Raw genomic sequence first — 54,429 nt, 5'->3', positions numbered from 1 at the left:
AGGCGGCCGTTGCGCTCCGCCTCCATCTTGCCGGTGGTTTCCATCACCGTGTCGATCATGCCGAGAACCCGGCCGTTCTCGTCGCGAATCGGGCTGTAGCAGAAGGTGAACCAGACCTCTTCCGGATGGCCGTAGCGGTCGATGGTGAGCGGAAAATCCTCGATGAAGGTCGCCTCGCCGGCCAGCGCCTTGTGCACGAGCGGCCCGATATCGTCCCAGACCTCGGCCCAGACGTCACGGAAGGAGCGGCCGAGCGCGCAGGGCTTGTCGCCGAGGATCGGGCGAAAGGCGTCGTTATGGATCGTGATCAGGTCCGCGCCCCAGACGATGCATTTGGGAAAGCGCGAATTGACCATCATGCCGACGGCGATCTTCAGCGCCGCGGGCCAGCCGGCGATCGGCCCCAGCGAGGTCGTGTTCCAGTCATAGTCGCGGATGGCAGCGGCCATATCGCCACCGCCATCCAGAAAGGCTGTCTCGCCGCTCACGTTGTTCCCCCAGCGCGAATCGGCGCAGCATGCACGGAACGCAGAACGGGCGCGACGTCAAAAGACAGGCGCCGCGTTCGCGCCCACAATCAGGAGCCGGAGGCAGCCTTCTTGGCGAAGCTGTCGATGAAGGTCTTCGACAGGTCGACATTCGAGTTGGTCAGCTCGGGGTCGAGCAGCTTGAGCGAGTCGTACATGCTCTTCATCGCATCGGCCGTCGAGATGCCTGTGCGCGAATAGGCCTCCTGCGAGTTCTTGACCGCGCGGATATAGAGGTCCTTGTCGCCGAGCAGGTACTCTTCCGGCACCAGCGCGGCGACATCCTCGGGCTTCGCCGTCTCAAGCCACTTCAGCGACTTCATCAGCGCATTGACGAGTTTCTGGGTCGTGACCGGGTTCTTCTCGGCGAAGTCGTTCTTGAGATAGAGCACCGCCGCCGGGTTCGAGCCGCCGAACAAGGCCTTAGTGCCGGCCTCGGTGCGGGTGTCGATCACCGAGACGATGTCACCATCGGCCTCGAGCTTCGAGGTGACGGGGTCGAGATGCGAGATCACGTCGACCTGCTTCTGCTTGATCGCCGCGACCGCGCTGGCACCGGCGCCGACGCCGATGATCGCCGCATCCGTCGCCTTGAGGCCCGCCTTGACCATGGCGTATTGCGCGGTCAGCGCCGTCGAGGAGCCCGGCGCCGTGACGCCGATCTTGAGGCCCTTGAAGTCGGCGGCGGACTTCACCTTGTCGGCGAGGTCCTTGCGCACGGCGATGGTGATCGCCGGGAAGCGCCCGAGCTCGATCACGGCGCGGATGTCCTGGCCCTTCGCCTGCATGCGGATGGTGTGCTCGTAGGCGCCGGTCACGACATCGACCGAACCACCCACAAGCGCCTGCAGCGACTTGGCGCCGCCACCGAAATCGTTGATCTCGACGTCCAGCCCCTGCTCCTTGAAGTAGCCCTTCTTCTCCGCGACCGTGAGCGGGAGATAATAGAGCAATTGCTTGCCGCCGACGCCGAGCGTGAGCTTCGGCTTCTCGGCATTCTGGGCGTAGGCCGGAGCGGTCAGGGCCGCCAGCGCGAGGCCGGCCGCCAGCATCAGATGTCTGCGGTTCATCGGGGTTCCTTCCCTGCGGATGCTTTGTTTTGAAAGCCTTCTTGCAGGCAGTTGTAGTGAGTAGCCAGCGAGCCGCCAACCCCGCCTTGCGTATGGTCCGGCAGCTTCAGTGCAGGATGCGGCTGGTGTAGAGCGCGACCGCGAAACAGGCTGCGGCGATCCCCAGCAGGGCCCAGCTCGCGCGCGTCGGGTTCTCCAGCGCCGCTTCCGAGGGGTTGGCGGGATCGTAATGCACCTCGACCTTCGCCCCGGCCGGATAGCGCCCGACCACTCTGTCCGCGATGGCCCGGGAGCCGGACACGACCAGCCCGATCGCGACCTGCCGGCTGGCATAGCTCTGGCCAGCCACCTCGTAGCGGTACTCGACGATCGGCACGTAGCTCCGGCGCGTCGGGCCGGAATCCAGCGAGCCGCGCTCCTCGACCCGGCTCTCGACGATTTCGCCCGGCACAACAGGCCAGGCATTGGCCCGCTTGAGGCGGCGCCGATAGGCCAGGAAGAAGACCAGCGCCGCGAGACCGATGCCCGCTGCGAACAGCGTCACCGTCACATCCGCATCCGGCGCCACCGAGCGCAGGACGGCAGGCCCGAACGCGAAAGCCCAGTAGATGCCGGCGCCGATCACCCCGAAGAATGCCAGCACGCCGCCGCAGCCCTTCACGATGCCCTTCGGCGCGTCACGCTCCAGCACATTGCTGTCGGGATCGGCGGGGTCGTAATAGACCGTCACCATCGCCCCGACCGGGTAACGCTTCAGTGCCTCGTCGGCGAAGGGGCCGCTGATATTGCCGAGGCTGACGCGCGTGCCCTGATAGTTCCGCCCGCGCACCGAGAAGCTGAAGGCGATATCCGGCACATTCTCGGTCGTTCCGATGCTGCTGCCGGCAGGCGGGCTGCGGCTCGCCATACGCGAGCGGGTGATCCGCCCCTGCGCCTGCGCCCAGCCCTTCGCTTGCCGCACCTTGAGGAAGCCGTTGACGATCAGCGCGATGAGCATCACCGCCATCGGCAGGAAGATCAGCCCGACGACGCCGAAGGTCGAGTTGGCGAAAGGCAGGCTCTCCTTCCAGCTGTCCGGCAATTCGGAGATGACGAAAATGAGCGCGATCGAGGCGATGACCGCGATGATCGCCCAGACCGGCGGCTCGCCCCGCGCCTCGGCCGCCTGCTTGCCGGACGCCTTGCGCTGCCAGGCACGCTCCTCGCGCCAGCCTGTCTCGCCGCGCAGATAGGCCAGGAGCACGGCCTTGAGCGCCGCCGCATCGACCGTATCGGCGGCCTCGAAACGGTTCTCGCCGTCGTGATAGGTCAGTCGAAACCGCCCCTTGCCCTTGGCGAAGGCTTCGACATCCCCGTCGTCATCCGCGAGATTGACGAACCAGCCGGCCTCGCCGCGACAGCCATCGACCGCCGCGGTGACATCCGCCGACGTGGGAGATTCGATGATGCGGTCATTGACGTCGAGTTCCATGACCCGCCCCCGCCACGCTTGATCGCGAGGCGGAGCATGAGCCTGCCCGGCTCCGCTAGCAAGCGGAGATGACGTTAGGTCGTCGTCGTCGAACTTTGCCCCGGGCGCCAGACCAGCAGGCGCTTCTCGATCAGCGTCACCAGCGAGTCGATCGCGATGACGAAGATCGCCAGGATCAGCATGCCGGAGAACACGCCGGTGACGTCGAACACGCTCTCGGCCTCGTGGATCTTGTAGCCGAGCCCGGCCGAGGAACCGAGATATTCGCCGACGACCGCGCCGACCAGCGCGAAACCGACGGAGGTGTGCAGCGAGGAGAACATCCAGGTCAGGGCCGACGGCCAGTAGACATGCTTGAAGAGCTGGCGCTCGTTCATGCCGAGCATGCGCGCATTGGCCAGGATCGTCGGCGAGACCTCGCGCACGCCCTGGTAGACGTTGAAGAACACGATGAAGAAGACGAGCGTGAAGCCGAGCGCCACCTTCGACCAGATGCCCAGTCCGAACCAGAGCGCGAAGATCGGCGCCAGTACGACGCGCGGCAGCGCGTTCGCCGCCTTGATATAGGGATCGAACACCGCCGAGAGCAGCTCGCGCCGGGCGAAGGCGAAGCCGAACAGGATGCCGGCGAGCGAGCCGATCACGAAGGCCAGCACCGTCTCGGTCAGCGTGATGCCGAGATGCCAGTAGATATCGGCGCTGGTCAGCTGCTTGAAAGTGCGCGTCAGCACCGCGACCGGCGTCGAGAAGAAGAACTGCATCGTCTTGACGTCGCCGAACAGACTCGTGGTCGTCACGACATGCCAGACCAGCAGGAAGGCCAGCATCACCAGGATCTGGAGCGAGAGCAGCTTCACCCGCTTCATGAGGCGTCTCCCCCGACGAGCTCGCGCCCCTCGCCCATCGCGTAGGCCTTCTGCACCTCGACGCGCAGCGAGGCCCAGATGTCGCGATGGATCTCGTGGAAGGCCTTCTCCAGCCGGATATCGGCGATGTCGCGCGGGCGCGGCAGATCGACCTTGTAATCGGCGACGATCCCTGCCGCCGGCCCGGCCGACATGACCACGACCCGATCGGAGAGCGCGATCGCCTCTTCCAGATCATGGGTCACGAACATCAGCGCCTTGCGATCGCGCGACCAGAGGTCGAGCAGGAGATTGCCCATGATCTGCCGGGTCTGCGCGTCGAGCGGCCCGAAGGGCTCGTCCATCAGCAGGATCTCGGGATTGCGGATCAGCATCTGCGCGAGGCTGACGCGCTTGCGCTGCCCGCCCGAGAGCATGTGCGGATAGCGGTCGACGAAGGTGCGCAAGCCGACGCGGCCGAGCCATTCGCGCGCCCGCTGGTCGGCCTCGCGCTCGGGAACGCCCATCGGCTCCAGCGCGACCTTGACGTTCTCCAGCGCCGTCTTCCACGGCATCAAGGCGTCCTGCTGGAAGAGATAGCCGGCGCGCCGGTTGAGCCCCGAGAGCGGCTTGCCGAAAATGCCGACCGTGCCGGCCGAAGGGGCAAGCAGGCCGGCCGCAGCGTTCAGCAGCGTGGACTTGCCGCAGCCGGTCGGCCCGACGATCGAGACGAACTCGCCGGGATGGACCTTAAGGTCGATGCCCTTCACCGCCTGATAGCGGCCGCCATCGGCGAGATGGAAGGTGATGTCGATGCCGCCGAGCGCCACCGCCGGATCGCCCGACGAAACCGCCCCCGTGCCCGCATGCGCATGCGGACTGTCCTGCAACTCCATGAAATCCGTTTCCCCGTCGGGCTCAGGGCTTCGCGCCCGGCCGTCAGCTTTTTTCGCGTTGCCGGAATTAATAGGCGATCGACCGGGGAAGGCAACGCCCCGCCCTGCGGCGGCCCGTCGCTTGCATCGTTTCGCCGACACGGCCATATGGCGAGACCGACCCGACCCCGCTGGAGCCGAGCCGAACGCCATGGCCGAACTGGAACAAGCCATGAAGGCGCTCGTCGACTTCATGCAGACCCATCAGCAATGGGCGGTCCCGATCGTCTTCGCGGTGGCCTTCGCCGAATGCGTCGCGATTCTCTCGTGGCTGGTGCCGGCGACCGTGTTCTTCACCACCTTCGGCGCCGTCGCCGGAGCTTCGGGCCTCAATCTCGTGCCGCTGGCGCTGGCGGCCTCGCTCGGCGCGGGCAGCGGCTTCTGGGTGTCCTATGTCGCCGGCGTCCATCTGGGGCCGCGCGTCCACGAATACTGGCCGTTCCGGAACAATCCGCAATTGCTCGACCGCGGCCATGCCTTCTTCGAGAAATGGGGCATCGCGAGCATCCTGATCGGTCATTTCTTCGGCCCGCTGCGGGCCGTCATCGCCATCGTCGCCGGCATCGTCGCGATGCCGTTCTGGGCCTTCCAGCTCGCCAACTGGCTGGCCTCCTTCGCCTGGGGGTTCGGCCTGCTCTACGCGGTCGGCCGCTTCAGCGAATTCCTGGCGCGCTGACCGACCACCGAGGATTGGGTCGCTTCAACAAACAAAAATGCCGGCCGCATGACACGGCCGGCATCGGCTGGATCGCTCAGCCTGCGCTGCCCTGGGCCGAGGCCGCCTCGGCCTCGCGCAGCGCCTGGGCGCAGTCGTCGCAGCAGACTTCGACGGTATTGCCGCCGATCGTCACCTGGACCGTGTTCTCATCGAGTTCGCAATCGCAGGCTGCACAAGTTCCGCTCATGGCTTGGTCTCCTTGATCCGGGCCGGTCAGTCGGCCGCCCCGAGACAGACCACGCCGCGAAAAGCGCCGCTGTCGGATTCTTTAGCGATCCGCTCGGGGCGGCTCGGGCTGCCCGCGCTGAGGCCGCGCAGGATGTCGTCGACACCTTCGCCGCCCGCCAATCCGCGCCGCTCCTCGGCCCGCAGCGAAATGATCGCGGTCGGGTCGCCGAAAAAGGGAGCGGCCGAAGCATCGCGCAGGTCGCTGCCGCGCAAGCCGAGATCGCGCAGGTCGCGCTCGCTCATTTCGCAAAGCCTGCTGTAGTCGCGGCGAGACCGCAGCCAGCTCTCGATGCCCCCGACAAACCGGCCGAGAGCCCGCATTGCGATGGAGGCAGGCTTGGCCGCCCCGATGATGAAGCTGATCATGTTATGTCTCCCTGGTCAGAGGTGATGACCTGAGGAGACACCAGGGGACTGACAGCCGCTGTCGGAATCTTTCGCGGCCTGTGACAGCTGATGTCAGCGGAGACGCAGCGATCGCTGGAACTCCGCCGGGCTGCGGCCGTAGGCCTGACGGAAGGCGGCGCTGAAATGGCTGTGGCTGGAAAAGCCCAGTTCCAGCCCGAGCTGGGTGAGGTCGTCGCACGCGCCCAGTAGATCGAGCGCGCGGCCGAGCCGCAGGCGCAACTGATAGCGATAGAGCGGCATCCCCTCGACCTGACTGAAGACCTGCGTCAGGTAGACCGGCGAAACGCCGACCTCGTCCGCGATCTCCGCAAGCGTCCAGCGCTGGGCGAGGTCGCTCGCGATCACCAGCTTCGCACGGTCGACGAGCTTGCGCCGCCCGGCGGAGCCGCGCACGCCATGGGAAGTCCTTTCGCCGAACGCTCGCCGCACCAGCGTGAGGACCAGCGTCTCGGCCTCGAGCGTTTCGGCCACGCCACGATGCAGGCTGTGCCGCAGCAGCGCGACGAGGGCCTGCGCCCGCGGATCGATGCGTCGCCGCTGCATCGCGAGCGCGTTCGTGCCTCGCTGGAGCAATTCGGCCGGCACCAATTCATGCAGGACAGCTTCGTCCAGCTGCAGATCGAGGCAGGCGTCGCCTCCGGCCACGGGATGGCTGACCTGATAGCCCTCATAAGGGTTGAAGCACAGCAGCTGATTGCTCTCCGCGACCACATCCTCGCGGCCGACATGGCGGACGAACAGGCCGCGATACGGAAAGACCAGATGGGTCCTGTGCGTGCATTCCTCGTCGCTGCGATGCCGGCATTCGCCGGAGCAGACCACATCCCGAACGACGGCGATCTTGGTGTCGAGCAAATTGCTGATCGAGAAATCCGCCATGGCCGCCTCTCCGGAGCTTCGCATCGCGACAGGCAAAGCCTTACGGCAGTCGAGGGGCGGTGATTGTCAGCAGCGCAAGCGGCCTGGCCTGAGGCTGCCGGAAAGCTGACTGCCCGGTGAACGCGGCATTCGGGGAGCGTTCAAATCGAAAGGCGCCTATTCGCGTCGTCGCATCGCGGCACACCCCAACGGTGAAGCCCGGCGCGACACGCTGATCGGCCTCAAGGCCGCCAGCGTCGTCCGGCGGAGGGACCCGGCCCCCGGCGGATGCGATGATCCGGGCCGACCCACGAGGTCCCAGTCATGACGATGTCTCGTTTCCTCATCCCCCTCGTCGCGCTTGCCGCCATGGGCGGCCAGGCCTTCGCCCAGACCGCGACGCCGGCTCCCGCTACCCCGGCCAAGCCCGCCGCGCCCGTGACCGCGCCGGCTGCTCCGGCAGCGCAGGCCGCCCCCGCCGCGAAGCCCGCGACCTCGGCCGTCGCTACGCCCGCAGCCGCCCAGGCCAAGAAGATCAACATCAACACCGCGACCGCCGCCGAGCTCGACACGCTCAAGGGCATTGGCGAGGCCCGCTCCAAGAAGATCATCGAGGAGCGCGGCAAGGCGAAGTTCAAGGATTTCGCCGACCTCGTGAAACGCGGCACCCTGCCGTCCAATGTCGAGGCCGACATCAAGGACAAGATCACCTTCTGATCGGCAGGCCCATGCAAAAAGCCTCCGGCGCCCGGCGCCGGAGGCTTCTTTCAGTTTCATGTTTCGGAGCGGTGTCTCAGGCTAGGCCGAGGATCACCGCCAGCATCATCGCCAGCGACAGCGCCATCACGACGCGGATACCGACCGGCGTCTCAAGAATGCGTAAGAGTTCCATCACGGCCTCCCCTATGGCGGGCAAACACGAACGGCTTCGCAAAACTCACGTTCAATAGATGGTGGCCTCGATCACGATCCAGGCGATCGTCACCATGACGAGCCCTCCGACCAGAACCATCAGCACCGGCCGGTCGAGAAAGCCCTGCCGCGCCTCCACCGGCGTTTCCACTGCCGGGTCGGCGTCGCTGTGATCATCGGCCCGCATCGGCGGAATCGGATCGCCGCCACGCAGAAGCTCGGGATCCTGAACCGGTACTCTGGGTCGCGTATCGACCGTCATGACCGTCTCCCTTGGTCTGTCGCTGGCCTTTCCGGCCATGCACCGCAAGGAAAACGCCCGGGGCGCCCGGAGGGTTCCAACCAGAGCCAAAACGAAAGCGGGCGGCAACCTCTCGGCCACCGCCCGCCAACAGAAAATCCAATCGGATCAGTCGATTGCAAGACGATCCGGAATCAAATCCGGAACCTCTTGAATCGATCTGGGAAGCCTACCCGACCATCGCCGGGCAAGCCTGTACCAGCTCAGTTCTTGGTCTTGTCGACCAGGGCCTTGGCCTTGATCCACGGCATCATGTCGCGGAGCTTGGCGCCGACTTCCTCAATCGGGTGAGCGGCGTAGCGGGCGCGGGTCGCCTTGAACGAGGTCTGGTTGACCTTGTTCTCGAGCATCCAGTCGCGGGTGAACTTGCCCGACTGGATGTCGGTGAGGACGCGCTTCATCTCAGCCTTGGTCTCGGCCGTGATGATCCGCGGGCCGGTGACGTACTCACCGTACTCGGCGGTGTTCGAGATCGAGTAGTTCATGTTGGCGATGCCGCCTTCGTAGATCAGGTCCACGATCAGCTTCACCTCGTGGAGGCACTCGAAATAGGCCATTTCGGGAGCGTAGCCGGCCTCGGTCAGCGTCTCGTAACCGGCCTTGATCAGCTCGACCAGACCGCCGCAGAGCACGACCTGCTCGCCGAAGAGATCGGTCTCGCACTCTTCCTTGAAGGTGGTCTCGATGATGCCGGCGCGGCCGCCGCCATTGGCCGAGGCGTAGGACAGGCCGAGGTCATGGGCGTTGCCGGTCGCGTCCTGGTGGATCGCGATCAGGGTCGGCACGCCGCCGCCGCGCTGATACTCGGAGCGGACGGTGTGGCCGGGGCCCTTCGGGGCGACCATCAGCACGTCGAGGTCCTTGCGCGGCTCGATCAGGTTGAAATGAACGTTGAGGCCGTGCGCGAAGAGCAGCGCGGCGCCTTCCTTCATGTTGGCATGCAGCTCGTCGCGATAGATGTCGCCCTGCAGCTCGTCCGGGGTCAGCATCATCATGATGTCCGAGACCTTGGCGGCCTCCGACGGGGTCATGACCTTGAAGCCGGCCTCTTCGGCCTTCTTGCGCGTGGCCGAGCCGGCCTTCAGCGCGATGATGATCTCCTTGACGCCGGAATCGCGCAGGTTGAGCGCGTGGGCATGGCCCTGCGAGCCGTAGCCGACGATGCAGACCTTCTTGCCCTTGATCAGGTTGATGTCGGCATCACGATCGTAATAAACGCGCATGGGTGTCTCCTTTGTCACGCGTTGGTCTTGTCCCGGTTCGAGGCGTGTCGCCCCGCACCGTAGAGGGTGAGAAACTGCTCGGTCGCCCGCTCGGCATCAGCGGCGATCTCGGCCCGGCTCAGCGTCAGCGTATCGCCGAGCAGGAGCCGAATCTGGACATCGCGGCCGGCGAGGCCGAAGAAGGTGCGGAAGGCCGTCTCGGTATCGTCAAAGGCGAGCAGGCCAGCTTCCCGCCCGGCATCGAGCACGGGCTTGAGGCGCTCGCCGATGGCGAAGCGGCCATTGGCCAGCACGATCGAGCCGAGATTGCCGTCGCGCGAGGCCGCCTGGCTGATGCCGATGCGGTTCAGCGCGATCGAGGTCGGCGAGGAAATCACCTCGAGCCAGTTCGCGGCGAAGCCCTTCAGGCTCTCGCGCAGCGCACCGGCATCGAGATTCTGCCGGTCGAAATTGCCCGCCCTCACCTTCGAGGCCTGCCACTGCACGGTCGCGGTCAGGAGCCCGTCGCGATCCCCGAACCACTTGTAGAGCGTTTCCTTGGAGCAGCTCGCGCGCCGCGCCACCGCGGTCATCGTCAGCCCGCTGCCCTTTTCGACCATCAGGCTCAACACGGCATCGAGCACGGCCTGCTGGCGCGCTGTCAGCGCCTCGCCTTGCGTCTCTGCGGAGCCTTGCGTCATGGGTGGACGAAATCCAGTACCGTACGTTACGGTTCAGGCATCTATCGCAGCGACGGGCGGCCCGCAAGCGTTATTCGCGACTGGCGGATCACCGAAGAAGAATTATCTCTGGGTCATCGGATTTCGAGGAACGGAGCCATTCATGACCCTGCCCAGCGCCAATGCCGTCGTCAGCTTCTGGCGCGAGGCCGGCCCCGCAAAATGGTTCGCCAAGGACGAGGCCTTCGATGCCGAGATCACCGGGCGCTTCCTGCCCGTCCATGAGGCCGCTGCAGCGGGGCAACTCGCCGCCTGGGATGACACGCCGGAAGGCGTCTACGCGCTGCTGATCCTGCTCGACCAGTTCCCGCGCAACATGTTCCGCGGCAGCCCGCGCGCCTTCGCGACCGACGCGCAAGCGGTGGAGATCGCCGAACGCGCGATCGCCAAGGGGTTCGACGAGACCTACCAGCCGCCGGAGAAGCGCTTCTTCTACATGCCGTTCATGCACTCGGAAGGGCTCGCCGATCAGGAGCGCTGCATCGAACTCTGCGCCGCCGCGGACGATGCCGACGGCGTGAAATATGCCGAGATCCACCGCGACATCATTCGCGATTTCGGCCGCTTCCCGCACCGCAATCCCGTGCTCGGCCGCGAGACCACGGCGCAGGAACAGGCCTTCCTCGACGAAGGCGGGTTCAGCGGCTGAAAGATCGCGACGGCCGTCAGGCCGTCGCCTCCCGATGCGCCTGCGCCATGTCGGCGAGGCTCTTGAAGTGGAAATCTACGCTCGGCCGCTTCTCCGGCACCTGCGTCGCGCCGCTGCCCGCCTTGTCGAAGCGGCGATCGATCCAGGCCCGCGCCAGCCCGGCCTTCTGCGCCGGCACATGGTCGTGGAACAGGCTCTGCGCGGTATGCAGCACCTCAGGCGCGGCGAGCCCCAAATCGGCCGCGAGATGCTCCAGCAGGAAGGCGAAGTTGCGCGGGTCGGGCTTATAGGAGCCGATATCCTCGGCCGTGTAGATGCCGTCGAAGGTCACGCCGAGCTTGCGGTTGCTGGCGGCGAAGCTCTGGCGGTCGACATTGGAGAGGATCACGAGCTTGTAGTGCCGCTTGAGATAGGCGAGCGCCTCGGCTGAATCGGGAAAGGCCGGCCAGTCCGCCACCGATGCGCCGAAGCGCTCGTTGAGATCGGCGTGGATGCGCACGCCGAGATCCCGGGCGAAGCGGGCATGCACCGCGGCGAGCAGCGTCGGATAGCGCAGGGAGGGCGTCGCCTCCTCCTGCTCGGTCTCGTAGCGGGCGAAACGGGCGAGCGCATCCTCGCGCTCCAGCGCGATCCCGCCGGCGCTGAGCAACGGCTGCAAGGCGTTCCAGATGCCGGTCTCCCAGTCGATCAGGGTGCCGTAGCAATCGAATGTCAGGACTTTGAAATCGGTCAGCTTCATGGCCGGGGCGCTCCTCAGACGGTCATCGCGAGCGCTCAAGCTAGCCAACGCCGGCACGGCCGTGATGAGGCGAAGCTCCGAACGGCTTGACCGAAACTGCGATGCCGGGATCAGGCCCCTGCCGGCCCGCGGTTCGCGGCGCGGAACTCGCTCGGCGTCAGTCCGAAGCGGCGCTTGAACTGCCGGTTGAAGGAAGCTGCGTTCTGGTAGCCGAGATCATAGGCGATTTCCGAGACAGGCGCGGCCGTCGTCGCCAGCCGCTCGGCGGCGCGTTCGAACAGGCGCTGGAGCTGCAATTGCTTGGGCGAGCGGCCCATGGTCGCCCTGAACAGGGCGTGGAACTGGCTCTGCCCGAGCCCGGCCATGCGGGCCATCTGGGCGACGCCTGTGCCCTGCCCCGTCTCGGCAACGTCCAGCACGCGCCGTTCCGCGCGCGACCAGGGCTGCGGCCGCTCAATCGGTTCGACCAGATGCAGCGCCGTCATCGCCATGCGCGCGGCGGCCCCGCTCGGGCAGGCCCCGGTTTCGACCTCGGCGCCGAGCTGGCGGAACATGCGCCACAGCCAGGGCGCGATCGGCACGAGCGAAGGCTCCGCACTGCCGAGCAATGCCGGCTGCGCCTCGCTGCCCAGGCCCGCCATGTCGACATCGAGGATGAACATGCTGCAATCGCTGCTCGGCTCGAAGCCGTGCTCGCAATGCCGGGGGATCAGGGCGACGCAGTTATGGGAGACGACACCCCGGCGCCCCTCGACATCCAGCCGCATGGCGCCCTGCATCGGCAGCAGGATCTGGCTGAAATCGTGATGATGCCGATCGCCACCGCGATAGCTGCGGACTTCGAGCTGGATCGACATCGGCCGCCCTCCTCACCCAGTCATGCGCGTCGATGCCCCGCGAGGCAAGATGGCATGGTTCAGGCGGCCGCTCAGCCGCCCCCGTCCTGCTGGCTGGCGATGCGCTGCAGGAAGATCGCCGCGATCGTCAAAAGGAAGCCCGCCCACCACAAGGGCGAGCGCAGGCTCTTGCCGCTGCCGAGCGGCTCGACCTGCCCCTTGCCGGAAAGCCGCATCATGATCGGCCAGGCGAAACAGGCCAAACCGGCAATGCCGAGGAACAGCGCGATATGTTCGAGGCTCTGTGTCGTCATGCCCTTACGCTCGCAAGATCTGGGTTCGCCGGGAAGGTCGGCCCCAGCTTCAGGGCCCGCAAGGGATCGCCATACAGCCCCGCGACGAGCAGGGCCAGCTGCCGGTCGATGCCCGGCAGGCGCGCCAGCGGCGGCACGAGCCGATCACGCAGGAAAGGCAGCAGGCGGCTGTCGGACTGGTAGAACGGCGTAAACAGGCGGCTCGCCGCCTGATAGAGCTGGACATGGAAGCGCCGCCGCGCCGCATAGCGCTCCAATGCCCCGGCGATATCCGCAGCCTCGTTCACCGCCATGGCCAGCGCATAGGCATCGAGCAAGCCCATATTGGCGCCCTGCCCGAGCTGCGGGCTGGTGGAGTGCGCGGCATCGCCGATGAAGGCGAGCCCGCGCCCGGCCGGCACTGGCAAGGTGTGATGCCGGTAAGAAGCCAGCAGCAATTGCTCGGGCGACGTGATGCTCTCCAGCATCGGCGCCGTCTGCGGCCAGTGACGGAGCACATCGGCCTTCCAGGCTTCGAGGCCGCGCGCCTGCCATTGCGCATGCTCGGCCGGTTTCAGGCTCCAGAAGAAGGAGGCGAGCAGCCTCTCGTCATCCGTCCGTCGCCCGATCGGCAGCACACCGACCATCACGCTCGCCCAGTGATAGCGCTGCTCCAGCGCATGCGGATCGAAACCCTCCGCCAGTGGCGCATTGGCCCAGACCGCGCCATAGGCCAGCGGGCGCTGCCGCACCGGCCTAAAGGCCCGGCCGATCAAGGGCGAGCGCGCGCCCGTGGCATCGATGACGAGATCGAAGGGCCCGAGCTTCCGGCCATTCTCAAGGAGGAGCGAGACGTTGCCTGCGCCGGTCTCCACATCAGTGACCTCGCAGCCGGTCTCGACAGCGATGCCGCGTGCCACCACCCCCGCCGCGAACAGCGCCTCGAACAGGCTGCCGCGATGAATGCCGAGACCGAAGGCGTCGAGCCCGAGCGCCGCATAACGCACGTCGAGCACGACGGAGCCCGTGGCCGCGCCGAGCCCATAGAGCCGGTCGAGCCTGCTGCCACGCGCGATCAGCGCCTCGGCAAGGCCGAGCTCGCGCAATACGGCAAGCCCGGTCGGCTGAAGGATCAGGCCGGAACCGAGCGGCTGCGGCGTCGCGAAGCGCTCGACCAGCGTGACGCGGTGCCCGGCGCGCTCCAGCAGCAAGGCAGCCGCGAGGCCCGCCGGCCCGCAGCCGGTGATAGCGATCTCGTAGCGGCGCGTCACCGGCAGGTGCCGGTGGTCACATCGAGTCCGGGCCGCGGCTCATCGCGGCGATGCCGGTGCGCGAAACCTCGGTCAGGCCGACCGCCGTCATCGTCTTGATGAAACGCTCGATCTCCTCGGTCGCACCGGTCAGTTCGAAGACGAAGGAAGTCAGCGAGGCATCGAGCACGCGCGCGCCGAAGGCCGAGGCGAGGCGCATCGCCTCGACGCGATGATCGCCCTTGCCGACGACCTTGACCAGCGCGAGCTCACGCTCGACGGCTTCGCCCTGCTCGGTCAGGTCGACGACCCGATGCACGGGAACGAGGCGGTCTAGATGCGCCTTGATCTGGTCGATGACGCTGGCCGTGCCGGAGGTCACCACCGTAATGCGCGAGAGATGCTTCTCATGCTCGGTCTCGGAGACGGTGAGGCTCTCGATATTGTAACCGCGGCCCGAGAACAGCCCGGCGATGCGGGCAAGAACGCCCGGTTCGTTGTCGACGATCACCGCCAGGGTGTGGCGCGCGACCGGCTGGGACTTCGGGGCGTTCGGGTAGTGAGTGGCGGGCTTCGACATGACGACCTGTGAGGCGGGTTGGAGCGAAAGAGGATGGAATGATCAGCTGTGGCGGAGATCGACGAGGGCGGGTTCGTCGACCTCGTCCTGCGTTACGATCCAGGGCTCGACCAGCGCGGCGGCAAGCCACTCGCGATAGGCTGGCAGCGCCAGGATCGCACGCATATAGTCCTGCGAGACCGGGTCGACCGCGATGCCATAGGTATCGAAGCGGGTGACGACCGGCGCGAACATCGCATCCGCCGCCGAGAAGGCGCCATAGAGGAAGGGCCCGCCGGCGCCGAAACGCTCGCGCGCCTGCCGCCACAGTCCCGTCAGCCGCTCGACGTCGCGGGCGACGCCGGGACCGCGATCACGCGCGGCGAAGCGCTTGCCGAGATTCATCGGGCAGCTGCTGCGCAGGGCCATGAAGCCGGCATGCATCTCGCTGGAGACGGCCCGCGCATGCGCGCGCGCCGCAACATCGCGCGGCCAGATCCCGGCCTGCGGATGCGTGTCATGGAGATATTCGCAGATCGCCAGCGTCTCCCAGACGGCGACATCGCCATCGACCACCATCGGCAGCGTGCCGCCGCTGCCGGGCGCCGCGGCGAAGACGGTTTCCTTGAAGCCGGGCTCGTCGAGCGGCACGAGCTGCTCGGTGAAGGCGATGCCGGCCACGCGCATCAGGAGCCAGGCCCGAAGCGACCAGGACGAGTAGCATTTGTTGCCGATCAGAAGCTTCATGCCGCAGCGGCCTCCCATTCCTCGACGAAATCGAGCGCCGCCGCGACGTGCAGCGCCGTGGTATCGAACACCGGCACGGAGACATCGCCCTGCGACAGCAGCAGGCCGATCTCGGTGCAGCCGAGGATGACGCCGTCGGCGCCCTCCTCCCTGGCCGCGCGTGCGACGATGGCGCGGTAGCGCTCACGCGAGGCCGGCTCGATCCGCCCGCGGCACAATTCCTCGTAGATGATGCGATGAACGTCGTCGCGCTCCTCGGGCGCCGGCACCAGCGCCTCGACGCCGAAGGCCCTGAGGCGGTCGCGGTAGAAGCCCTGTTCCATCGTGAAGCGCGTCGCCAGCAGGAGCGGCCGGCGCGACGGAGACGCCAGCACCGCCCGCGCCGTCACATCAGCGAGATGCAGGAAGGGCAGCTTGGTCGCGGCGATGATCTGGTCCGCGACCTTGTGCATGGTGTTGGTGCAGAGCACGAGGCAGGAGGCCCCGCCCTGTTCGAGGCGGCGCGCGCTCGCAGCCAGCGCAGCGCCGGCCGCGGCCCAGTCGCCCTTCGCCTGCATTTCGGCGATCGGTGCGAAATCGACCGAATGCAGCAGCACGTCGGCCGAATGCAGACCGCCCGAGCGCGCACGCACGCCCTCGTTGAGGAGCCGGTAATAGACCGCGGTCGACTCCCAGCTCATCCCGCCGATCAGACCGATGGTGGCCATGGTGTCCTAGCCCATTTCTCAGGGTCATCCCGGGCGCAGCGAAGCGGAGACCCGGGATCCATTCCGGAACGGTTCAGGAATGGATCCCGGATCGGCGCCGCTCGCGCGGCTTGTCCGGGATGACGGCTACAGGATTCGACCTCAGACGAGCTGCTTGCCCTTGGCGTCGATGATCTCGCCGGTATCGCCCTCGAAATCGGGCAGGATCATCTCGTTATGGGCCTTGCCCGACGGGATCATCGGGAAGCAGTTCTCTTCCTTGGCGACGAGGCAGTCGAAGATCACCGGACCGGGCGTCTCGATCATCTCCATGATCGCGGCGTCGAGCTTGGCCGGGTCGGAGCAGCGGATGCCGTGGCCGCCATAAGCTTCGGCCAGCTTCACGAAGTCCGGCAGGGACTGCGAATAACTCTCCGAATAGCGCCCGCCATGCAGCAGCTCCTGCCACTGGCGCACCATGCCCATGTACTCGTTGTTGAGGATGAAGATCTTCACCGGCAATCGGTACTGCACCGCCGTCGACATCTCCTGCATGTTCATCAGGATCGAGGCCTCGCCGGCAACGTCGATGACGAGTGCCTTGGGGTGCTTCATCTGCACGCCGATAGCCGCCGGCAGGCCGTAGCCCATGGTGCCGAGGCCGCCCGAAGTCATCCAGCGGTTCGGCTCCTGGAACTGCAGGTACTGCGCCGCCCACATCTGGTGCTGGCCGACCTCGGTCGTGATGTAGGTGTCGCGATCCTTGGTCAGAGCATGGAGGCGCTCCAGCGCATATTGCGGTTTGATGATCGTGTCCGAGTTCTTGTAGCCGAGGCTCTTGCGGCCGCGCCAGCCGTCGATCTGGGTCCACCACGCCGCCAGCGCGGTCTTGTCGACCTGCGGGCTGGTCTCGCGCCAGATCCGGACCATGTCCTCGAGCACATGGGCACAGTCGCCGACGATGCCGATATCGACCTTGACCGTCTTGTTGATCGAGGACGGATCGATGTCGATATGGATCTTCTTCGAGCGCGGCGAGAAACCGTCGATGCGCCCGGTGATGCGGTCGTCGAAGCGCGCGCCGATATTGATCATGACGTCGCAGTCATGCATCGCGAGGTTCGCCTCGTAGGTGCCGTGCATCCCGAGCATGCCGAGCCACTGCTTGTCGGCAGCCGGGAAGGCGCCGAGCCCCATCAGCGTCGAGGTGACCGGGAAGCCGGTCAGACGCGCGAGTTCGCGCAGCAGCACCGAGGCATGCGGGCCGGAATTGATCACGCCGCCACCGGTGTAGAAGACCGGGCGCTTGGCGCCGGCGATCAGCTCGACCGCTGCCTTGATCTTGTTCAGGTCGCCCTTGACCACCGGGCGGTAGGTCTTGTGCTGGTTGTCGCGCGGGCGGCTATAGGCGCCGGTCGCGAACTGGATGTCCTTGGGGATGTCGATCACGACCGGGCCCGGGCGGCCGTTGGCGGCGACGTAGAACGCCTCGTGCAGGATGCGCGGCAGGTCGTGGATGCTCTTCACCAGATAGTTGTGCTTGGTGCAGGAGCGGGTGATGCCGACCGTATCGCATTCCTGGAAGGCGTCCGAGCCGATCAGATGCGTCGGGACCTGGCCGGTGATGACGACGAGCGGGATCGAGTCGAGCAGCGCGTCGGTCAGGCCAGTGACGGCATTGGTCGCGCCGGGACCGGAGGTGACGAGCACGCAGCCGACCTTGCCGGCGCCGGAGCGGGCATAGCCCTCGGCGGCGTGGACCGCGCCCTGCTCGTGGCGGACGAGGACATGCTTGACCTTGTCCTGCTGGAAAATGGCGTCGTAGATCGGGAGTACGGCGCCGCCCGGATAACCGAACAGGTGCTCGACACCCTGATCCTGAAGCGCGCGGACGACCATCTCGGCGCCGGTCATCATCTCGCTCATTACGCTCTCCTGCGGCTGGTCTTTTTGTCTGTCTGGAATGCGGGCAATAAAAAAGGCCCTCGGAGGGGCCTGGGCGTGCGCTGGCGTCGGGGACGCCCGGTTCGAAAACCGGCCCCTACCAGCGCACCTCTACGAGAATAAGCTTGCGCATTGCGCACATGTTCCTTGACGAAAGTTGCCGAACGCTAACGGAGGCCGCGCAGCCGGTCAAGCGTTAACATGTGCGGGGGATCGGCACTTCCGACGAGTCCGGAAAATGCCATGCCGCAAGGGAACACTTTCTCAATCCGTCGGCGCTAGGTTCTCCCCGCTCGAACCGGGACGGATATGTACTACGAGGTCCACACCGAGAATATCGCGGCCCGTGGCCATGCCCCGGAGATCGCGCGGATTCTGAACCGCTTCGCGCTTCATCGTCAGGATGGCGGGCCCGTTGGCTACGAGAAGCTCGCCGCCGCGCTGCTGCCGGAATTCGGCGAGGACCTGATGATCCTGGAGCCCACCGGCGACGGCGACTATCGCTGGCTGCATTTCGGGCGCGAGATCATCCGCTATTCCGGTGCCAGCCGCCTCGGCAAGCGCCTCTCGGGCATGCGCGAACACGTCGCCCGCTTCTCGGTCGACAGCTTCGACCAGGCCATCGCCGAGGATCGCCCGCTCTACACCGTGCATCGCTCGACCCAGACGGTGCGCGTCGCCCTCTGGGAGCGCCTGGTCCTGCCGACCACGACGCGCGACGGCCGCCGCTTCATCATCGCCTTCAGCCGCCCGCTACAATTCCGCGAGGACCTGCTCAATGCCGTGCTGGACTCCTCGCCCAGCGGCATCGTCGCCCTGCGCGCCATTCGCGACGCGGCGGGCCAAATCGAGCAGGCCGTCGTCGTCACCGCGAACAGACGCGCCGCCGAATTGAGCGGACGCGCGGAAAACGACCTGCTCGACACCGATGGCCGCGAAAGCCTGACCTTCCTGTCCGATCCTTCGGTCTGGCGCCGCTGCCTCTATGCTATCGACCTGCAGCGCGCCGACACGCTCGAGGTCTCCTTCACCCGCGACGACGCCACGACCTGGCTCAGGGTCGCGATCGCTCCGCTCGGCGACGGCCTCCTGCTGACGCTGACGGACATCACCGACCTCACGGTCGCCAACCAGACGCTGCAGATGCGGGCCGCCACGCTGGCGCTGGAGATCGGCCGCGAGCGGGCGACCCGCCGCGCGCTGTCCGAGGAGATCGGCCTGCGCGAGGAGCGCGAGACCGAATTGCGCCGCCTCGCCGAGACCGATCCGCTGACCGCGCTGCTCAACCGCCGCTCCTTCACCGACAAGGCCAATGCCGCCATCACCGCAAGCGAGGCGGATGGCACCGACATCGCCCTCATCATCGTCGATCTCGACCATTTCAAGCAGGTCAACGACACCTATGGCCACCCGGCCGGCGATGCGGTGATCCGCGCCTTCGCCGACCTCCTGCTCGGCCAGTTCCGCAACGAGCGCAATCTCGTCGGCCGCTTCGGCGGCGAGGAATTCGGCATCCTGCTGCAAGGCTGCGACCTGGCCTCCGCGGCGGCGAGCGCCCGCCAGATTCAGGATGCGCTGCTTACCCGTTCGATGCCGGTCTCCGAGACCCTGGCGCTCAAGGTCACCGCAAGCCTCGGCATCGCCGCGCTTCACGCTGGCGAAACGCTGGCATCCCTGACGGCCCGCGCCGACCAGGCGCTCTATCGCGCCAAGAACGAGGGCCGCAACCGCCTCGGCCTCGCCGATCCCGCTCCGGTCGCCGAAGCGGCCTGACACTCAGAGCCCGAGACGCCGGACAGCCAACTCCAGCGCAGCCTCCGGCGCGATCGCCTCCCAGCCTTCCATCTGGTGGCGGAACCATGTCACCTGCCGCTTGGCATAGGCGCGCGTATCGGCCTGGCCACGTCGGATCGTCTCCTCCAGCGTGATCTCGCCATCGAGATGGGCGATCAGGCCGGGAACGCCATGGGCGCGCATGATCGGCAGGAGCGGATCGAGCCCGCGCCGCTTCAGCCGCACGACTTCGTCCAGCGCACCTTGCCCCATCATGAATTCGAAGCGCCGGTCGATCCGCTCTCGAACCGCCTCGCGCTCGGGATGCACGAACAGCCGCAGCGTCGGCACATCGCCCAGCGGCCCCGGCTCGCGCTCGCCCTGGAAACTCGCCAGCGAACGCCCGGTTGCCCGGAACACCTCCAGGGCCCGCATGATCCGCATCCGGTCGTTCGGCCGCAATCGCTCCGCCATGGCGGGATCGCAAGCGGCAAGATCGGCATGGAGCGCACTCGTCTCGCGACCTTCGGCATGAGCGCGGAAGGCCGACCGGACATCCTCAGGCACCGGCGGCATCGCCGAGAACCCCTCGGTGACGGCCTTGAAATAAAGCCCCGTGCCACCGACGAGGATCGGCAGCGAGCCGCTCGCACGCAGTTCGGCCAGCAGTGATGTCACGTCGGTGGCGTAACGCATCGCCGAATAGTTCACCGCGCCATCGACATGCCCGTAGAGGCGATGGGGCACCATCGCCTCCTCGTCCTCGCTCGGCCGCGCCGAGAGCACGCGCAGATCGCCATAGACCTGCATGGAATCGGCGTTGACGACCGTCCCTCCGGTGCGGCGCGCGATCTCGATCGCCAGCGCGGACTTGCCGCTCGCGGTCGGACCTGCGATGAGCACCGCGCCGAATTGCCCTTCCGCCTTCACCCGGTTCCTCACATGCTCGTCGCCACACTCGTATCCGCCCACGGCCAGGCGCTGGTCGGCGAAGCCCTTCTCGCCCGCCTTGCCCGCACCCTGCCCGGCATCACCGGCACGGCCGCGCTCGACGGCGAAATCGCTGCCGACCTCTTCGCGGAAGCAAACGATGCACGCAAGCTCGAAGCGGATATCCGGGCCGCTCTGGACGGCGCCGCGATCGACGTGATCGTCCAGCCGGCGGCGACGCGCCGCAAGGCGCTGTTCCTCGCCGACATGGATTCGACCATGATCGGCCAGGAATGCATCGACGAGCTCGCCGCCTTCGTGGGCTTGAAGGAGCATGTTGCCGCGATCACCGAGCGCGCCATGCGCGGCGAGATCGATTTCGAGCCGGCTTTGCGCGAGCGCGTCGCCCTGCTGAAGGGCGTGCCGCTTTCCGTCGTCGGGGAGATCATCCGCGACCGCATCACGCTGACGCCCGGCGGGCGCGAGCTCGTCCGGACCATGCGCGCCAATGGCGGCTACACCGCCCTCGTCTCGGGCGGCTTCACCGTCTTCACCGGGCCGATCGGCCAGACCATCGACTTCGACGAGCACCGCTCGAACACGCTCATCGCCCATGACGGCATTCTGAACGGCACGGTCGCCGATCCGATCCTCGGCAAGCAGGCCAAGCTCGACGCGCTCGTCGAACTGCGCGCCCGTTTCAAGCTCGCGCCCGCGCAGACCATAGCCGTCGGCGACGGCGCCAACGACCTTGCGATGCTTGGCGAGGCCGGATTGGGCGCCGCCTTCCGCGCCAAGCCAGCGGTGGCGGCGGCAGCCGATGCGCGGCTCGACCATGCCGATCTCACCGCCCTGCTCTACGCCCAGGGCTATACGGGCAGCGAGATCGTCCGGAGCTGACCTTACATTCAGGACCGCGGGTCATCCCGGACGGAGCGAAGCGAAGATCCGGGATCCATTCCGGAGCGCGGCCGGTGAGGTTCCGGAATGGGTCCCGGGTCTCCCTCCGGTCGCCCGGGACAACTCGCGTCTAAGAGCAGCGCTTCAGTCGACGATGAAGAGCTTCGCACCGGTCTTGGTCGCGGAGCGATGCGCCTCGGCATTGTCGGCGACCTGATAGCTCATGCCGGCCCGCAGCGGCAGAACACGCCCGTCCGCGAGCGTGGTCTCCATCTCGCCTTCGAGGCACAGGATGATGTGCCCTTTCGAGCACCAGTGATCGGCGACATAGCCGGGCGAGTACTCGACCATCCGCACCCGGATGCGGTTGTCCTCGGGGCCGAAATACTGGACGCGCCAGGTCGCCTCGCCGCTGTCGCCGGCATGGCGCTCCACGGGGATCGTCGCCCAGTCGGTGGTGACGAAGGGGATTTCGCTGAGCTTCATCTCGGTCTCTCCGGGCGCGGGCTCCAAGCTCTAGCCGCGTTCGGCGGGAACGCGCCAGCGCGCGCTTGACGCGACCGACCTGCGGACAAGGCATGAAAAAGGGCGGCCCTGCCGGACCGCCCTTCGCATTCTGTCGTTTCTGCCGGTCTCAGTTCATCGAGACGGCGACGAAGCGGACCTCGCCCTGACCGTTCGAGACGAGCAGGAGGGCGGATTTCTTGCCCTCCTTCTTCAGCGCATCGAGACGCTTGGTCACGTCCTGCGGCGCGTTGACCGGCTCCTGGCCGACCTCGACGATCAGCTCGCCGACGAGGACGCGCTTGTCGGCGGCGTTCGAATTGGCATCGACCTTGGTGATGACCACGCCCTTGAGGCCGTCCTTGATCGAGTAGCGCTTCCGCAGCTCGTCCGTCTGCGGCGAGAATTCGAGGCCGAGCGCGCTCGTCACCACGGGCTTGGCCGGCTCGGCCGCAGGCTTGTTCGCCGAGGCCGACTGGACCTTCTCGCCATCCTCGAGGCGGCCGAGCTTGACCGTCTTGGTCTCCTCCTTGCCCTTGCGGATGATCAGGACCGGCACGTCCTTGCCCACCGGCGTCGCCGCGACGATGCGCGGCAGATCGCGCGAATCCTTCACGTCCTTGCCGTCGAACTTGACGATCACGTCGCCGGTCTCCAGGCCGGCGGGCTTCGCCGGGCCCTTCTCGTCGATGCCCGCGACGAGCGCGCCGCGCGCGGTGCCGAGGCCAAGTGCTTCGGCGGTGGCGTCATCGACGGTCTGGATGCGCACGCCGAGCCAGCCGCGCCGGGTCTCGCCGAACTCCTTGAGCTGGTCGACGACATTGGTCGCCAGCGTCGAGGGCACGGCGAAGCCGATGCCGACCGAGCCGCCGGTCGGCGACAGGATGGCCGTGTTGATGCCGATGACTTCGCCGGCCATGTTGAACAGCGGGCCGCCCGAGTTGCCCTTGTTGATGGCCGCGTCGGTCTGGATATAGGTGTCGTACGGACCCTGGCTGATGTCGCGGTTGCGGGCCGAGACGATACCCGAGGACACCGAGCCGCCGAGGCCGAACGGATTGCCGATCGCCATCACGGGGTCACCGATCCGCATCTTGTCGGAATCGCCGAACTTGACCGCCGGCAGCGGCTTGTCGTGCTTCACCCGCAGCACGGCGAGATCGACCTTGCTGTCCTTGCCGATCACCTCGGCCTTGAGCCGCAGGCCGTCATTGAAGATCACCGTGATCTCGTTGGCGTCGCCGATGACGTGGTTGTTGGTGACCACGATGCCGGAGGGATCGACCACGAAGCCGGAGCCGGCCGATTGCGAGCGGCGCTGCTGCGGCGCCTGGCGCTCGCCCTGCTGGTTGCGGCGGTTGAAGAATTCCTCGAACAGGTCGCCGAAGGGCGTGTCGGGGCCGAGCTGCGGCAGCTGCGGCAGGTTGCGGCCCTTCTGGTCGTTGGTGGTGACCGCCGCGATGTTGACCACCGCCGGCATGACCTTGTCGACGAGATCGGCAAGCGAGGTCTGCCCCTGGAGGAGCGGCGTGTTGGCCTGCGCATGCCCCGGCGCCAGCACCGGCGAGGCCAGCAGCGCGAGGCCGGCGACGCCGGCAGCGAGAGCGATGCGGACAGGCCTGGCTGCGGAAAGGGTGTTCGATGCCATAGGGGTCCTCATGTTCGGAAGAATGCGGGCCGATGAATGCAGGCAGGCGCGCCCGATGCCGCGAGGCAGACGGACGCGCCCGATGATTGAACTCCGAAATGCGGCGGAAGGGCGACGCACGATCATGTCATCGAACACGATAGCGTGGCTGCCCCTGCGCTTACCAGACGCCGCGCGCGAGCCAGACCAGGATCACGCCCAGCACGGCCGAGCCGATGCCGATGAGCCGCATCCGGTCCACCGGCGTTTCCGCCGCGCTCCGGAGGGCATCCTTCGCCAGATTTGGGATCGCGGCGAAGAGAATGCCCTCGATAGCGAAGACCAGGCCGAGCGCCGCGATGAAATCCAGCATGCGCGTCGCTCGCCTTGATCAGGGCCGGGCCGGCGCAGGCTGGGCAGGCGCCGCGGCCTGGCCATCCTGACGCTGCGCGTTCGGGCCGTTGAAGAAACGGAAGAACGGCGAATCCGGCGTCAGCACCATCCGCGTGTCCCCCGGCTTGATGCTGGCCTCATAGGCCTGCATCGAGCGATAGAAGGCGAAGAACTCGGGATCCTTGCCGAAGGCTTCGGCGAAGACCTTGTTACGCTCCGCCTCGCCCTCACCGCGGATCACGTCCGAGCGCTGCTGCGCCTCGGCGACAACGACGGTCGCATCCCTGTCGGCCCGCGCCCGGACTTCCTGGGCCTGCTGGCCGCCGAGCGCGCGCGCTTCCGCCGCCTCGCGCTGGCGTTCGGTCTGCATGCGCTGGAACACCGCCGCGGAGTTCGCCGCCGGCAGATCGACGCGCCGCAGACGGACGTCGACGACGGTCATGCCGAAGCGCGCCGCCTCGCGGTTCACCTCGTCGCGGATGCGGTTCATCAGGCGCGAACGCTCGGTGCGCACCATCGCGATGAAGGACGCCTCCGCCAGCACCGAGCGAACGTTACCGTTCACGATCGAGGCGAGCTGCGAGTTCGCACGCGGGATGTTGTTGACCGCCTGGTAGAAGCGCAGCGGGTCCGAGATGCGGTAGCGCGTGAAGGCATCGACCACGAGACGCTTCTGGTCCGAGGCGATGATTTCCTGCGCCGGCAGGTCGAGATCGAGGATGCGGTTGTCGAGCAACGTCACCGTCTCGACCGGCGCGAACCACTTGAAGTAGAGGCCCGGCGCGGTCTTGACCGCACGCACCGCGCCGAGGCGCAGCACGATCGCCGACTGCGTCTGCGAAACCACGAAGGTGCAGGCGTAGAGCACGACCGCGACGGCCGCGACGACGACCAGCAGGCCCGCACGAAGGAAGGAGCCGTTCATCGGATGGCTCCTCCCTGCTGGCGGGAGCCCTGGGCCTGGCGGCCCGGGTTGAGCTGGTCGAGCGGCAGATAGGGCACCACGCCCTGCCCGCCCGCGGGGTTGTCGAGGATGATCTTGTCCGTACCGCCCATTATGCGTTCCATCGTCTCCAGGAACAGACGCTCGCGCGTCACGCCCGGAGCGTTCTTGTACTGCTCGTAGACCGCGTTGAAGCGGCTGGCCTGACCGCGCGCTTCGGCGACGGTCTGCTCCTTGAAGGCTTCCGCCGACTGGACGAGCCCGGCCGCGCGGCCGCGTGCCTCGGGCACGACGCGGTTAGCATAGGTCTGGGCCTCGTTGCGCAGGCGCTCCTGGTCCGCACGCGCCGCCTGGACGTCGCGGAAGGCGTCGATGACCTGCTGCGGCGGGTCGACCTTCTGCAGCTGGACGAGGCGGATCTGCACGCCGGCATTGTAGCCGTTGAGCGTCTCCTGCATCAGCTGGCGCACTTCGGTCTCGATCGCGCTGCGATCGGTCGTCAGCACCGGCTGGATGTTGCGGCGGCCGATGATCTCGCGCATCGCGCCCTCGGCCACGGCCTTCACCGTGCCCGGCGGGTCCTGGATGTTGAAGACGTAGTTCTCCGGCGCGGCCGGGTCGATCTGCCACTGCACGATGAAATCGATATCGACGATGTTCTCGTCACCGGTGAGCATCAGGCTCTCCTCGATGACATCGGTCTGGCGCGACGTGCGTACCGATTCCACCGTGCGGAAGCCGACCTCGGTGGTGATGACGTTGGTCACCTGCGGCTTGATCACGCTGCCGATCGGATAGGGCCAGTTCCAGTTGGCGCCTTCGCCGGTCTTGCCGGCGAAGCGGCCGAAGACGACGTTGAGGCCGACCTCGTTGGGCCGCACGAAATAGATGCCGGAGCCGAGCCAGAGCAGGACCAGCAGGAGCCCGCCGATTATCAGGCCGCGGCCGCCGATATTGCCACCCGGCACCAGATTCTTCAGCCGGTCCTGGCTGCGCCGCAGGATCTCCTCGAGATCGGGCGGGTTGCCATTGCCCCCGCCACCACCGCCTGAACCGCCGCCCCAGGGACCGCCGCCGCCATTACCTCCGCGCTGGCCCCAGGGTCCACCCCCGCCGCTGCCACCGCCGCTCTGATTGCTCCAAGGCATTCGCGAGCCGTTCCCTTTCGTTCTGTCGAGGCCGAGCCATAAGCAAATGACGGCCGCTTGTCAGCGCCTTCGAGCGAAGGCGCTGGGCTGACTTGGTCATGGGCCATGGATTCGTCAACGGCGCAAGCCATTCATCGTGAACGGAAAGCGGCGATCAGCCGCGCCTGGCATAGGTGACGAAGGTATAAGGATGCTCGTTCTCGGCATCGGCGGCATGGCTTTCCCGCGCCGTCTCGGCGAAGGCAGCCCTGTCCCAGTCCGGGAACACGGCGTCGCCGGAAGGCTGCGCATGGACCATGGTGAGTTCGAGCCGGTCGGCCAGCGGCTGCATCTGCGCGTAGATCTCGGTGCCGCCGCCGATGATTACGGAATGGGCGCCCATCTCCTGCCCGAGCCTCTGTGCCAGCGCCAGCGCCTCGGCGACATCATGGGCGACATGAACGCCCTCGGCTTGGAAAGCGCGATCCCGCGTCAGCACCACCGTCTGGCGCCCCGGCAAGGGTTTGCCGATCGAGAGATAGGTCTTGCGCCCCATGATGATCGGGCAGCCGGTCGTCAGCCGGCGGAAGCGCTGCAGGTCGGTCCTGAGCCGCCAGATCAGCTTGTTATCACTGCCGATCACGCCGTTATCGGCGATGGCCGCGACGAGGACGACCGGAAGAGCCTGCATGGCGCTCAAGCCTCCGCGCCGAGCTTCGCCAGCGCCTCGCCTTCCATCCGCTTCACGGTCCACTCGTCCTGCGCCTTGGCGCCGAGCGCCCGATAGAAGACGCGCGAGGGTTCGTTCCAGTTGAGCACCCACCAGGCGAGGCGCGGCAGCCCCTCTTCGACGCAGCGCCGCGCCAGTCCCGCGATCAGGGCCTTGCCGATGCCGCGCCCGCGCTGGTCCGGCCGGACATAGAGGTCCTCCAACCAGATGCCGTGCCGGCCGGAAAAGGTCGAATAGGTATAGAACCACACGGCGAAGCCGACCGGCTGGCCGTCCCATTCGGCGATGTCACAGAACGCCTTCGGGTTCTCCCCGAACAAGGCGGCCTCGATCTCGGCCTCGGTCGCGACGACCTCGTGCAGCAGCTTTTCGTATTCGGCGAGCTCGCGGATGAAGCCGAGCACGAGCCCGGCCTCGCCGGGACGGGCGGAGCGGATGGAGAGCGTCATACTGCGATCGGAGCCTTGATGCCGGGATGCGGGTCGTAATCGGTGATGGTGACGTCCTCGAACTGGAAATCCTCCAGCCGCGTCACCGCCGGGTTGAGCGTCAACTTCGGCAGCGCGCGCGGCTCGCGCGAGAGCTGCAGCCGGGTCTGATCGAGGTGGTTCACGTAGAGATGCGTATCGCCGAAGGAATGCACGAAATCCCCGACGCCGAGCCCCGTCACCTGCGCCACCATATGGGTCAGCAGGGCATAGCTCGCGATATTGAAGGGCACGCCCAGGAAGACGTCGGCCGAGCGCTGGTAGAGCTGGCAGGAGAGCTTGCCGTTGGCGACGAAGAACTGGAACAGGCAGTGGCACGGCGCCAGCGCCATCTTCGGGATATCGGCGGGGTTCCAGGCCGAGACGATCAGGCGGCGCGAATCCGGATTGCGGCGGATCTCGTTCACCAGCCAGGCGATCTGGTCGATCACCTGCCCGTCGGGCGCCGCCCAGGAGCGCCACTGCCGGCCATAGACCGGGCCGAGATCGCCATTGGCATCGGCCCATTCGTCCCAGATCGTGACGCCATTCTCCTGCAGGTAGCGCACATTGGTGTCGCCGCGCAGGAACCAGATCAGTTCGTGGATGATCGATTTCAGATGCAGCTTCTTGGTCGTGACCAGCGGGAACCCTTCCGACAGGTCGAAGCGCATCTGATGCCCGAAGACGGCAAGCGTGCCGGTGCCCGTGCGATCGTCCTTGCGGACGCCCTCGGTCAGGACGCGTTGGAGCAGGTCGTGATACTGGCGCATGGCGACTCTCTGGAAGGCGCGCGACTATAGCGGCTCGCGGGCGGCTTGGCCCTGCCCGGCAGGCAGGCATCCCCAGCCTTTGCCGCAGCCCCTGCCAGCCTGTGGCGGGAGCCTGCCACCTCACGCAAACGCGACGTTCCGTGAGCCTCTCCCGTCCGCAAACCCGCCCCAATCGGCGCCGCTCATCGCGCGCTTGATTCGTGGGGATAGTCGATATGCCGACCCTGAACGCACCCGGCCGCCTGCTGGCGGCGCTCGCTCTCAACGCCCTGATCGCGCTCTCGGCGCAGGGCGAGGAGACCTATGCCAACGCGACGATCTCGGAGCGGCAGGCGCGCGACATCGCCTGGAGCGCCGGGCTCGTCCATGTCGAGGAGATCGTCCGCCTGGACGATCGCTGGGAGGTCGCCGGCCGCACCGTCGAGGACGACGAGATGAGCCTCGACATCGACATCAGAAATGGACGCATTCTCGATTGAGGCGGAGAAACCGCACTCGTTCTTGAAAACGTATCAGAACCCTTTGCCAACGCCGCGGGCTTCCCTATATTCGGAAGTGCCGCTCGCAAGAACGGCTATGGCGATAAACGGATTACGTAATAAGCCTTTCGGACCCGGGGGCGGTACCCGGCGCCTCCACCCCAGCCCTGCAGCGCGAGCGGCAGGAACGTGCAGCCAGTCGGTTGCAGGGCTGCGGCGGGGGCGAAATAGGATCGACGAGGGTGTAAAGGTCTTCCTTTTGCTCGGAATGGTTCCGCCGTTATCGGGCCATTGCATAGTTGCCAACGACAACAATGCTCGGGTTGCTGTCGCCGCGTGAGCGGTGCTGGTTCCCAAACCTAAGTCCTTCCGTTTAGCGACGTAAGGCGGGGCCCGGAGGCGCCTGGCAACAGAAGCCTCCACTTCTTTTTCTGACGGCCTGCCGGCTGTTCCCGCCGGACCTGCAAGCGGAAACCACGACTCGATGTCCAAGGATGTTCTTCGTTACGATCTCATGGTGCAGGACGCGCTGAAGGGCGTGGTCCGCAAGATCCTGACGGAGGCCGCACGCGACGGGCTGCCGGGCGAGCACCATTTCTACGTGACCTTCCGCACGGGTGCGCCGGGCGTGCGCCTGTCGCAGCGCCTGCGCGAGAAGCATCCCGAAGAGATGACGATCGTCCTCCAGCACCAGTTCTGGGACCTGAGCGTCGGCGAGCATTCCTTCGAGGTCGGCCTGTCCTTCTCCGGCGTGCCGGAGCGGCTTCTCGTTCCCTTCGACGCGATCTCGACCTTCTTCGACCCCTCCGTCCAGTTCGGCCTGAAGTTCGAGGCGCAGGACCAGGCCGAGGAGCCAGCTTCGGCGGAAGCGGAGCCTTCCGAGCCGGCGCCCGCACCGGCCAAGATCGTGCCGGCCGCCCTCCCGGCTGCGAAGAGCAAGGCGCCCGCCGCCGAGCCGGCCGCCGCATCCGCGAAAGCGGAGCCGGCCACCGAGGGCGATGACAGCCGAGGCAGCGCCGAAGTGGTCAGCCTCGATTCCTTCCGCAAGAAGCCCTGACGACGGACGCCATGACCGAGACGCGCACCGAAACCGATTCCTTCGGCCCGATCGCCGTGCCGGCGGATCGATATTGGGGCGCTCAGACCCAGCGCTCCCTCGAGAACTTCCGCATCGGCGGCGAGAGCGAGCGCATGCCGCTGCCGCTCGTCCATGCGCTGGTGCTGGTCAAGAAGGCCGCAGCCCATGTCAACGCCAAGCTCGGCCTGCTCGACCAGCGCGTCGCCGGCGCCATCGCCCATGCGGCCGACGAGGCGCTCGCCGGCAAGTTCGACGGGCATTTCCCGCTGGTGATCTGGCAGACCGGCTCCGGCACCCAGTCGAACATGAACGCCAACGAGGTTCTGGCGAACCGCGCCAATGAGTTGCTCGGCGCAGGGCTTGGCGCCAAGAGCCCGGTCCATCCCAACGACCACGTCAATCGCGGCCAGTCCTCGAACGATTCCTTCCCGACCGCGATGCATATCGCCGCCGTGCTGGAGATCACCCGCCGCCTGCTGCCGGCGCTGCGCAATCTCGAAAAGGCGCTGAACGCCAAGGCCGAGGCCTTCAAGCATCTCGTCAAGATCGGCCGCACCCATCTCCAGGACGCGACCCCGGTCACGCTCGGCCAGGAATTCTCCGGCTATGCGATGCAGCTTCATCTCGGCATCGGCCGGATCGAGGCGGCTCTCGGCGGCCTCTATGCGCTGGCGCAGGGCGGCACCGCCGTCGGCACCGGCCTCAACGCCCATCCCGACTTCGCTGCCTTCTTCGCCAAGGAAGCCGCGACGCTGACCGGCCTGCCCTTCCGCAGCGCCGAGAACAAGTTCGAGGCGCTGGCGAGCCATGGCGCGCTCGCCGCCGCCCATGGCGCGCTGGCCGCGCTCGCCTCCGACCTGTTCAAGATCGCCAACGACATCCGCCTGATGGGTTCCGGCCCGCGCTCGGGCCTCGGCGAGATCAGCCTGCCGGAGAACGAGCCGGGCTCCTCGATCATGCCGGGCAAGGTCAACCCGACCCAGGCCGAGGCGCTGACCATGGTCGCGACCCAGGTCCACGGCAACCAGGCGACGGTCGGCTTCGCCGCGAGCCAGGGCCATTTCGAGCTCAACGTCTTCAAGCCGGTGATCGCCGCCGCCTTCCTCCAGTCCGTGCGGCTGCTGGCCGACGCGGCCGAGAGCTTCCGCGTCAACTGCGTCGAGGGCATCGAGGCCAATGAGGCGCAGCTCAAGGAATTGCTCTCGCGCTCGCTGATGCTGGTGACGGCGCTGGCGCCGGCCATCGGCTATGACAAGGCCGCCGGCATCGCCAAGGCCGCCCATCACAACGGCACGACCTTGCGCGAGGAAGCGCTGAAGGCCGGCGTCGACGCCGAACTCTTCGACGCCACGGTCAAGCCCGAGCTGATGCTCGGCCCGGCCTGACGCAAGGCGGTTTCCGTGGCCGAGATCATCAACCTCCGCCAGGTCCGCAAGCAGAAGGCGCGGGCGGAGGCCGAGAAGACGGCCGAGCAGAACCGCATCTCGTTCGGCCGCACCAAGGCCGAGCGCAAGCAGACCGAAGCCGAGCGCGACAAGGCCGCCCGCCATATCGACGGGCACAAGCTCGACCGCGACGACGAGCCGGAGCCGGCATGAAGCCGGAGCGCAAGCGCTCGCTCAGCATTGCCGGACACCGCACCAGCATCTCGCTGGAGGCCCCCTTCTGGGAGGCCCTGAAGGAGATCGCGGCCGGCGAGGATCGCCCCATCGCCGCCCTCGTCGCCGAAGTCGATTCCGGCCGGGGCGAGCTGAACCTCTCCTCCGCCCTGCGGCTCCATGCGCTCGCGCATTATCGGAAGCTGGCGGGCAGCTCGTAGATTGCGCGGTCAACCGCAAGTCCATTCCTCATCCCTTTGTCATTCCGGGGCTTCGCGCAGCGAAGAACCCGGAACCCACGACTGGGCGAGCCGCCTGCAACGGGGAATGAGATGTCTCACCCAGTCGTGGGTTCCGGGTTCGCGCCTCCGGCGCGCCCCGGAATGACAAGAGGTTTTTGCCTCGAACAGGTACGACCCACCGCGGCGAGATCACCCGCCAAGTCATTTTTCTTCAACGGCTTGCCGCAAACTCCGAAATCAGTTCACGAAGCGATTAAATCAAGCTCTCAACGCAACGGCACGCCGCGCGGTTGCGGCGGGGTAACGCCACCGGTTGGAGCCTGCACCGCCCCTTCCGGCGAGCTGGTCAGCGGCGCGCCGGGCAGGACCAGCGGGCCAGGCTGCACTTGCGGCTGAGCCTGCGGCGCGGCCGATTGGGCAGCCGCCCGTTCGGCCGCGGCGCGGGCGCGTTCCTCGGCTTCCGCCCGACGCCGCGCTTCGAGTTCCGCCCGCGCCTGCTCGGCACGCCGCATATCCTCGGCACGTTTCTCCTCGGCCTGGCGGCGCTGTTCCTCGATGCGCCGCGCCTCTTCCTGCCGCTTCTCCTCGGCAAGGCGGGCCTCTTCCTGCGCCTTCAGGAATTCGGCGAGCTTGCGCTCGTTCTCGCGCGTCTCGCGCTCGGCCCGCAGGCGCCGCGCATGCATCGCCCGCTCGCGCGCATCGGCCTCGAAGGCCTCGACCCGCTCGATCTCGCGTGCCAGTGCTCGCGCCGCCACCGTATTCGACAGCGCGCTGACATCGCTCTCGCGCCGAAGGTTCGACAACGGCCCGCGCCAGGCGATGCCGATCTGCGGCGCATCGCCCGGCCAGCCCTTCGGCAGGGCTCCCAGCGGCTTGAGGCCGAGCCTGAGATCGGCGGTCAGCGCGCGCAGGTCGAGGATGCCGCTCGCTTCGGCACGCAGCCCGTTGCGCTCGAAGGCGAAAGGCTGGAGCCGGATCAAACCTCCGGCCAATGTGAAGGGCAGCGTGACATCGCCAAGCGCCCAGGCATCCTTGTCGAGCGCTTCGCTCAGGCGATCCTGCAGGCGCGATGCGTCGCTTTCGGACGCATCCTCGCCCGTGCCGGCGATGATCCGCGCATAGGCGTTGGGATCGAAGCGTGAGAGGCGCGTGGCGGTGAGCGTCAGACTGCCGGCCCCGCTCAAGCCTGCGACCAGCCGCGCCGGCGTCTCGCCCGAACCACCGAACTCGACCTGTCCCGAGGCCTTGCCGCCGACGGCACCCCTGGTGAATTCGCCGAGATCGACCGCCATCAGGCTCAGCCGGCCATTGAGCTGGGCCAGCCCGCCATCGCGTCTCAGGCCGAGCCGACCCGCGACCTGCCCTTCGCCATAGCTGCCGCGGATATCGTCGATCCTGAGCCCGTCCTGATCCGAACGCAGGACAAAGCTGGCATTGCGGATCGCCCCGCCATCGAAGGCGAGAAGCGTCCCCGCCTCAACCGCGATGTCGAAATCGGGGAAGCCCGCCACGCGCCCGAAGCGCCCGGTCGACCAGAGCACGTTCGGCGTCGCCGCCGCCTGCCCAAGAGCCGCACCCATCAGCGGGCGCAGATCGGCTGTCGGCGCCGCGATGCGGCCGGAAGCGCGCCCTTCTCGCGGCAGCAGCAGCGAACCGTTCACCGCCATGCCGCCGAGATGGGCTGCGATATCGTCCAGCCGGATCGCCTCCTCGGCGAGGCCGAGACGCGCCGACGCATCGATCACGCCGTCCGGCATCAGCCGTGCGGGGCCTTCGGCGAGAATCTGCCCCGCCCCATCCGCCTGCATGGTCAGTCGGGGCCCCTGCCCGCTATCCTCGACGACGATCGAGAGCCCTTGTCCGGTAAGCGAGCCCGTCGCCTTGCCGCGGTCCAGTTCGAGATTGAATCGCCCCGCCCCACCCTGCTGCGGCAACGGCAGCCCCAGCGCCGCGAAAGCCTGCCGCCGATCGTTGAGCTCGAAGCCGAGCGCGGCCCGGCTCCAGTTGCCGGCCCGGTCGAGACGGCCGTCAAGCTTGAGCCGGCCTGCCGCCGCCGTGCCTTCCGCCGACAGGCTGGTCTCGCCCGAGGCCGCGCGCGTCAGCCGGAAGCCGGTATCGAGCCGCGTGAGCCCCTCGCCGACGCGCTGGAGCGCCTGGATCGCCGTCTCCGGCAGCAGCGGCCCAGCCAGCGCCGTCAACGTCTCGAAGCGCGGCGCCCGCACCCGGCCGGAAATCTCGCCGCCCTCGGCCAGAAGCGCGCCGGCGCCCGTAACGGCGACGCCGCCGAAGCCATCGACCGACAGCCGGCTCAGCCGCCAGACATCGCCTTCGCGCCGAAGATCGAGATTGGCCGAGCCCGGCGGCGCGTTGCGGAAGCGCAGATTGGTGAGCGCCAGATCGAGCGCCACGTCGCGCTGCCGGAGCAGGCCGGAGAGGCTGTTGCCGGGCGGAAGGGTGTCGAGGGTGAGCCCGTTCACGGCCGCCTTGGCCGCGATGCGGTTCGGCGCGATTTCGCCGGAGGCATCGAGGCGCAGGCCCGACGAGCCCGCCACCAGCAGGCGCTGGAAGCGGCCACCCGTGCCGCTCCAGGCGCCGACGATATCGGCGTCGATCCGCCCGAGCCGCGCGATGAAATCGGCCAGCGCCGGATCGAGCCCGGCCCGCGACAGCACCAGCCCGACGCGCCGCGCATCCTCCGCCTTGAGATTGAGCCGCCCCGAAGCCCCATTTCCATCGAGATTGCCGCTCGCGCCCAGTAGCGCCCCGGCCACGCGCACCGAAGCCGAAGCATCGCTCAAGCCGCCATCATGGAGATGCCCGCGCAGGGCGAGCGTCGAGAAATCCTCGCCGCGCCAGATCAGCTGGTCGAGATCGAGGCTTATGTCGAAGGCGCCCGGCAGACCCTGCAAGGCGCGCTCGAAACCTTGCCGCTCGGCCAGCGCCGTGGTCAGCGCATCGGCATCGAGCCGGCGTGCGCGCAATGCCAGCGAGCCCCTGCCGGTGCCGGGGAGATACTGCCCCTCGCCTTCCAGGCGCGCCGCGCCACCCGCGACGTCCAAAGCAAGCCCGGACAGGTCGAGCTGGCGGCTGCCGCCCTTGATCCGCCCGGCCAGCGCGACCGCGCCGCCCGGCGAGAGATTGAAGGCGCCGTCGAGTTCGGCACCGAAACCCTCGCCCCCCTTCGGGAAGAGCAGGGCACCGTCGAAGCCGAGCTGCAGCTCCTCGCCTGTGAGATAGGCTTTCGTCCTGAGCCGGCCGTCGGCCTCGATCTCACCGGTGGTCACGCGCAGCGATGCGCCCGCAACCTCGCCCTCAAAGCGCCACGGGCCGGCAAAGCTCACCGCCGACATCTCGGCCGCGATCGGCGAGAGCGTGACGGCCGGCTTGCCCGCCTCGCGCCAGATCAGGGTCGAGCGGCTGATCGTCAGGCGGTCGAGGCTCGCCCCGGCGGGAATACCCGTCCCGCTGCGCTCGGGCAGGCGGATGATGCCCGCCTCGTCCAGCGAGAGCGAGATCGCAGCGCCGTCGAGCCGCGCTTCCGAGAAGCGGAATTCGCCGCGCGCCAAGGCCGCCAGCGCCAGCTCCACGGTCGCGTGTTCGGCGCTGGCGGAGCTTGCCGTGCCGTCGCCCGGTCCGATCCGGACATCCTCCAGCGCAATGCGCGGCGAGGGCAGCAGGCGCAGGCCGATGGCGCCACCGATCCGCGTCTCGACGCCGAGCGCCTCGCTCAACCGCGTCTCGATCTGCGGGCGGTAGGCGCGCCAGTCGACGAAGCCGGGGCCGATCAGGGCCGCCAGCAGCGCCAGCACCAGCAGGCCGGCCAGAACTGTCAGACTCTCACGCAAATTCCGCTGCCTGCCCCTGTCGTCATGGTGAAGCGGCGCTGGCCTCGAACGTCATTGCGACCACAATGACGGCCGGTACCGGCGCCTCCCCCATCCTGCCCGCAAGTAGCGGCGAGATCACGACATTTCCGCGAACCCGGCAGGCAGCGCAAGCCGCAACGGCGTCACAGGGCGACGATTTTTCCCGGATTGAGGATGTTGCGCGGGTCGAGCGCGCGCTTCAGCGTGCGCATCACCGCGAGCGCCTCTGCCCCGTGCTCCTGCTCCAGATATTTCATCTTCTTCTGGCCGACGCCGTGCTCGCCGGTGCAGGTGCCGCCCATCGCGAGCGCGCGCTTCACCAGCCGGTCGATGAAGGCCTGCGCCCGCTCGACCTCGGCCTTGTCCGTGAGATCGACCAGCGGCTGCGTGTGGAAATTGCCGTCGCCGACATGGCCAGCGATCGGCGCGATCAGGCCGGAGGCGTCGATGTCGCGCTTGGTCTCCTCGACGCATTCCGCCAGCTGCGAGATCGGCACGCAGACATCGGTCGCGACCGAGTCGAAGCCGGGGCGCAGCGCCTTCGCCGCCCAATAGGCGTCATGGCGCGCCTGCCAGAGCTTAGAGCGATCCTCGGCCTTGGTCGCCCATTCGAACGGGCCGCCGCCGAACTCGGCCGCGATCTCGCCGAAGCGTTCGGACTGCTCCTTCACCCCGGCTTCCGTGCCGTGGAACTCGACGAAGAGCATCGTCGTCTCCGGCAGGCCGAGCTTGGCATGCAGGTTGACGCCGCGGATCATCACGTCGTCGAGCAGCTCGATGCGCGCGACCGGCAGGCCGGTCTGGATGGTCAGGATCGTCGCATCGCAGGCGGCCTTCACCGAGGGGAACGGGCAGACGCCGGCCGCGATCGCCTCCGGAATGCCGTGCAGCTTCAGCGTCACCTCGGTGATGATGCCGAGCGTGCCTTCCGAGCCGACGAGCAGGCGGGTGAGGTCGTAGCCGGCCGAGGTCTTGCGGGCCCGGGTCGAGGTCCTGACAATCGAGCCGTCGGCCATCACCGCGGTCAGCGCGAGGACATTGTCTTTCATCGTCCCATAGCGGACGGCATTGGTGCCGGAGGCGCGCGTCGCCGCCATGCCGCCGATCGAGGCATCCGCGCCGGGATCGATCGGGAACATCAGACCCTGGTCGCGCAGATGCTCGTTGAGCTCCTTGCGGGTGACGCCGGCCTCGACGACGACGTCGAGATCCTCGGCATGAACCGCGATGATCCGCTTCATCTGCGACATGTCGATTGAGACGCCGCCGAAGGCCGCATTCACATGCCCTTCCAGCGAAGTGCCTGTGCCGAAAGCGATAACCGGCACGCCATGGGCGGCGCAGAGCTTGACGATCTGCGAGACCTCTTCGGTGCTCTGCGGGAACACCACCGCATCCGGCGGCTGGTTCGGAATCCAGGTCAGCGTGTGGCCATGTTGCTGGCGCACGGCGAGGCTGGTGACCAGCCGGTTGCCGAAGCTGGCGGCGAGCGCCTGCGTCACCGCCGCGATCGCCTCCGGCGAGGGCGGCAGCACTGCGGCCTGGACAGGGCTGTCATGAAGAGCGGCGGCAGGCAGGCTCATTGTCAACATCCGGTTCTGGAGCTCAGAGGCTGGTAGGGACTATGGGATGGGTTTGACGCAGGCGATTTTGCGCGAATGCAAGGAGTTCGAGGACGCAAGCCTTGCGGCTTGCTACGAAGGACGACACGGCAGTCGCGCAAAAGCGCCGCGCCCTGCGGGTGAGGTGAAAACGCTGGAGCTGCAGCGTCGCATCGCTTGCCGATACGGACGTATCGGCTGCGCAATGCTCCTCCCATCTCCAGCGTTTTGACCTCATCAAAACCTTCCCATAGCCCCTAACAGCCTCTAGACTTCGAACAGATCGGTTTCGCAATTGGTTACGCTTCGACATGGTCCTGCCATACTGGCCGGTCCAAGATGCTGACGCCGCTTGCGAGCGATGCATACTAGATCATGCGACGGTCGAATGGGCAGCGGCAATAATGCCGCCGGGCCTTGAACGAGGCGCCTGTCAGGGAGGCGAACATGAAACACGATACACGCGCCCCGGCGCTGTTCTTCGCGCCCTTCGTCTCGTCGGCGATGCGGGTCGAGCCGCAATGGATCGACTATAACGGCCATCTCAACATGGCCTATTACCATGTGCTGTTCGACCGTGCGGTCGACGAGGTCTTCTCGCTGGTCGGCCTGACCCGCGACTATGTCGAGACCCGCCATGCCTCCACTTTCACGGCGGAGTGCCACATCCTCTACAAGCGCGAACTGACCGAGGGCGATCTCGTCCGCGTCACCGCGCAGCTCATCGCCTTCGACGACAAGCGCCTGCACTACTATCTGGAGATGCGGCACGCCAACGAGGGCTGGCTCGCTGCGACCAGCGAGAACCTGTCGCTGCATGTCGACATGGTCCATCGCAAGGTCACGCCCTTCCCGGCCGACATCCTCGCCAATATCGCCCTGATGAAGGCCGCGCACAGCATGATGCCGCTGCCGGCCACGATCGGCCGCATCATCGGCATGCCCCGGAAATCCGCGATCCGGGTCGACGAGACCGCCGAGGAGCGCGAGGTCGAGACGGCGACTGAAACCCGGCACTGACGTTCTGCCGCCTCAGGGATCGTCGTCCGGAATCTTCAGCTTGTGCCCGCAGGCCTTGCAATAGACCGCATCAGGCTCATGGCGCTGCAAGGCGCATTCGGGGCAGGGAAACAGCACCTTGTTCGGCCGGAACAGCGCCTGCGCCAGCCGCACGAACAGCGTGATCCCGACGATCATCACCACGATCGAGGTCAGCTTGCCGGTGACGCCTGGCAGCGTCACGTCGCCGAAGCCGGTCGTCGTCACCGTTGCGACCGTGAAATAGAGCGCCTGAACATAGCTCTCCAGCCCGCCCTCGTGCCGGAAGAAGAAGGTGTAGACGAAGCCCGTGACCACGAAGAGGAAGGTCGCGATATTGCTCAGCGCACGAACCACGTTCTCCCATTCGCGGAAGCGGGTTTCGCGAAACTGCGCCCAGACGATGCCCTTATGCGAGAGCGACCACAGCCGGAGGATGCGCAGGAAGCCGAAATTCTCCAGCCATTGCGGCGCAAGCAGCGTCAGCAGGATGAAGAGATCGAGCAGCATGGACGGCTGGCGCAGCAGCCTGAGCATGTTGGACGAGGCCAGCAGGCGCGCCGCGATCTCGGCGACCATGATCACCGCGACGGAATAGTCGATCCAGAGGAAAGCCGCGTTCTCCCTGAGCAAGGGCGTCAGGATGAAGAAGGCGATGATCAGCAGGTCGATGACCGTCGTCACGGCCTGGAAGCGCAAGGCGGCGGGCGAGCGGCCGTGATAGAGCTGGCGCAGCCGGTCGCGCAGGGCTTCGAAGCGGCTCTGGTCGGGCGGGGCGTCGGCGGCATCCATCGCCGACAGCATAGGCGCTAGACCAGCGCGCCGCTACGCCGCGTGGCCACCGCATGGACCGCATACCCGCGATAGGGCGCACTGACCCGACAATCGGCACCTGCCGCCTCGGCCATCCCTCGCACGACCTCGGGGAGCCCCTCGCGCGGCGTGACATGGAACAGCGCGAGCCAGCGCAGCAGCACTGCCTTGAATGGTGCCGGCAAGCCTGCCTGATCGCCGAAATCGACGATATGCAGCGAGCCACCGGGGCTAAGTCGGCGCAAGGCCTCAGTGACGACGCCCTGCCAGGGCGGGATCATCGAGAGCGCATAGGAGATCACGATCCGGTCGAAGCCGGCGCGGCCGAACAGCACTTGGGGATCGAAGCCCGTAGCATCGGCCTGCGCGAGCCGGATCCGGCCCTCAAGCCCAGCCTTCGCGACCGAGCCCTGCGCCGTCTGCAGCATTGCGCTCGAGACGTCGAGCCCGTGGCAGGCGCAATCCGGATAGCGCTGCGCGATGCGGATCAGGTTGCGCCCGGTGCCGCAGCCGATCTCCAGCACGCTCCCGCCCTTCGGTGGCTGCAATCCGTCGATGAGCTGATCGCGGCCGAGCAGATAGAATTTCCGGCTGGCATCGTAGATATGGCGCTGGTGCCGGTAGATCCGGTCCATCAGCCCGGCAGCCGAGCCGCCCGCAGCCTCGGCCGCGCTCACTGCGCCGGCCCCTTCAGCTCATAGAGGTGGAAACCGCCATAGATCGCCGAGCGATCCTGCCGGCAGAGCTCGCGGCTCTTATCTTCCGCGTAGTGCCACTGGTCGAGGATCGCGGCCGGCACCCTCCCGGGCAGCAGGCGCTCGTCGGCGGCGGTGCGGAAGATCACCCGCGCGCCCGGCCGGGCCGTCCGCGTGATCTGCGACCACAAGGCCGTGAGATCGGCGTCGTTCATCCAGTCCTGAGCGTCGAGCAGCACATAGGCGTCGCAGCTCTCGGCCGGCTGATCTTCGAGGAAGGCCGTGACCGCACTCTGGCGATAGGAAACCTTTGGAGCCCGCTCCTTCACCGCCGCGAAATGCTGCTTCTGGAGATAGGGCGGGAAGGCCGCATCCGGCCCTTCGCCATAGCGCCGGCCGAAGGCCTGCTGGGCGAAATAATTGTCCTTCAGGTCGAAATCACAGGCGAGACGCTCCAGCCGGAGCTTCAACGCCCCCAGGATGCCGTCCTCGCCATCGGCGGCCAGCGCCTTGTATTGCGCCGGCGGGATGCCGAGCCCGTAGAGCGAGGCGGGCTGCCGCACGAGCCAGCGCACCAGCTTGCGCTCGAAAACCGGCGCGAGATGCCTGTCATAGAGCGCCCGCTGCTCGGCCAGATCGCGCGCCGCCAGCATCGCCTTGGGATTGCCGCCGAGCAGCCGCGCCAGCACATGCCCGGTGCCGATGAAGCGGCCGAGCAGGCCATAGCGATGGAACCCCCGAGCGAAGAGGTTGATCCGGCGCCGGCCGTTCAGTCCCCGCCCCTCCCAGTACCCGCGCGAGACGGCATCGAGATGATCAGCGATCTCGCGATCGTAGAGCGCGACATTGGCGCTCTCATTGGCCCGGCCGAAGAAGCGCAGGAAATCGTCCTGGTTGTCCATCCGCGCCAGCGCCGCGAGCTTGAGCCGACCTAGCGCGATATGGGTGGCGTTGAGATCGACCGCGCTGACCCGGATCGGCGCGGCCGTCAGATAGGAGAGGATGTTGCAGGAGCCGGAGGCGATCGCCACGACATGGTCGCCGGCCTTGAGCTCAAGCGCCGCCATGTCGACGACCGGGTCCTCCCAGATCTGCGGATAGACCAACCCCGAGAAGGCGCGGGCGAACAGCCATTCCAGCAGGCCGGCCTTGGAGAGCGTCTTGCTGCGCCGGACGGCCTGTCCCAGGCCTGAGCTCGTCATGCGGCGGGCCGCGCGTGCCGTTTGCGTCGCCTGTTCGGTCACCGGTTTTCCTCCCTTTGCGGGTGGCCGGGCTGCTAGAGGAGTCGCGTGACGGTCCGGTGACGATGCCACGGCATCGTGAAACGACCGGAGATCGGCGGGGCTGAAATTCCGCGCGCGAAGCCCCATATTGGCGACACGAAAGCCGATGAGGCGCTCCCGCCAGGAAGGAGATCGCGATGGGTCTGATGAGCATGTTCGGGGCCGAGAAGAAGCAGGAGGAGAGCTTCCCCTTCCAGCTCACCGACGCCGAGTGGCGCGCACGCCTGACGCCTGAGCAGTACCGCATCCTGCGCGGCCACGGCACCGAGCGGGCGGGCTCCTGCGCGCTGAATTTCGAGAAGCGCGCCGGCATCTTCTCCTGCGCCGGCTGCGATCAGAAGCTGTTCAAGTCCGGCAAGAAATTCGAGAGCGGCACCGGCTGGCCGAGCTTCGACCAGCCGCTGGAAGGTGCGGTCGGCACCACCGAGGACCGCAGCTACGGCATGCTCCGCGTCGAGGTTCACTGCGCCAATTGCGGCGGCCATCTCGGCCACGTCTTCCCGGACGGCCCGCCGCCCACCGGCCTGCGCTACTGCATCAATGGCGAGGCGATGAATTTCGAGCCGGAAGCGGCTTGAGTCGCGCTTTCGTCATTCCGGGGCGCCGCGCAGCGGCGGACCCCGGAATGACGGAAGTGCTCTACGAAACAGCCGGCACCGCCCGTCGCGCCAGCGCGGCAGCATCCACCGACGGTGGCAAATCGCCGAACTGTCCCGCCCAGCCATCGCCCAGCCGCGTCGCAATGAACGCATCCGCCACGGCAACCGGCGCGAAGCGCAGCAGCAGCGAGCCCTGGAGCAGCAGCGCCAGCTTCTCTGTCAAACGCCGCGCCTGCCCCTCGTTGCGCATCATCTCGGGCAACTCGCCCTCCAGCCGCTTCAGAGCCGCATCATAGCGCCGGTCCGCCCCGGCAGCCGCCGTCAGCTCCGCCCGCAGCACGTCAACCGCCCCCTCCTCGCGCGCCAGCGAGCGCAGCACGTCGAGGCAGATGACGTTGCCCGATCCCTCCCAGATCGCGTTGAGCGGCGCCTCCCTGTAGAGCCGCGCCATCGGGTTCTCCTCGATGAAGCCGTTGCCGCCGTGGCATTCCAGCGCCTCGGTGACGACGGCCGGCGCCCGCCGCGTGATCCAGTATTTTGCGATCGGCGCACCGACACGCGCCAACAGCCGCTCACTTTCGGACGCCTCCTGCCGGTCGAGCGCCGCGAACAGTCGGAACGCCAGCCAGGCCGCCGCCTCCGCTTCGATCGCGATATCGGCGAGGACATTCTGCATGATCGGCTGGTCGATCAGCGCCTTCTGGAAAGCGCGGCGATGATGCGCATGATGCGCCGCGAGCGACACCGCCATCCGCATCAGCCCGGAAGATGCCGCCGCGATATCGAGCCGCGAATTGTGGTTCATCGACAGCCCCGTGCGGATGCCCCGGCCCGGCTCACCGATGAGATGGCCGATGGCTCCCCTGAATTCGACTTCCGAGGATGCGTTCGAACGGTTGCCGACCTTGTCCTTCAAGCGCTGGATCGCAACGCCGTTGCGCGCGCCGTCCGGCAGCCAGCCCGGCACGACGAAGCAGGAAATGCCTTCCCCGGTACGCGCCAGCGTCAGGAACACGTCGGAATGCGGCACCGAGAAGAACCATTTCCGCCCGTGCACCGAGAAGGTGCCGTCGTGATTATCCTCCGCGGAAGTCTGGGTCTGGCGCAGGTCGGAGCCGCCTTGCGTCTCCGTCATCGCCGTGCCGACGGTCGCGCCCGCCTTGAGATGCGCGGGCCCCTGTCGCGGATCGTAGCGGTTGGAGGTGACGAGCGAGCCCCATCGCTCCCACAACGCCGCATCCTGCCTCAGCACCGGCACGGCGGCATAGGTCATGCTGATCGGGCAGCAGATGCCGCTCTCCGCGCCGTACCAGAGATATTGCAGGGCGGCCCGCGCGACCTGCGCGCCGGGCTCGGGCCGGTTCCAGGCGAGCGCATGTGTCTCCTGCCCGATGGCGAGGCCCATGAGTTCATGCCAGGCAGGATGGAAGGCGATCTCGTCGATGCGGTTGCCGAAGCGGTCGAAGGCCTTCAGCTCGGGCGCATGGCGATTGGCGAGATAAGCCAGCTCCTGCACTCGCGCCGAGCCGACCGTCCGCCCCGCCTCGTGCAGCCGCTCGCGCGCCCAGTCGGCACCGAAAGTCGAGACGACCTCCGGCAGCACCGGATCGGCGGCGAAGGCGTCGTAGCCGGCCAGCACCGGCACCTGATTGGTGACCTCCCAGCGCTCTGCTCCGCCCTGTCCGGTCATTGCTGCCACCTCCCTGTGGAACGGGATATAAAATGATCGCTCCGGCAGGGCGCAATCCTGACAGCGACGCCCTATATTCGCCGGAGAACGAATCACGCACGAGCAGCGCACACCCTTGTCCGACGCAGACCCCTTTTCCGCTCCCTCGCCCCGCCCCGGCGGCCTCGCCGCGCGCGCTGCCGCGCAGCCGGCGGCCGGTTATCTCGCGGGGCTGAACCCGGAGCAGCGCCAGGCGGTCGAGGCGACGGAAGGCCCGGTTCTGGTGCTCGCGGGCGCCGGCACCGGCAAGACCCGCGTACTGACCACCCGCATCGGCCACCTGATCTCGACCAGCCGCGCCTACCCTTCCCAGATCCTCGCGGTGACCTTCACCAACAAGGCGGCGCGCGAGATGAAGGAGCGCGTCGCCCATCTCGTCGGCCCCGTCGCCGAGGGCATGCCCTGGCTCGGCACCTTCCACTCGATCTCGGCCAAGCTCCTGCGCCGCCACGCCGAACTGCTCGACCTGCGCAGCGACTTCACCATCCTCGATACCGACGACCAGATCCGCCTGATGAAGCAGGTGATCCAGGCCGAGAACATCGACGAGAAGCGCTGGCCCGGCCGCATGCTGGCGGGCTTCATCGACAGCTGGAAGAACCGCGGCCTTGCGCCCAAGGATGTGCCGCATGGCGAGGCCGCCGTCTTCGCTAATGGCAAGGGCGGCAAGCTCTACGCCGCCTATCAGGAGCGCTTGACGGCGCTGAACGCCGTCGATTTCGGCGATCTCTTGCTGCACTGCCTGACGCTGTTTCGCGACTATCCGGACGTGCTCCAGACCTATCACGACCGCTTCCGCTACATCCTCGTCGACGAGTATCAGGACACCAACACGGCGCAGTATCTCTGGCTGCGCCTGCTGGCGCAGGGCCGCCGCAACATCTGCTGCGTCGGCGACGACGACCAGTCGATCTATGGCTGGCGCGGCGCCGAGGTCGACAACATCCTGCGCTTCGAGCACGATTTTCCGGGCGCGACCGTGATCCGGCTGGAGCGCAACTATCGCTCGACCGGCCATATCCTCGCCACCGCCTCCAAGCTGATCGCCCGCAACGAGGGCCGCCTCGGCAAGACACTGCGCACCGAGGATGCGCTCGGCGAGAAAGTCACCATCACCGGCGCCTGGGACAGCCAGGAGGAAGCACGCCTGATCTCGGACGAGATCGAGGCGATGCAGGCCAAGAAATACAACCTCGCCGAGGTCGCGGTGCTCGTGCGCATCTCCGCCCAGATGCGCGAGATCGAAGAGCGCTTCGTCCAGGCCGGCGTGCCCTATCGCGTCATCGGTGGCCCGCGCTTCTACGAGCGCGCCGAAATCCGCGATGCGCTCGCCTATCTGCGCTGCGTCGTCTCGCCGACCGACGATCTCGCCTTCGAGCGCATCGTCAACGTGCCCAAGCGGGGCTTGGGCGACGCGACCGTCCAGCTCCTGCACAACCACGCCCGCGCCACCGGCTTCTCGCTGATGCAGTCGGCCCGCGCCGCGGTCGAGAGCGACGAGTTGAAGCCCAAGGCCCGTACGGCCCTGCGCGAACTGGTCGACGCCTTCGGCCGCTGGTCGAAACGCGCCGAGCACATGCCGCAGGGCGAGCTCGCCGAGCTGGTGCTGGAAGAATCCGGCTATACTGAGATGTGGAAGAAGGACCGCTCGGCCGATGCCGCCGGACGGCTCGAGAACCTCAAGGAACTGGTCCGCTCGCTCGACGAATTCCCCGATCTGCCGGCCTTCCTCGAACACGTCTCGCTGGTGATGGACGTCGCCGATGGCGAGGCCGAGGCCCGCGTCTCGATCATGACGCTGCACGCCGCCAAGGGGCTGGAATTCGACACGGTCTTCCTGCCCGGCTGGGAGGAAGGGCTCTTCCCGAACCAGCGCGCCCTCGACGAGAGCGGCCGCGCCGGTCTTGAGGAGGAGCGCCGCCTCGCCCATGTCGGCCTCACCCGCGCCCGCAAGAAACTGAAGCTCTATTTCGCCTCGAACCGCCGCATTCACGGCCTCTGGCAGACCAGCCTGCCCTCCCGCTTCATCGACGAACTGCCGGAGGAGCATGTCGAGGTCGAGCAGGCCCCGACCAGCTATTCGCAAGGCGGCTACGGCGCCTCGCGCTTCGACCGGATGGAGAGCTTCGGCTCGACCTACAACACGCCGGGCTGGCAGCGCGCGCAGGAGAACCGGGCGAAGAACAGCGGCTTCTCCGAAAGCGGCCGCGGCTTCGGTCAGGGCAACTTCGGCGGCTCCTCCCGCCAGCGCGGCCCGCTGCTGATCGAGGGCGAACTGACGGCAAAATCCTCAGGCGAATCCGCCTATGGCGAGGGCGCCCGCGTCTTCCACGTCAAGTTCGGCCCTGGCTCTGTGGCGAGCGTAGACGGCAACAAGCTGACGGTCGATTTCGACAAGGCCGGGCGGAAGATGGTGCTGGACTCGTTCGTGCAGAAGGCCGGCTGAGCCAACGAACACTACTCTTGAGCAGACGACCGACCATGCCTCCCGAGATCACCCTCACCGACGCCGAAGACGACGCTTTTCGCAAGCTGCTCGGCGAAGGCCTGAAAGACTATAACGACGCCGCGATCGGCCGGCACGATCGGCAGGAACTGCAGATTCGCATCACCGATCCCGAGACGGGCAAGCCGATCGGCGGACTCGCGGGCCGCACCTCGCTCGGGCTGCTCTTCATCGACACCGTCTACTTGCCGAAGAGCCTGCGTGGCACCGGCATCGGCAGCCGCATCCTCGCCATGGCCGAGGAGGAAGGGCGCCGGCGCGGCTGCAGCAAGGCCGTGCTCTTCACCATCAGTTTCCAGGCGCCGGAGTTCTACAAGAAGCTCGGCTGGCAGGTCTTCGGCGAGATCGCCCCGAAGCCGCCCGGCGCGACCCGGATCTACCTGACCAAGGACCTCTGAGCGCTCTGGCGCCGTCCAAGCGGCCGTCGGGCCGAAAAGGTAACATGACGATGCAGACAGAAGGTCTTGCAGGTCGACGGGCCGTGATCACCGGCGCCGGGCGTGGACTAGGCGCGGCACTTGCCATTGCGCTGGCCGAGGCTGGAAGCAGCGTCGTGCTCTGCGGCCGCAATCCAGCCGGGCTGTCGGATACTGCCGCGATCATTCGCGAACGAACCGGTCGCGAGCCTCGCCTCGTCACGCTCGATCTCGCCGATGCCGCCAAGGTCGAAACCGCCGGCCGAAAGCTCGCCGACAGCGAGGATATCGACATCCTCATCAACAATGGCGCGATGTGGCTGGAGGGGCGCGAAACCGCCTATTCCGCCGAAGAGGTACTCGGCGTCGTCAACGCGGCGGTTTCCGGCACCTTCCTACTGACACAGGCATTGCTGCCGGCGATGCGGCGTTCGAGCTGTCCGGACATCGTCACCATTGGTTCGATCAGCGGGCTGCCCAATGCCGCTCTGCAAAGCGTCTCCGTCCCCTTCTATGCCGCCAAGCACGCGCAGGCTGCGCTCGCCGACGGCTTTCGTCAGATGCTCGCGGGATCGCCGATCCGCTCGATCGCGGTGCATCCGCCTTATCTCGACGACATGCTGCCGGGCGACGCCGAATGGCAGGCGAACACAGAGCGCAGCAAGGGCAACCGTGGCAGCAATCGCGATGTCGTCGAAGCCGTCATCTTCGCGCTGACGCGGCCGCGTCACCTGACCTTGGCGATCACGCTCGATGCCGATGACGGCGGGCAGTTCCCCCAATCGTCTCGTGGTTGAGCGCGGCCGCCGAGCCGCTACCCCTCTTCCCGCTCGCGAAACGCCTTCCGCGCGGCCGAAACCTCGGCGTAATAGGTTTCGGCCCAGGTCCAGACCCCGCAGAAGGCGGCGCTGAGCTCGCGGCCCAGTTCGGTCAGCGTGTAATCGACATGCGGCGGGATCACCGGATGGACCGTGCGAGTGACCAGCCCGTCGCGCTCCATCTCGCGTAGCGTCTTGGTCAGCATCTTCTGGCTGATGCCGCCGACGATGCGGCCGACTTCCGTGAAGCGCAGCGTCCCGTGCTCCTCCAGTGCTTCCAGCACCAGCATCGTCCATTTATCGGCGACCTGCGCGATCACCTGCCGCACCAGAGATTCTACCGCCGGGCTGACCGGTGGGATCGCTTCGCTGCGCTGATGCATCGCCGCCATGGCGGTCCGGATCGCCTGCATCCGACACTCTCCTTTTGGTGCGTATGGCACTTCTGGGCGCCTTCTTTCCATTGAAGAGTATGGGCGCCATCTCGTCTCGTGCAACCACGAGAGGGCTTTGCCATGAAGATTTCCGGAAACACCATCCTCATCACCGGCGGCGGCTCCGGCATCGGCCGGGCCCTTGCCGAGGCGCTGCACGCCAAGGGCAACAAGGTCGTGATCGCCGGCCGCCGCGAAGCCGTGCTCGATGCGGTCACCGCGGCCAATCCCGGCATGGAATCGATGCTGCTCGACATCCAGGACGAGGCCGATATCGCGGCCTTCGCCCGGCAGGCCGCCGCGCGCTTTCCGCAGCTCAATGCCGTCATCAACAATGCCGGCATCATGAAGCCTGAGAACGTGCCGGCCGCGGACAACCTGGCCATCGCCGAGGAGACGATCGCGACCAACCTGCTCGGGCCGATCCGCCTGACGACCGCACTGCTGCCGCATCTCCTGAAGCAGCCGCAGGCCACTGTCCTGACCGTCTCGTCAGGGCTCGCCTTCGTGCCGCTGGCGGCGACCCCGACCTACTCCGCGACCAAGGCCGCGATCCATTCCTGGTCGATCGGCCTGCGCGAGCAGCTGAAAAACACGTCAGTCGAGGTCATCGAGATCGCCCCGCCCTATGTGCAGACAGAACTGCTCGGGCCGCATCAGGCGGTCGATCCGGCTGCGATGCCGCTCGCCGATTTCACCAACGAGGTGATGACGATCCTCGAAACCCAGCCCGAGGCCACCGAGGTCATCGTCGAGCGCTGCAAGCCGCTGCGCTTCGCCGAGGCGACCGGCAGCTTTGCGCAGGTCTTTGCTGGGCTCAACGCGCAGCACGGCTGACACCGGCTTTCGTCATGGTCGGGGCAAACCCGACCATGACAACCCCGCCGCGCACTGCTAAGGCCAGCGCATGCGCGAAGGCCTCCTGCCAGCGACGGTCGCGACCGTCCTCGAACTCTCCACCTCGGGCGAACAGGCCCGGGCCCTCACCGAATTGCTCGGCGAGATCTTCGATCCCACCGAGACGGCGATTTCCGCCTTCGAGGTCGAGGACGGCATCACCACGCTCTCGATGAACATCCCGTGGAAGGTCGAGATCTATTTCGCCAACCCGCCGGACGAGGAAGCGGTGCGCGATCTGCTGCGTCCGATCGTCGGCGAACTCGTGGACAACACGCCCTTCACCACCGTCAACACCAAGGACTGGGTCGCCAACAGCCTGGACGGCCTGAAGCCGGTCCGCGCCGGCCGCGTTCTCGTCCACGGCGCGCATGACCGTCACGTCGTCCGCACCAACGATGTCGCGATCGAGATCGAGGCCGCGCTCGCTTTCGGCACCGGCCATCATGGCACGACCGCCGGCTGCCTGCTCGCGCTCGATGCCGAACTGAAGAAGCGCCGCCCGCGCCACGGCATCGATATCGGCACCGGCACCGGTATTCTGGGCTTAGCTCTCGCCAAGCAGATCAAGCGGAAGGTCGTCGCCGGCGATATCGATGCGGTCGCGGTCGAGGTCTCCGCCCATAATGCCCGGCTCAACCACGCGCCGAACGCGCTCGATCTCTATGTCGCGCCCGGCCTGCGCCATGCCAAGGCCTGGCGCCCCGGCCATTTCGACTTCGTCTTCGCCAATATCCTGGCCGGCCCGCTGAAGCGGCTGGCACCGTCGATCGCCCGCGTGCTCTCGTCGAACGGCACGCTGATCCTGTCGGGCCTGCTGGCGATGGATGTCGTCGGCGTCGTCTCGGCCTACCGGCACCAGGGCGTCTATCTCGCGAGCCATTCGCTGCGCGAAGGCTGGGCGACGCTGGTCATGAAAAAAGGCGGCGCAGCCCCGAGGCCGCGCCGCCTTGCCTGACCTCCGGCGCTCCCGAGGGAAGCGCGAGGCCGTTACTCGTTCGGCTCAGAAGCCGATATAGCCGTACTTCTTCTCGGCATCGGCCTGCAGGCTGCGGGCATCGTGCCAGACGGCGGCGGTGAACTTCGCGGCATCGGCGATCTGTTCGTAGATGTGCTTGATGATGGCGATCATGATGATGGTCCTCAGGGGTTGTCAGCTGCGCGGCCTCAGGCCGCAGCGGCGTGAATTCAGCGATTGAACGGCAGCGAAACGTCGCTCGACAGCGTCGCGGACGGGTAGCCGCCCAGCACGAGCTCTGCCTCGTTGACGAGGAGGTTGCGGGCGCGCAGTTCGCGGGCTGCGGAACGCGCGCGGCTCACGACGAGCGCGGCATAGAAGCGCTGCATCAGGCCCGGCTTGTCGGAGCGGGTCTTGGCACCGGCCTGAACCGGTACGGGCAGCACGTCGGCATTGTTCAACACATAGGTCATGGGTCTATCTCCGAAAAACGAAGGACAGTCCCGGTCGCCTCCTCGTTCTCTTATGCGACTAAGGTGGGGTCATTTCGCACTTGCGAGAAGATATGTTCGCATATGCAAGATATGCAGAAAACGCATGCGATCCGTCCATATCCGTTAATGTTTGCGCAGATTGCATAACCACACGGCACAATGCGGAGCGCAGAGGCAGTGCCGTCCCACGGAACGGGCAGTGCCCGGCGGACGCATTTGCGCTGGCGCTTTCGCGGGCGCGCGGCGACGATGGCCCGACCTAAGCCGGACCCCGCCATGACCGATTCGACCCTGCCGACCTGCCGCTTCCAGTCCTTCTCCGAGCCGAGCGACCCCAAGCTGGTTGCCGGCCGCGTCGCCGCGCTGCGCAAGGCTCTTGCCGTGCAAGGGCTCGACGGCTTCGTGATCCCGCGCGCCGACGAACATCAGGGCGAATATGTCCCCGCCCATATGGCCCGCTTGGCATGGCTGACCGGCTTCACCGGCTCGGCCGGCAACGCCGTCGTGCTGGCCGACAAGGCCGCGCTGATCGTCGACGGCCGCTACACCATCCAGTCGGCCGAGCAGACCGACACTGCGGTCGTCACGCCCGTTCGCATGGAAGAGACCCCGCTGGAGCGCTGGGTCGAGCAGAACCTGCCGGCTGGGGGCAAGCTCGGCTATGATCCATGGCTGCATACGGTCGATGGCCTCGCCCGGCTCGAAAAGGCTGCGGCCGCGGCCGGCGGCAGCCTCGTCGCCGTCAAGGCCAACCCGATCGACGCGCTCTGGAGCGACCGCCCGGCACCGCCGACTGCACCGGTCAAGGCGCATCCGGCGGCCTTCGCCGGCGAGGACAGCGTCTCGAAGCTCGTCCGCATCCAGAAGGCGCTGGCCGAGGCGAAGATCGACGCGCTCGTCGTCTCCGATCCGCACGCGCTGGCCTGGATCTTCAACATCCGCGGCGGCGATGTCGAGCACACGCCATTGCCGCTCGGCTATGCCATCGTCCCGCGCGAGGGCCGGCCGACCGTCTTCCTCGCGCCCGAGAAGATCACCAACGAGGCCGGCGACGCGATCGGCGCCGTCGGCGAGATCGCCCCTCCGGCCGAGCTCGACAGGCAGATCGCGAAGCTCGGTGCGGCCAAGGCCAAGGTCCGGCTCGATGCCACAACCGCTGCTTCCGCACTGGCGACCCTGATCCGCGAGGCCGGCGGCACGCCCGATGCCGGCACCGACCCGATCGCCCTGATGAAGGCGCGCAAGAACGCGGCCGAGCTGGACGGCGCCCGCAACGCCCATCTGCGCGACGGCGCCGTCATGGTGCGCTACCTCTCCTGGCTGGCGCGCGAGGCGCCGAAGGGCGGCCTGACAGAGATCGATGCCGTTGCTGCGCTCGAGGCCGAGCGGCTCAAGACCGGCCTGCTCAAGGACGTCTCCTTCACCACCATCGCCGGCGCCGGCCCCAATGCGGCATTGCCGCATTACCGCGTCAGCGAGGCGACCAACCGCAAGCTGGAGCCCGGCATCTTCCTGGTCGATTCAGGCGGCCAGTACGAGGACGGCACCACCGACATCACGCGCACCATGGTGATCGGCACGCCCACGGCCGAGATGCGCGACCGCTATACCCGCGTGCTCAAGGGCCACCTCGCGATCTCGCGGCTGGTCTTCGTCAAGAGCACCTCGGGTGCGCAGCTCGATGCCTTCGCGCGGCTGCCGCTTTGGCAGGGCGGCTTCGATTTCGACCACGGCACCGGCCATGGCGTCGGCAGCTATCTCTCGGTGCATGAGGGCCCGCAGCGGCTTTCCAAGCTCGGCACCACGCCGCTGGAGCCGGGCATGATCCTCTCCAACGAGCCCGGCTACTACAAGCAGGGCGAATACGGCATCCGCATCGAGAACCTGATCGTGGTCGAGGAGCGCCAGATCCCCGGCGCAGAGCGGACGATCTACGGCTTCGAGACGATTACCTGGTGCCCCTACGAGCGCGCCCTGATCGAGAAGAGCCTGCTCGATGCCAGCGAGATCGCCTGGATCGACGCCTATCACGCCACGGTCTGGGAGAAGCTCGCGCCGCAGGTCGAGGGCGAGGCGAAGGCCTGGTTGGAGCAGGCCTGCCGGGCTTTGTGAGTTTCTCCCTTCTCCCACCCATCTCGGGCTTGCCCGAGATGGGAACTCAAGATGTCAAAGTCGGCAACAGCCGACTTTTACGGGGAGAAGGTGCCGGCAGGCGGATGAGGGCAGCGCGACGCCCTTCATTCCCTCATCCGTCAGCGCTCCGCGCTGCCACCTTCTCCCCCGAGGGGAGAAGGAAGAGCGTCACATCACCATCCTGAACCCGACCACCGCGACAACCCCGACAGCGACCACACCCAGCAAGGGCAGTCGCGTCGCCGCAAGCCCCGTCACCGCTGCCGCCGCCGTCTCGGCCCAGCCGGTGGCGAGCGCACTTGGCGCGATCACGGCGATCAGTACGGCGGGCGGGATCGCGTCGAAGGCGGCCTGCGCCCGCGGCGAGAGGCTGAGCCGCCCGGCCAGCGCCAGCCCGGCAACGCGCGTGAAATAGGTCACGATCGCCATGCCGAGGAAGGCGAGGAGATTGATCGGATCGACGCTCACGCCTTGGCCTCCTCGGTGACCGGCTGCTCTTCGCCACTTGCGGCGAGCCATGCCGCCAGCAATCCGCACAGCGCCCCCGCCGCGACATGCCAGGGCGGCCCGGCGAGCCGATAGGTCACGGCCGAGGCGATGCCGGCGGCCGCGACCGTCCAGAACGTCACCCGGCCCTTCCAGAACGCGGCGACGAGCGCGATGAACAGCGCCGTGAAGGCGAAATCGGCGCCGAGCCGCTTCGGATCGCCCAACACGGCGCCGATCATCGCGCCGAGTGTCGAGTTGATCAGCCAGCCCGCAACGAAGGGAATGACCATCGCGAACCAGTAGGCCGGCGTCAGGCGATGCGTGCGGGCGCGCTTCTCGGCCAGCGCCCAGTTCTCGTCGGCCATGTAATAGAGGCCGAGGAATTTCTGCCAGCGGCTGAAACCCTGGAGCTTGGGCGCGAGCGAAGCCCCCATCAGCACATGGCGCGCATTGATCAGCAGCGTCGAGAACACCAGCGCCGCCACCGGCGCCGGGCTCGCCCAGAGCTCGATCGCGGCGAACTGCGCCCCGCCGGCGAAGACCATGAGGCTCATCAGGAAGACTTCGAGGGGCGAGAGCCCCTTGCTGGCCGCCACCGCGCCGAAGAGCAGCCCGATCGGCGCCGCCGCCACGGCGGCCGGCCAGATATCGCTCAGGCCGCGCCTGATGTCGTCACGCATCGTGGACATGGAGTGTCGGTTCTTTCGAAGCTTGTCGTTCAGCCGGCATGCGCGGCGCGGAAGGCCCCGGGCGTTACTCCGAGCCGCGCCTTGAAGGCCCGCGTCAAATGCGGCTGGTCGCAGAATCCAGTCGCCGCGGCGACATCGCCCAGGCTCTCACCGCGCCGCAACCGCTCGCGCGCTCGCCGGACGCGGACATCGATGAGATAGGCATGCGGCGTCAGCCCGGTCTCGCGCCGGAAGGCCCGGATCAGGTGATGGCGCGGCAAACCGGCCAGCGCGGCGAGGTCGGCCAGCGACAGGTCTTCCTCATAGCGCGCCTCGATCGCCCGCCGCGTCCGCGCCACCGGCCCGTCCTCGCGCCCGACCGCCTGCACGTTCAGGTCGGCATGGCGCGCCAACATATGGGCATAGGCGCGCAGCAAGGCCTCCTCGCCCGCCAGCGCGTCGGTGCCATCCTCCAGCAGACGATGCGCGGCGCTGAACAACGCGGCACCGGCCGGGTCCTGCACGACGGGATCGCGGAAGAACGGCGTGCCGACGGCCTCGTTCCCGGTCAGCGACGCCGCGATCTCCTGCATCAATTCGACGGAGGGATAGCTCATCCGGTAGCGATAGCCGCCCTCGCTCGGCGCGCCGTCATGGACGTCGAGCGGATGGTTCATGACGATGTCGCCGGGGCCGGCATAGAGCTTCTGTCCGCGCGCATGCCAGACCTCGCAACCCATCTCGATCGTGCCGATCGCATAGGTGTCATGGGCATGCGGGGCATAGGCGTGGGTGCGGAAGGTCGCGGCCAGGAACTCGAGCCCGTCGAAGCGGCGCGCGGCAAACAGATGCGCACTCTCCCCCGCCCTGAGCGGGCTCTCCAGCAAGGCCTGTTCCTGCGAAATCGACTGCATGCCCAAAGATAGCGCAGAAGCCCGCCATACTGTCTTGAAGAAAAGTGATCGGGCGCATCACGCGCCCGATCGGTTTTGAGATCGGAAGCCGCTCCGGTTTCCGCAGCCCTCGTCCTGAGGAGGCCCGAAGGGCCGTCTCGAAGGGCGCTCCAGCTTCTCCGGAGCCTCCTGGAGCATCCTTCGAGACGCCGTTTCGCGGCTCCTCAGGATGAGGGCTCACATTGCCTCAGATCGCGTGCGCAGCGGCGCCGCCGCCCACCCGCTCGGGGCTCCTGGAGCCCAGCAGCAGCACGCCCAGCCCACCGACCAGCGTCGCGACGGTCGCATAGGCGATGACGCCGAGCGTCCCGAAGCCATCGACCAGCAGGCCGCCGAAGATGGCCCCGCTCGCGATCGCGATCTGGAAGGCCGCGACGATCAGGCCGCCGGCCGATTCGGCCTCATCCTCAGGCGCGACCCGCACCAGCCAGGTCTGGAAACCGACCGGCAGCGCGCCGAAAGCGAAGCCCCAGAGCCCGACCGCGATGGCCGAGGCGAGCGGCGACGCACCGACGAAGAGCAGGCTGAACCCCACCAGCGCGATCAGGAAGGCGCCG

The 54,429-nt window shown here is 67.2% G+C and carries 59 protein-coding genes and 1 other RNA gene (2 of these 60 only partly in view); 19 read left to right on the top strand and 41 right to left on the bottom strand.

The annotated features are described in order from the left end of the window. The 5 genes from WFK61_RS10420 to WFK61_RS10400 all read right to left on the bottom strand — a co-directional run. Window positions 1–488, bottom strand: partial view of a sensor histidine kinase gene (locus WFK61_RS10420; protein ID WP_336811454.1) — the start only. The gene continues 592 nt to the left of window position 1, outside the view; only the first 488 of its 1,080 coding nucleotides appear in the window; it begins with the start codon at window positions 486–488; its stop codon lies beyond the left edge, outside the window. An 89-nt stretch (window positions 489–577) separates the two neighbouring features. Then, on the bottom strand, window positions 578–1,597 hold the full coding sequence (locus WFK61_RS10415; protein ID WP_336811453.1) for an ABC transporter substrate-binding protein: 1,020 nt from the start codon (window positions 1,595–1,597) through the stop codon (window positions 578–580). A 106-nt stretch (window positions 1,598–1,703) separates the two neighbouring features. After that, window positions 1,704–3,068, bottom strand: a complete 1,365-nt coding sequence (locus WFK61_RS10410; RefSeq protein WP_336811452.1) for a DUF3592 domain-containing protein — start codon at window positions 3,066–3,068, stop codon at window positions 1,704–1,706. A gap of 74 nt (window positions 3,069–3,142) precedes the next feature. Further along, entirely contained in the window at window positions 3,143–3,934 is a 792-nt protein-coding gene (locus tag WFK61_RS10405) for an ABC transporter permease (protein ID WP_336811451.1), read from the bottom strand. Beyond that, window positions 3,931–4,809, bottom strand: coding sequence for an ABC transporter ATP-binding protein (locus WFK61_RS10400; RefSeq protein WP_336811450.1), 879 nt, complete (start codon window positions 4,807–4,809; stop codon window positions 3,931–3,933). The genes WFK61_RS10405 and WFK61_RS10400 overlap by 4 nt, the downstream gene beginning before the upstream one ends. Before the next feature lie 190 nt (window positions 4,810–4,999). Here WFK61_RS10400 and WFK61_RS10395 point away from each other — a divergent pair, with 190 nt between their 5' ends. Further along, the gene (locus tag WFK61_RS10395) at window positions 5,000–5,524 is read left to right on the top strand and encodes a DedA family protein (protein ID WP_336811449.1); all 525 of its coding nucleotides are present in this window, start codon (window positions 5,000–5,002) and stop codon (window positions 5,522–5,524) included. A 76-nt stretch (window positions 5,525–5,600) separates the two neighbouring features. Here the strand turns inward: WFK61_RS10395 and WFK61_RS10390 are convergent, their stop codons facing one another. The 3 genes from WFK61_RS10390 to WFK61_RS10380 all read right to left on the bottom strand — a co-directional run bounded on the left by WFK61_RS10390 (window position 5,601) and on the right by WFK61_RS10380 (window position 7,081). Then, entirely contained in the window at window positions 5,601–5,753 is a 153-nt protein-coding gene (locus WFK61_RS10390; protein WP_336811447.1) for a hypothetical protein, read from the bottom strand. A 26-nt stretch (window positions 5,754–5,779) separates the two neighbouring features. Continuing rightward, complete coding sequence (locus WFK61_RS10385) at window positions 5,780–6,160, bottom strand: DUF1127 domain-containing protein (protein ID WP_336811446.1); 381 nt, start codon at window positions 6,158–6,160, stop codon at window positions 5,780–5,782. Between the two features lie 93 nt (window positions 6,161–6,253). Then, window positions 6,254–7,081, bottom strand: a complete 828-nt coding sequence (locus WFK61_RS10380; protein WP_336811445.1) for a helix-turn-helix transcriptional regulator — start codon at window positions 7,079–7,081, stop codon at window positions 6,254–6,256. A gap of 303 nt (window positions 7,082–7,384) precedes the next feature. Between WFK61_RS10380 and WFK61_RS10375 the strand changes: the two genes are divergently transcribed. Beyond that, window positions 7,385–7,777: a ComEA family DNA-binding protein gene (locus WFK61_RS10375; protein ID WP_336811444.1), complete on the top strand. Its 393-nt coding sequence runs from the start codon at window positions 7,385–7,387 to the stop codon at window positions 7,775–7,777. Window positions 7,778–8,003: 226 nt separating this feature from the next. Here WFK61_RS10375 and WFK61_RS10370 read toward each other — a convergent pair whose 3' ends face one another. From WFK61_RS10370 to WFK61_RS10360, 3 genes are all read right to left on the bottom strand, one after another. After that, a complete protein-coding gene (locus WFK61_RS10370) occupies window positions 8,004–8,234 on the bottom strand; it encodes a hypothetical protein (protein WP_336811443.1) in 231 nt (76 codons plus the stop codon). 242 nt (window positions 8,235–8,476) lie between these two features. Then, complete coding sequence (gene ilvC / locus WFK61_RS10365; protein WP_061966828.1) at window positions 8,477–9,496, bottom strand: ketol-acid reductoisomerase; 1,020 nt, start codon at window positions 9,494–9,496, stop codon at window positions 8,477–8,479. 14 nt (window positions 9,497–9,510) lie between these two features. Continuing rightward, window positions 9,511–10,176 carry a TetR/AcrR family transcriptional regulator C-terminal domain-containing protein gene (locus WFK61_RS10360; RefSeq protein WP_336811442.1) on the bottom strand — a complete coding sequence of 222 codons (666 nt, stop codon included), beginning with the start codon at window positions 10,174–10,176 and terminating at the stop codon, window positions 9,511–9,513. Between the two features lie 142 nt (window positions 10,177–10,318). Here WFK61_RS10360 and WFK61_RS10355 point away from each other — a divergent pair, with 142 nt between their 5' ends. Continuing rightward, complete coding sequence (locus WFK61_RS10355) at window positions 10,319–10,864, top strand: DUF924 family protein (protein WP_336811441.1); 546 nt, start codon at window positions 10,319–10,321, stop codon at window positions 10,862–10,864. 16 nt (window positions 10,865–10,880) lie between these two features. Here the strand turns inward: WFK61_RS10355 and WFK61_RS10350 are convergent, their stop codons facing one another. The 8 genes from WFK61_RS10350 to WFK61_RS10315 form a co-directional block, all read right to left on the bottom strand. Continuing rightward, window positions 10,881–11,603, bottom strand: a complete 723-nt coding sequence (locus tag WFK61_RS10350) for a haloacid dehalogenase type II (RefSeq protein WP_336811440.1) — start codon at window positions 11,601–11,603, stop codon at window positions 10,881–10,883. 110 nt (window positions 11,604–11,713) lie between these two features. Then, the gene (locus WFK61_RS10345; RefSeq protein WP_336811439.1) at window positions 11,714–12,460 is read right to left on the bottom strand and encodes a helix-turn-helix domain-containing protein; all 747 of its coding nucleotides are present in this window, start codon (window positions 12,458–12,460) and stop codon (window positions 11,714–11,716) included. Between the two features lie 71 nt (window positions 12,461–12,531). Continuing rightward, a complete protein-coding gene (locus WFK61_RS10340; protein WP_336811438.1) occupies window positions 12,532–12,753 on the bottom strand; it encodes a hypothetical protein in 222 nt (73 codons plus the stop codon). Further along, on the bottom strand, window positions 12,750–14,003 hold the full coding sequence (locus WFK61_RS10335; protein ID WP_336811437.1) for an FAD-dependent oxidoreductase: 1,254 nt from the start codon (window positions 14,001–14,003) through the stop codon (window positions 12,750–12,752). The genes WFK61_RS10340 and WFK61_RS10335 overlap by 4 nt, the downstream gene beginning before the upstream one ends. Window positions 14,004–14,019: 16 nt before the next feature. Next, entirely contained in the window at window positions 14,020–14,562 is a 543-nt protein-coding gene (gene ilvN, locus WFK61_RS10330; RefSeq protein ID WP_257734534.1) for an acetolactate synthase small subunit, read from the bottom strand. Window positions 14,563–14,604: 42 nt separating this feature from the next. Next, complete coding sequence (locus WFK61_RS10325; RefSeq protein ID WP_336811436.1) at window positions 14,605–15,288, bottom strand: glutathione S-transferase family protein; 684 nt, start codon at window positions 15,286–15,288, stop codon at window positions 14,605–14,607. Beyond that, entirely contained in the window at window positions 15,285–15,995 is a 711-nt protein-coding gene (locus WFK61_RS10320) for an aspartate/glutamate racemase family protein (RefSeq protein WP_336811435.1), read from the bottom strand. The genes WFK61_RS10325 and WFK61_RS10320 overlap by 4 nt, the downstream gene beginning before the upstream one ends. Window positions 15,996–16,136: 141 nt before the next feature. Then, entirely contained in the window at window positions 16,137–17,900 is a 1,764-nt protein-coding gene (locus WFK61_RS10315) for an acetolactate synthase 3 large subunit (RefSeq protein ID WP_336811434.1), read from the bottom strand. 327 nt (window positions 17,901–18,227) lie between these two features. Here WFK61_RS10315 and WFK61_RS10310 point away from each other — a divergent pair, with 327 nt between their 5' ends. Then, a complete protein-coding gene (locus WFK61_RS10310) occupies window positions 18,228–19,691 on the top strand; it encodes a GGDEF domain-containing protein (protein WP_336811433.1) in 1,464 nt (487 codons plus the stop codon). Between the two features lie 3 nt (window positions 19,692–19,694). Here WFK61_RS10310 and miaA read toward each other — a convergent pair whose 3' ends face one another. Beyond that, on the bottom strand, window positions 19,695–20,621 hold the full coding sequence (miaA, locus tag WFK61_RS10305; protein ID WP_336811432.1) for a tRNA (adenosine(37)-N6)-dimethylallyltransferase MiaA: 927 nt from the start codon (window positions 20,619–20,621) through the stop codon (window positions 19,695–19,697). Between the two features lie 12 nt (window positions 20,622–20,633). On the opposite strand from miaA, the gene serB reads away from it, so the two are divergent. After that, a complete protein-coding gene (gene serB, locus WFK61_RS10300; RefSeq protein ID WP_336811431.1) occupies window positions 20,634–21,521 on the top strand; it encodes a phosphoserine phosphatase SerB in 888 nt (295 codons plus the stop codon). 144 nt (window positions 21,522–21,665) lie between these two features. Here the strand turns inward: serB and WFK61_RS10295 are convergent, their stop codons facing one another. From WFK61_RS10295 to WFK61_RS10260, 8 genes are all read right to left on the bottom strand, one after another. Then, complete coding sequence (locus WFK61_RS10295) at window positions 21,666–22,007, bottom strand: DHCW motif cupin fold protein (RefSeq protein ID WP_257734527.1); 342 nt, start codon at window positions 22,005–22,007, stop codon at window positions 21,666–21,668. Between the two features lie 148 nt (window positions 22,008–22,155). Then, entirely contained in the window at window positions 22,156–23,673 is a 1,518-nt protein-coding gene (locus tag WFK61_RS10290) for a DegQ family serine endoprotease (RefSeq protein ID WP_336811430.1), read from the bottom strand. A 160-nt stretch (window positions 23,674–23,833) separates the two neighbouring features. Beyond that, window positions 23,834–24,025 (bottom strand): DUF2065 domain-containing protein, encoded by a 192-nt coding sequence (locus tag WFK61_RS10285; protein ID WP_257734525.1) that lies wholly within the window; start codon window positions 24,023–24,025, stop codon window positions 23,834–23,836. An 18-nt stretch (window positions 24,026–24,043) separates the two neighbouring features. Continuing rightward, window positions 24,044–24,970, bottom strand: a complete 927-nt coding sequence (hflC, locus tag WFK61_RS10280) for a protease modulator HflC (protein ID WP_336811429.1) — start codon at window positions 24,968–24,970, stop codon at window positions 24,044–24,046. Beyond that, window positions 24,967–26,136 carry an FtsH protease activity modulator HflK gene (hflK, locus tag WFK61_RS10275; RefSeq protein WP_336811427.1) on the bottom strand — a complete coding sequence of 390 codons (1,170 nt, stop codon included), beginning with the start codon at window positions 26,134–26,136 and terminating at the stop codon, window positions 24,967–24,969. Before hflK ends, hflC begins: the two co-directional genes overlap by 4 nt. A gap of 154 nt (window positions 26,137–26,290) precedes the next feature. Then, a complete protein-coding gene (locus WFK61_RS10270; protein WP_336811426.1) occupies window positions 26,291–26,806 on the bottom strand; it encodes a dihydrofolate reductase in 516 nt (171 codons plus the stop codon). A 5-nt stretch (window positions 26,807–26,811) separates the two neighbouring features. Further along, entirely contained in the window at window positions 26,812–27,294 is a 483-nt protein-coding gene (locus WFK61_RS10265; protein ID WP_336811425.1) for a GNAT family N-acetyltransferase, read from the bottom strand. Further along, window positions 27,291–28,085: a thymidylate synthase gene (locus WFK61_RS10260; protein WP_336811424.1), complete on the bottom strand. Its 795-nt coding sequence runs from the start codon at window positions 28,083–28,085 to the stop codon at window positions 27,291–27,293. Before WFK61_RS10260 ends, WFK61_RS10265 begins: the two co-directional genes overlap by 4 nt. Before the next feature lie 215 nt (window positions 28,086–28,300). Here WFK61_RS10260 and WFK61_RS10255 point away from each other — a divergent pair, with 215 nt between their 5' ends. The 6 genes from WFK61_RS10255 (at window position 28,301) to WFK61_RS10230 (ending at window position 31,461) form a co-directional block, all read left to right on the top strand. After that, window positions 28,301–28,564, top strand: a complete 264-nt coding sequence (locus tag WFK61_RS10255; RefSeq protein WP_336811423.1) for a hypothetical protein — start codon at window positions 28,301–28,303, stop codon at window positions 28,562–28,564. 38 nt (window positions 28,565–28,602) lie between these two features. Beyond that, window positions 28,603–28,988: a transfer-messenger RNA gene (gene ssrA / locus WFK61_RS10250) on the top strand. 60 nt (window positions 28,989–29,048) lie between these two features. Beyond that, entirely contained in the window at window positions 29,049–29,621 is a 573-nt protein-coding gene (locus WFK61_RS10245) for an SspB family protein (protein ID WP_336811422.1), read from the top strand. A gap of 11 nt (window positions 29,622–29,632) precedes the next feature. Next, entirely contained in the window at window positions 29,633–31,027 is a 1,395-nt protein-coding gene (gene fumC, locus WFK61_RS10240) for a class II fumarate hydratase (RefSeq protein ID WP_336811421.1), read from the top strand. Between the two features lie 15 nt (window positions 31,028–31,042). Next, window positions 31,043–31,240 (top strand): DUF4169 family protein, encoded by a 198-nt coding sequence (locus WFK61_RS10235; RefSeq protein WP_336811420.1) that lies wholly within the window; start codon window positions 31,043–31,045, stop codon window positions 31,238–31,240. Continuing rightward, window positions 31,237–31,461 carry a ribbon-helix-helix domain-containing protein gene (locus tag WFK61_RS10230; protein ID WP_336811418.1) on the top strand — a complete coding sequence of 75 codons (225 nt, stop codon included), beginning with the start codon at window positions 31,237–31,239 and terminating at the stop codon, window positions 31,459–31,461. The genes WFK61_RS10235 and WFK61_RS10230 overlap by 4 nt, the downstream gene beginning before the upstream one ends. 287 nt (window positions 31,462–31,748) lie before the next feature. On the opposite strand, the gene WFK61_RS10225 is transcribed toward WFK61_RS10230, so the two are convergent. Further along, window positions 31,749–35,327, bottom strand: coding sequence for an AsmA family protein (locus WFK61_RS10225; protein WP_336811417.1), 3,579 nt, complete (start codon window positions 35,325–35,327; stop codon window positions 31,749–31,751). A 164-nt stretch (window positions 35,328–35,491) separates the two neighbouring features. Then, window positions 35,492–36,931, bottom strand: a complete 1,440-nt coding sequence (locus WFK61_RS10220; RefSeq protein WP_336811416.1) for an FAD-binding oxidoreductase — start codon at window positions 36,929–36,931, stop codon at window positions 35,492–35,494. Window positions 36,932–37,396: 465 nt separating this feature from the next. Between WFK61_RS10220 and WFK61_RS10215 the strand changes: the two genes are divergently transcribed. Then, window positions 37,397–37,969: a thioesterase family protein gene (locus WFK61_RS10215; RefSeq protein ID WP_336811415.1), complete on the top strand. Its 573-nt coding sequence runs from the start codon at window positions 37,397–37,399 to the stop codon at window positions 37,967–37,969. 12 nt (window positions 37,970–37,981) lie between these two features. On the opposite strand, the gene WFK61_RS10210 is transcribed toward WFK61_RS10215, so the two are convergent. The 3 genes from WFK61_RS10210 to WFK61_RS10200 are packed head-to-tail and all read right to left on the bottom strand — an operon-like array spanning window position 37,982 to window position 40,697. Beyond that, window positions 37,982–38,779 carry a potassium channel family protein gene (locus tag WFK61_RS10210; protein ID WP_336811413.1) on the bottom strand — a complete coding sequence of 266 codons (798 nt, stop codon included), beginning with the start codon at window positions 38,777–38,779 and terminating at the stop codon, window positions 37,982–37,984. A 17-nt stretch (window positions 38,780–38,796) separates the two neighbouring features. Then, the gene (locus tag WFK61_RS10205; protein WP_336811529.1) at window positions 38,797–39,435 is read right to left on the bottom strand and encodes a class I SAM-dependent methyltransferase; all 639 of its coding nucleotides are present in this window, start codon (window positions 39,433–39,435) and stop codon (window positions 38,797–38,799) included. A gap of 38 nt (window positions 39,436–39,473) precedes the next feature. After that, window positions 39,474–40,697, bottom strand: a complete 1,224-nt coding sequence (locus WFK61_RS10200) for a BtaA family protein (protein ID WP_336811412.1) — start codon at window positions 40,695–40,697, stop codon at window positions 39,474–39,476. Window positions 40,698–40,924: 227 nt separating this feature from the next. On the opposite strand from WFK61_RS10200, the gene msrB reads away from it, so the two are divergent. Then, entirely contained in the window at window positions 40,925–41,356 is a 432-nt protein-coding gene (msrB, locus tag WFK61_RS10195) for a peptide-methionine (R)-S-oxide reductase MsrB (protein ID WP_336811528.1), read from the top strand. 61 nt (window positions 41,357–41,417) lie between these two features. On the opposite strand, the gene WFK61_RS10190 is transcribed toward msrB, so the two are convergent. Continuing rightward, window positions 41,418–43,067, bottom strand: a complete 1,650-nt coding sequence (locus tag WFK61_RS10190) for an acyl-CoA dehydrogenase family protein (protein ID WP_336811410.1) — start codon at window positions 43,065–43,067, stop codon at window positions 41,418–41,420. Between the two features lie 115 nt (window positions 43,068–43,182). On the opposite strand from WFK61_RS10190, the gene WFK61_RS10185 reads away from it, so the two are divergent. The 3 genes from WFK61_RS10185 to WFK61_RS10175 are packed head-to-tail and all read left to right on the top strand — an operon-like array spanning window position 43,183 to window position 46,825. Next, the gene (locus WFK61_RS10185) at window positions 43,183–45,552 is read left to right on the top strand and encodes an ATP-dependent helicase (RefSeq protein ID WP_336811409.1); all 2,370 of its coding nucleotides are present in this window, start codon (window positions 43,183–43,185) and stop codon (window positions 45,550–45,552) included. A 17-nt stretch (window positions 45,553–45,569) separates the two neighbouring features. Then, window positions 45,570–46,010: a GNAT family N-acetyltransferase gene (locus WFK61_RS10180; protein WP_336811408.1), complete on the top strand. Its 441-nt coding sequence runs from the start codon at window positions 45,570–45,572 to the stop codon at window positions 46,008–46,010. A gap of 44 nt (window positions 46,011–46,054) precedes the next feature. Then, entirely contained in the window at window positions 46,055–46,825 is a 771-nt protein-coding gene (locus WFK61_RS10175) for an SDR family NAD(P)-dependent oxidoreductase (RefSeq protein WP_336811407.1), read from the top strand. A gap of 17 nt (window positions 46,826–46,842) precedes the next feature. Here the strand turns inward: WFK61_RS10175 and WFK61_RS10170 are convergent, their stop codons facing one another. Next, on the bottom strand, window positions 46,843–47,238 hold the full coding sequence (locus tag WFK61_RS10170; protein WP_336811526.1) for a winged helix-turn-helix transcriptional regulator: 396 nt from the start codon (window positions 47,236–47,238) through the stop codon (window positions 46,843–46,845). 123 nt (window positions 47,239–47,361) lie between these two features. Here WFK61_RS10170 and WFK61_RS10165 point away from each other — a divergent pair, with 123 nt between their 5' ends. Together WFK61_RS10165 and WFK61_RS10160 are read left to right on the top strand one after the other, a co-directional pair. Continuing rightward, on the top strand, window positions 47,362–48,117 hold the full coding sequence (locus WFK61_RS10165; protein WP_336811406.1) for an SDR family oxidoreductase: 756 nt from the start codon (window positions 47,362–47,364) through the stop codon (window positions 48,115–48,117). A gap of 70 nt (window positions 48,118–48,187) precedes the next feature. Beyond that, window positions 48,188–49,135 carry a 50S ribosomal protein L11 methyltransferase gene (locus tag WFK61_RS10160; RefSeq protein WP_336811405.1) on the top strand — a complete coding sequence of 316 codons (948 nt, stop codon included), beginning with the start codon at window positions 48,188–48,190 and terminating at the stop codon, window positions 49,133–49,135. Window positions 49,136–49,180: 45 nt separating this feature from the next. On the opposite strand, the gene WFK61_RS10155 is transcribed toward WFK61_RS10160, so the two are convergent. Beyond that, window positions 49,181–49,309, bottom strand: a complete 129-nt coding sequence (locus tag WFK61_RS10155) for a hypothetical protein (protein ID WP_257734498.1) — start codon at window positions 49,307–49,309, stop codon at window positions 49,181–49,183. A gap of 56 nt (window positions 49,310–49,365) precedes the next feature. Further along, window positions 49,366–49,608: a hypothetical protein gene (locus tag WFK61_RS10150; protein WP_336811404.1), complete on the bottom strand. Its 243-nt coding sequence runs from the start codon at window positions 49,606–49,608 to the stop codon at window positions 49,366–49,368. Window positions 49,609–49,905: 297 nt separating this feature from the next. On the opposite strand from WFK61_RS10150, the gene WFK61_RS10145 reads away from it, so the two are divergent. Continuing rightward, window positions 49,906–51,741 (top strand): aminopeptidase P family protein, encoded by a 1,836-nt coding sequence (locus WFK61_RS10145; RefSeq protein ID WP_336811403.1) that lies wholly within the window; start codon window positions 49,906–49,908, stop codon window positions 51,739–51,741. A gap of 189 nt (window positions 51,742–51,930) precedes the next feature. Here WFK61_RS10145 and WFK61_RS10140 read toward each other — a convergent pair whose 3' ends face one another. The 4 genes from WFK61_RS10140 to WFK61_RS10125 all read right to left on the bottom strand — a co-directional run. Beyond that, complete coding sequence (locus WFK61_RS10140; RefSeq protein ID WP_336811402.1) at window positions 51,931–52,230, bottom strand: AzlD family protein; 300 nt, start codon at window positions 52,228–52,230, stop codon at window positions 51,931–51,933. Then, on the bottom strand, window positions 52,227–52,940 hold the full coding sequence (locus WFK61_RS10135) for an AzlC family ABC transporter permease (RefSeq protein WP_336811401.1): 714 nt from the start codon (window positions 52,938–52,940) through the stop codon (window positions 52,227–52,229). The genes WFK61_RS10140 and WFK61_RS10135 overlap by 4 nt, the downstream gene beginning before the upstream one ends. A 29-nt stretch (window positions 52,941–52,969) precedes the next feature. Continuing rightward, window positions 52,970–53,833 carry an AraC family transcriptional regulator gene (locus tag WFK61_RS10130; protein WP_336811400.1) on the bottom strand — a complete coding sequence of 288 codons (864 nt, stop codon included), beginning with the start codon at window positions 53,831–53,833 and terminating at the stop codon, window positions 52,970–52,972. A gap of 226 nt (window positions 53,834–54,059) precedes the next feature. Continuing rightward, window positions 54,060–54,429: the 3' portion of an MFS transporter gene (locus WFK61_RS10125; RefSeq protein WP_336811399.1), read on the bottom strand. 875 nt of this gene lie beyond the right edge of the window; the window shows 370 of its 1,245 coding nt (coding positions 876–1,245); its start codon lies beyond the right edge, outside the window; it ends in the stop codon at window positions 54,060–54,062.

The organism is Allobosea sp. MMO-172 (assembly GCF_037147855.1).
Lineage (GTDB): Bacteria > Pseudomonadota > Alphaproteobacteria > Rhizobiales > Beijerinckiaceae > Allobosea.
Note: the sequence above shows the minus strand (reverse complement) of the source record. Positions and strands in the feature narration are given on the sequence as shown.

Coding starts and splice junctions, on each gene's coding strand:
- WFK61_RS10415 (WP_336811453.1), bottom strand. CDS start 1,597: ATGAACCGCAGACATCTGATGCTGGCGGCCGGCCTCGCGCTGGCGGCC.
- WFK61_RS10410 (WP_336811452.1), bottom strand. CDS start 3,068: ATGGAACTCGACGTCAATGACCGCATCATCGAATCTCCCACGTCGGCG.
- WFK61_RS10405 (WP_336811451.1), bottom strand. CDS start 3,934: ATGAAGCGGGTGAAGCTGCTCTCGCTCCAGATCCTGGTGATGCTGGCC.
- WFK61_RS10400 (WP_336811450.1), bottom strand. CDS start 4,809: ATGGAGTTGCAGGACAGTCCGCATGCGCATGCGGGCACGGGGGCGGTT.
- WFK61_RS10395 (WP_336811449.1), top strand. CDS start 5,000: ATGGCCGAACTGGAACAAGCCATGAAGGCGCTCGTCGACTTCATGCAG.
- WFK61_RS10390 (WP_336811447.1), bottom strand. CDS start 5,753: ATGAGCGGAACTTGTGCAGCCTGCGATTGCGAACTCGATGAGAACACG.
- WFK61_RS10385 (WP_336811446.1), bottom strand. CDS start 6,160: ATGATCAGCTTCATCATCGGGGCGGCCAAGCCTGCCTCCATCGCAATG.
- WFK61_RS10380 (WP_336811445.1), bottom strand. CDS start 7,081: ATGGCGGATTTCTCGATCAGCAATTTGCTCGACACCAAGATCGCCGTC.
- WFK61_RS10375 (WP_336811444.1), top strand. CDS start 7,385: ATGACGATGTCTCGTTTCCTCATCCCCCTCGTCGCGCTTGCCGCCATG.
- WFK61_RS10370 (WP_336811443.1), bottom strand. CDS start 8,234: ATGACGGTCGATACGCGACCCAGAGTACCGGTTCAGGATCCCGAGCTT.
- ilvC (WP_061966828.1), bottom strand. CDS start 9,496: ATGCGCGTTTATTACGATCGTGATGCCGACATCAACCTGATCAAGGGC.
- WFK61_RS10360 (WP_336811442.1), bottom strand. CDS start 10,176: ATGACGCAAGGCTCCGCAGAGACGCAAGGCGAGGCGCTGACAGCGCGC.
- WFK61_RS10355 (WP_336811441.1), top strand. CDS start 10,319: ATGACCCTGCCCAGCGCCAATGCCGTCGTCAGCTTCTGGCGCGAGGCC.
- WFK61_RS10350 (WP_336811440.1), bottom strand. CDS start 11,603: ATGAAGCTGACCGATTTCAAAGTCCTGACATTCGATTGCTACGGCACC.
- WFK61_RS10345 (WP_336811439.1), bottom strand. CDS start 12,460: ATGTCGATCCAGCTCGAAGTCCGCAGCTATCGCGGTGGCGATCGGCAT.
- WFK61_RS10340 (WP_336811438.1), bottom strand. CDS start 12,753: ATGACGACACAGAGCCTCGAACATATCGCGCTGTTCCTCGGCATTGCC.
- ilvN (WP_257734534.1), bottom strand. CDS start 14,562: ATGTCGAAGCCCGCCACTCACTACCCGAACGCCCCGAAGTCCCAGCCG.
- WFK61_RS10325 (WP_336811436.1), bottom strand. CDS start 15,288: ATGAAGCTTCTGATCGGCAACAAATGCTACTCGTCCTGGTCGCTTCGG.
- WFK61_RS10320 (WP_336811435.1), bottom strand. CDS start 15,995: ATGGCCACCATCGGTCTGATCGGCGGGATGAGCTGGGAGTCGACCGCG.
- WFK61_RS10315 (WP_336811434.1), bottom strand. CDS start 17,900: ATGAGCGAGATGATGACCGGCGCCGAGATGGTCGTCCGCGCGCTTCAG.
- WFK61_RS10310 (WP_336811433.1), top strand. CDS start 18,228: ATGTACTACGAGGTCCACACCGAGAATATCGCGGCCCGTGGCCATGCC.
- serB (WP_336811431.1), top strand. CDS start 20,634: ATGCTCGTCGCCACACTCGTATCCGCCCACGGCCAGGCGCTGGTCGGC.
- WFK61_RS10295 (WP_257734527.1), bottom strand. CDS start 22,007: ATGAAGCTCAGCGAAATCCCCTTCGTCACCACCGACTGGGCGACGATC.
- WFK61_RS10290 (WP_336811430.1), bottom strand. CDS start 23,673: ATGGCATCGAACACCCTTTCCGCAGCCAGGCCTGTCCGCATCGCTCTC.
- WFK61_RS10285 (WP_257734525.1), bottom strand. CDS start 24,025: ATGCTGGATTTCATCGCGGCGCTCGGCCTGGTCTTCGCTATCGAGGGC.
- hflC (WP_336811429.1), bottom strand. CDS start 24,970: ATGAACGGCTCCTTCCTTCGTGCGGGCCTGCTGGTCGTCGTCGCGGCC.
- hflK (WP_336811427.1), bottom strand. CDS start 26,136: ATGCCTTGGAGCAATCAGAGCGGCGGTGGCAGCGGCGGGGGTGGACCC.
- WFK61_RS10270 (WP_336811426.1), bottom strand. CDS start 26,806: ATGCAGGCTCTTCCGGTCGTCCTCGTCGCGGCCATCGCCGATAACGGC.
- WFK61_RS10265 (WP_336811425.1), bottom strand. CDS start 27,294: ATGACGCTCTCCATCCGCTCCGCCCGTCCCGGCGAGGCCGGGCTCGTG.
- WFK61_RS10260 (WP_336811424.1), bottom strand. CDS start 28,085: ATGCGCCAGTATCACGACCTGCTCCAACGCGTCCTGACCGAGGGCGTC.
- WFK61_RS10255 (WP_336811423.1), top strand. CDS start 28,301: ATGCCGACCCTGAACGCACCCGGCCGCCTGCTGGCGGCGCTCGCTCTC.
- WFK61_RS10245 (WP_336811422.1), top strand. CDS start 29,049: ATGTCCAAGGATGTTCTTCGTTACGATCTCATGGTGCAGGACGCGCTG.
- fumC (WP_336811421.1), top strand. CDS start 29,633: ATGACCGAGACGCGCACCGAAACCGATTCCTTCGGCCCGATCGCCGTG.
- WFK61_RS10230 (WP_336811418.1), top strand. CDS start 31,237: ATGAAGCCGGAGCGCAAGCGCTCGCTCAGCATTGCCGGACACCGCACC.
- WFK61_RS10220 (WP_336811416.1), bottom strand. CDS start 36,931: ATGAGCCTGCCTGCCGCCGCTCTTCATGACAGCCCTGTCCAGGCCGCA.
- WFK61_RS10215 (WP_336811415.1), top strand. CDS start 37,397: ATGAAACACGATACACGCGCCCCGGCGCTGTTCTTCGCGCCCTTCGTC.
- WFK61_RS10210 (WP_336811413.1), bottom strand. CDS start 38,779: ATGGATGCCGCCGACGCCCCGCCCGACCAGAGCCGCTTCGAAGCCCTG.
- WFK61_RS10205 (WP_336811529.1), bottom strand. CDS start 39,435: ATGGACCGGATCTACCGGCACCAGCGCCATATCTACGATGCCAGCCGG.
- WFK61_RS10200 (WP_336811412.1), bottom strand. CDS start 40,697: ATGACGAGCTCAGGCCTGGGACAGGCCGTCCGGCGCAGCAAGACGCTC.
- msrB (WP_336811528.1), top strand. CDS start 40,925: ATGAGCATGTTCGGGGCCGAGAAGAAGCAGGAGGAGAGCTTCCCCTTC.
- WFK61_RS10190 (WP_336811410.1), bottom strand. CDS start 43,067: ATGACCGGACAGGGCGGAGCAGAGCGCTGGGAGGTCACCAATCAGGTG.
- WFK61_RS10175 (WP_336811407.1), top strand. CDS start 46,055: ATGACGATGCAGACAGAAGGTCTTGCAGGTCGACGGGCCGTGATCACC.
- WFK61_RS10170 (WP_336811526.1), bottom strand. CDS start 47,238: ATGGCGGCGATGCATCAGCGCAGCGAAGCGATCCCACCGGTCAGCCCG.
- WFK61_RS10165 (WP_336811406.1), top strand. CDS start 47,362: ATGAAGATTTCCGGAAACACCATCCTCATCACCGGCGGCGGCTCCGGC.
- WFK61_RS10160 (WP_336811405.1), top strand. CDS start 48,188: ATGCGCGAAGGCCTCCTGCCAGCGACGGTCGCGACCGTCCTCGAACTC.
- WFK61_RS10155 (WP_257734498.1), bottom strand. CDS start 49,309: ATGATCGCCATCATCAAGCACATCTACGAACAGATCGCCGATGCCGCG.
- WFK61_RS10150 (WP_336811404.1), bottom strand. CDS start 49,608: ATGACCTATGTGTTGAACAATGCCGACGTGCTGCCCGTACCGGTTCAG.
- WFK61_RS10145 (WP_336811403.1), top strand. CDS start 49,906: ATGACCGATTCGACCCTGCCGACCTGCCGCTTCCAGTCCTTCTCCGAG.
- WFK61_RS10135 (WP_336811401.1), bottom strand. CDS start 52,940: ATGTCCACGATGCGTGACGACATCAGGCGCGGCCTGAGCGATATCTGG.
- WFK61_RS10130 (WP_336811400.1), bottom strand. CDS start 53,833: ATGCAGTCGATTTCGCAGGAACAGGCCTTGCTGGAGAGCCCGCTCAGG.